Annotated in this window: 71 protein-coding genes, 1 pseudogene and 2 other annotated features (1 of these 74 only partly in view); all 72 genes and pseudogenes read left to right on the top strand. The window is 41.5% G+C overall.

Annotated elements, in window-relative coordinates:
- Positions 1–189 precede the first annotated feature (189 nt).
- Positions 190–654 (top strand): CtsR family transcriptional regulator, encoded by a 465-nt coding sequence (locus BA1_RS05195; RefSeq protein WP_008356472.1) that lies wholly within the window; start codon positions 190–192, stop codon positions 652–654.
- A gap of 14 nt (positions 655–668) precedes the next feature.
- Entirely contained in the window at positions 669–1,226 is a 558-nt protein-coding gene (locus BA1_RS05200; RefSeq protein ID WP_034738425.1) for a protein-arginine kinase activator protein McsA, read from the top strand.
- A gap of 4 nt (positions 1,227–1,230) precedes the next feature.
- The gene (locus BA1_RS05205; protein ID WP_008356475.1) at positions 1,231–2,322 is read left to right on the top strand and encodes a protein-arginine kinase McsB; all 1,092 of its coding nucleotides are present in this window, start codon (positions 1,231–1,233) and stop codon (positions 2,320–2,322) included.
- Entirely contained in the window at positions 2,319–4,754 is a 2,436-nt protein-coding gene (gene clpC, locus BA1_RS05210; RefSeq protein WP_008356478.1) for an ATP-dependent protease ATP-binding subunit ClpC, read from the top strand. Before BA1_RS05205 ends, clpC begins: the two co-directional genes overlap by 4 nt.
- A 93-nt stretch (positions 4,755–4,847) precedes the next feature.
- A complete protein-coding gene (gene radA, locus BA1_RS05215; protein ID WP_008356480.1) occupies positions 4,848–6,227 on the top strand; it encodes a DNA repair protein RadA in 1,380 nt (459 codons plus the stop codon).
- Between the two features lie 2 nt (positions 6,228–6,229).
- Positions 6,230–7,309: a DNA integrity scanning diadenylate cyclase DisA gene (gene disA / locus BA1_RS05220; protein WP_008356482.1), complete on the top strand. Its 1,080-nt coding sequence runs from the start codon at positions 6,230–6,232 to the stop codon at positions 7,307–7,309.
- Between the two features lie 154 nt (positions 7,310–7,463).
- Entirely contained in the window at positions 7,464–8,564 is a 1,101-nt protein-coding gene (locus BA1_RS05225; RefSeq protein WP_008356484.1) for a PIN/TRAM domain-containing protein, read from the top strand.
- A 13-nt stretch (positions 8,565–8,577) separates the two neighbouring features.
- Positions 8,578–9,267 (top strand): 2-C-methyl-D-erythritol 4-phosphate cytidylyltransferase, encoded by a 690-nt coding sequence (ispD, locus tag BA1_RS05230; protein WP_008356486.1) that lies wholly within the window; start codon positions 8,578–8,580, stop codon positions 9,265–9,267.
- 3 nt (positions 9,268–9,270) lie between these two features.
- Positions 9,271–9,747 (top strand): 2-C-methyl-D-erythritol 2,4-cyclodiphosphate synthase, encoded by a 477-nt coding sequence (gene ispF, locus BA1_RS05235; RefSeq protein ID WP_008356488.1) that lies wholly within the window; start codon positions 9,271–9,273, stop codon positions 9,745–9,747.
- 94 nt (positions 9,748–9,841) lie between these two features.
- The gene (gene gltX / locus BA1_RS05240; protein WP_008356490.1) at positions 9,842–11,293 is read left to right on the top strand and encodes a glutamate--tRNA ligase; all 1,452 of its coding nucleotides are present in this window, start codon (positions 9,842–9,844) and stop codon (positions 11,291–11,293) included.
- Positions 11,294–11,523 (top strand) — a binding site (T-box leader). It begins immediately after the preceding gene.
- A gap of 83 nt (positions 11,524–11,606) precedes the next feature.
- Positions 11,607–12,260, top strand: coding sequence for a serine O-acetyltransferase (gene cysE, locus BA1_RS05245; RefSeq protein ID WP_034738454.1), 654 nt, complete (start codon positions 11,607–11,609; stop codon positions 12,258–12,260).
- Positions 12,257–13,657: a cysteine--tRNA ligase gene (cysS, locus tag BA1_RS05250; RefSeq protein WP_008356493.1), complete on the top strand. Its 1,401-nt coding sequence runs from the start codon at positions 12,257–12,259 to the stop codon at positions 13,655–13,657. The genes cysE and cysS overlap by 4 nt, the downstream gene beginning before the upstream one ends.
- Positions 13,658–13,660: 3 nt before the next feature.
- A complete protein-coding gene (locus BA1_RS05255; RefSeq protein ID WP_008356495.1) occupies positions 13,661–14,092 on the top strand; it encodes a Mini-ribonuclease 3 in 432 nt (143 codons plus the stop codon).
- Positions 14,076–14,825, top strand: a complete 750-nt coding sequence (gene rlmB, locus BA1_RS05260) for a 23S rRNA (guanosine(2251)-2'-O)-methyltransferase RlmB (protein ID WP_008356497.1) — start codon at positions 14,076–14,078, stop codon at positions 14,823–14,825. Before BA1_RS05255 ends, rlmB begins: the two co-directional genes overlap by 17 nt.
- A gap of 2 nt (positions 14,826–14,827) precedes the next feature.
- Positions 14,828–15,340, top strand: coding sequence for a ribosome-dependent mRNA decay endonuclease Rae1/YacP (rae1, locus tag BA1_RS05265; protein ID WP_008356499.1), 513 nt, complete (start codon positions 14,828–14,830; stop codon positions 15,338–15,340).
- Positions 15,341–15,403: 63 nt separating this feature from the next.
- The gene (sigH, locus tag BA1_RS05270) at positions 15,404–16,060 is read left to right on the top strand and encodes an RNA polymerase sporulation sigma factor SigH (protein ID WP_008345424.1); all 657 of its coding nucleotides are present in this window, start codon (positions 15,404–15,406) and stop codon (positions 16,058–16,060) included.
- A 76-nt stretch (positions 16,061–16,136) separates the two neighbouring features.
- Positions 16,137–16,286 (top strand): 50S ribosomal protein L33, encoded by a 150-nt coding sequence (gene rpmG, locus BA1_RS18540; protein ID WP_008356502.1) that lies wholly within the window; start codon positions 16,137–16,139, stop codon positions 16,284–16,286.
- 33 nt (positions 16,287–16,319) lie between these two features.
- On the top strand, positions 16,320–16,496 hold the full coding sequence (gene secE, locus BA1_RS05275) for a preprotein translocase subunit SecE (protein ID WP_008345422.1): 177 nt from the start codon (positions 16,320–16,322) through the stop codon (positions 16,494–16,496).
- 171 nt (positions 16,497–16,667) lie between these two features.
- Positions 16,668–17,201, top strand: a complete 534-nt coding sequence (nusG, locus tag BA1_RS05280; RefSeq protein WP_003217197.1) for a transcription termination/antitermination protein NusG — start codon at positions 16,668–16,670, stop codon at positions 17,199–17,201.
- Between the two features lie 171 nt (positions 17,202–17,372).
- On the top strand, positions 17,373–17,798 hold the full coding sequence (gene rplK, locus BA1_RS05285) for a 50S ribosomal protein L11 (RefSeq protein ID WP_003216956.1): 426 nt from the start codon (positions 17,373–17,375) through the stop codon (positions 17,796–17,798).
- Positions 17,799–17,897: 99 nt separating this feature from the next.
- Positions 17,898–18,596, top strand: coding sequence for a 50S ribosomal protein L1 (rplA, locus tag BA1_RS05290; RefSeq protein ID WP_008356505.1), 699 nt, complete (start codon positions 17,898–17,900; stop codon positions 18,594–18,596).
- A 49-nt stretch (positions 18,597–18,645) separates the two neighbouring features.
- Positions 18,646–18,786 (top strand) — a sequence feature (ribosomal protein L10 leader region).
- 69 nt (positions 18,787–18,855) lie between these two features.
- Positions 18,856–19,356 carry a 50S ribosomal protein L10 gene (gene rplJ, locus BA1_RS05295; protein WP_008356507.1) on the top strand — a complete coding sequence of 167 codons (501 nt, stop codon included), beginning with the start codon at positions 18,856–18,858 and terminating at the stop codon, positions 19,354–19,356.
- 42 nt (positions 19,357–19,398) lie between these two features.
- A complete protein-coding gene (gene rplL, locus BA1_RS05300) occupies positions 19,399–19,764 on the top strand; it encodes a 50S ribosomal protein L7/L12 (protein ID WP_008345418.1) in 366 nt (121 codons plus the stop codon).
- Between the two features lie 96 nt (positions 19,765–19,860).
- On the top strand, positions 19,861–20,466 hold the full coding sequence (locus BA1_RS05305; RefSeq protein WP_008356509.1) for a class I SAM-dependent methyltransferase: 606 nt from the start codon (positions 19,861–19,863) through the stop codon (positions 20,464–20,466).
- Positions 20,467–20,721: 255 nt separating this feature from the next.
- Complete coding sequence (gene rpoB / locus BA1_RS05310; RefSeq protein ID WP_008356511.1) at positions 20,722–24,303, top strand: DNA-directed RNA polymerase subunit beta; 3,582 nt, start codon at positions 20,722–20,724, stop codon at positions 24,301–24,303.
- 61 nt (positions 24,304–24,364) lie between these two features.
- Positions 24,365–27,964: a DNA-directed RNA polymerase subunit beta' gene (rpoC, locus tag BA1_RS05315; RefSeq protein ID WP_008356513.1), complete on the top strand. Its 3,600-nt coding sequence runs from the start codon at positions 24,365–24,367 to the stop codon at positions 27,962–27,964.
- A 146-nt stretch (positions 27,965–28,110) separates the two neighbouring features.
- Entirely contained in the window at positions 28,111–28,359 is a 249-nt protein-coding gene (locus BA1_RS05320; protein WP_008356515.1) for a 50S ribosomal protein L7ae-like protein, read from the top strand.
- Positions 28,360–28,472: 113 nt separating this feature from the next.
- Positions 28,473–28,892, top strand: coding sequence for a 30S ribosomal protein S12 (gene rpsL, locus BA1_RS05325; protein ID WP_008356518.1), 420 nt, complete (start codon positions 28,473–28,475; stop codon positions 28,890–28,892).
- Between the two features lie 121 nt (positions 28,893–29,013).
- Positions 29,014–29,484, top strand: a complete 471-nt coding sequence (gene rpsG / locus BA1_RS05330) for a 30S ribosomal protein S7 (protein ID WP_008356520.1) — start codon at positions 29,014–29,016, stop codon at positions 29,482–29,484.
- Positions 29,485–29,538: 54 nt separating this feature from the next.
- A complete protein-coding gene (gene fusA, locus BA1_RS05335) occupies positions 29,539–31,617 on the top strand; it encodes an elongation factor G (protein WP_008356523.1) in 2,079 nt (692 codons plus the stop codon).
- A 117-nt stretch (positions 31,618–31,734) separates the two neighbouring features.
- The gene (gene tuf / locus BA1_RS05340; protein ID WP_008356525.1) at positions 31,735–32,925 is read left to right on the top strand and encodes an elongation factor Tu; all 1,191 of its coding nucleotides are present in this window, start codon (positions 31,735–31,737) and stop codon (positions 32,923–32,925) included.
- 109 nt (positions 32,926–33,034) lie between these two features.
- Positions 33,035–33,991, top strand: coding sequence for an alpha/beta fold hydrolase (locus BA1_RS05345; protein ID WP_008356527.1), 957 nt, complete (start codon positions 33,035–33,037; stop codon positions 33,989–33,991).
- Between the two features lie 218 nt (positions 33,992–34,209).
- On the top strand, positions 34,210–34,518 hold the full coding sequence (gene rpsJ / locus BA1_RS05350; protein WP_003156464.1) for a 30S ribosomal protein S10: 309 nt from the start codon (positions 34,210–34,212) through the stop codon (positions 34,516–34,518).
- A 37-nt stretch (positions 34,519–34,555) separates the two neighbouring features.
- Positions 34,556–35,185: a 50S ribosomal protein L3 gene (gene rplC, locus BA1_RS05355; protein ID WP_008356528.1), complete on the top strand. Its 630-nt coding sequence runs from the start codon at positions 34,556–34,558 to the stop codon at positions 35,183–35,185.
- A gap of 27 nt (positions 35,186–35,212) precedes the next feature.
- Complete coding sequence (gene rplD / locus BA1_RS05360; RefSeq protein ID WP_008356530.1) at positions 35,213–35,836, top strand: 50S ribosomal protein L4; 624 nt, start codon at positions 35,213–35,215, stop codon at positions 35,834–35,836.
- On the top strand, positions 35,836–36,123 hold the full coding sequence (rplW, locus tag BA1_RS05365; RefSeq protein ID WP_008356532.1) for a 50S ribosomal protein L23: 288 nt from the start codon (positions 35,836–35,838) through the stop codon (positions 36,121–36,123). The genes rplD and rplW overlap by 1 nt, the downstream gene beginning before the upstream one ends.
- 28 nt (positions 36,124–36,151) lie before the next feature.
- On the top strand, positions 36,152–36,985 hold the full coding sequence (gene rplB / locus BA1_RS05370; protein ID WP_008356534.1) for a 50S ribosomal protein L2: 834 nt from the start codon (positions 36,152–36,154) through the stop codon (positions 36,983–36,985).
- A 57-nt stretch (positions 36,986–37,042) separates the two neighbouring features.
- Positions 37,043–37,321 (top strand): 30S ribosomal protein S19, encoded by a 279-nt coding sequence (gene rpsS, locus BA1_RS05375; RefSeq protein WP_003216920.1) that lies wholly within the window; start codon positions 37,043–37,045, stop codon positions 37,319–37,321.
- A 17-nt stretch (positions 37,322–37,338) separates the two neighbouring features.
- Positions 37,339–37,680, top strand: coding sequence for a 50S ribosomal protein L22 (rplV, locus tag BA1_RS05380; RefSeq protein WP_007496316.1), 342 nt, complete (start codon positions 37,339–37,341; stop codon positions 37,678–37,680).
- Positions 37,681–37,683: 3 nt separating this feature from the next.
- On the top strand, positions 37,684–38,340 hold the full coding sequence (gene rpsC, locus BA1_RS05385) for a 30S ribosomal protein S3 (RefSeq protein WP_003217241.1): 657 nt from the start codon (positions 37,684–37,686) through the stop codon (positions 38,338–38,340).
- Position 38,341: 1 nt separating this feature from the next.
- A complete protein-coding gene (rplP, locus tag BA1_RS05390; RefSeq protein ID WP_003225801.1) occupies positions 38,342–38,776 on the top strand; it encodes a 50S ribosomal protein L16 in 435 nt (144 codons plus the stop codon).
- Positions 38,766–38,966, top strand: a complete 201-nt coding sequence (rpmC, locus tag BA1_RS05395) for a 50S ribosomal protein L29 (RefSeq protein ID WP_003217155.1) — start codon at positions 38,766–38,768, stop codon at positions 38,964–38,966. Before rplP ends, rpmC begins: the two co-directional genes overlap by 11 nt.
- A 25-nt stretch (positions 38,967–38,991) precedes the next feature.
- Positions 38,992–39,255 (top strand): 30S ribosomal protein S17, encoded by a 264-nt coding sequence (rpsQ, locus tag BA1_RS05400; RefSeq protein WP_003216906.1) that lies wholly within the window; start codon positions 38,992–38,994, stop codon positions 39,253–39,255.
- Between the two features lie 39 nt (positions 39,256–39,294).
- The gene (gene rplN / locus BA1_RS05405; RefSeq protein WP_003216882.1) at positions 39,295–39,663 is read left to right on the top strand and encodes a 50S ribosomal protein L14; all 369 of its coding nucleotides are present in this window, start codon (positions 39,295–39,297) and stop codon (positions 39,661–39,663) included.
- 35 nt (positions 39,664–39,698) lie between these two features.
- Positions 39,699–40,010 carry a 50S ribosomal protein L24 gene (gene rplX / locus BA1_RS05410; protein ID WP_008356538.1) on the top strand — a complete coding sequence of 104 codons (312 nt, stop codon included), beginning with the start codon at positions 39,699–39,701 and terminating at the stop codon, positions 40,008–40,010.
- Positions 40,011–40,035: 25 nt separating this feature from the next.
- A complete protein-coding gene (rplE, locus tag BA1_RS05415) occupies positions 40,036–40,575 on the top strand; it encodes a 50S ribosomal protein L5 (RefSeq protein ID WP_008356540.1) in 540 nt (179 codons plus the stop codon).
- Positions 40,576–40,597: 22 nt separating this feature from the next.
- The gene (gene rpsN / locus BA1_RS05420) at positions 40,598–40,783 is read left to right on the top strand and encodes a 30S ribosomal protein S14 (RefSeq protein WP_008356542.1); all 186 of its coding nucleotides are present in this window, start codon (positions 40,598–40,600) and stop codon (positions 40,781–40,783) included.
- A gap of 31 nt (positions 40,784–40,814) precedes the next feature.
- Complete coding sequence (gene rpsH / locus BA1_RS05425) at positions 40,815–41,213, top strand: 30S ribosomal protein S8 (RefSeq protein WP_007496327.1); 399 nt, start codon at positions 40,815–40,817, stop codon at positions 41,211–41,213.
- Between the two features lie 31 nt (positions 41,214–41,244).
- Complete coding sequence (gene rplF / locus BA1_RS05430; protein ID WP_008356543.1) at positions 41,245–41,781, top strand: 50S ribosomal protein L6; 537 nt, start codon at positions 41,245–41,247, stop codon at positions 41,779–41,781.
- Positions 41,782–41,813: 32 nt separating this feature from the next.
- Positions 41,814–42,176 (top strand): 50S ribosomal protein L18, encoded by a 363-nt coding sequence (gene rplR / locus BA1_RS05435; RefSeq protein WP_008356544.1) that lies wholly within the window; start codon positions 41,814–41,816, stop codon positions 42,174–42,176.
- Positions 42,177–42,200: 24 nt separating this feature from the next.
- The gene (gene rpsE / locus BA1_RS05440; protein ID WP_007496332.1) at positions 42,201–42,701 is read left to right on the top strand and encodes a 30S ribosomal protein S5; all 501 of its coding nucleotides are present in this window, start codon (positions 42,201–42,203) and stop codon (positions 42,699–42,701) included.
- 13 nt (positions 42,702–42,714) lie between these two features.
- Positions 42,715–42,897: a 50S ribosomal protein L30 gene (rpmD, locus tag BA1_RS05445; protein WP_003217067.1), complete on the top strand. Its 183-nt coding sequence runs from the start codon at positions 42,715–42,717 to the stop codon at positions 42,895–42,897.
- A 30-nt stretch (positions 42,898–42,927) separates the two neighbouring features.
- The gene (rplO, locus tag BA1_RS05450; RefSeq protein WP_008356545.1) at positions 42,928–43,368 is read left to right on the top strand and encodes a 50S ribosomal protein L15; all 441 of its coding nucleotides are present in this window, start codon (positions 42,928–42,930) and stop codon (positions 43,366–43,368) included.
- A 1-nt stretch (position 43,369) separates the two neighbouring features.
- Positions 43,370–44,662 (top strand): preprotein translocase subunit SecY, encoded by a 1,293-nt coding sequence (secY, locus tag BA1_RS05455; RefSeq protein ID WP_008356546.1) that lies wholly within the window; start codon positions 43,370–43,372, stop codon positions 44,660–44,662.
- A gap of 55 nt (positions 44,663–44,717) precedes the next feature.
- Positions 44,718–45,371, top strand: a complete 654-nt coding sequence (locus BA1_RS05460; protein ID WP_008356547.1) for an adenylate kinase — start codon at positions 44,718–44,720, stop codon at positions 45,369–45,371.
- Entirely contained in the window at positions 45,368–46,114 is a 747-nt protein-coding gene (gene map / locus BA1_RS05465; protein WP_007496338.1) for a type I methionyl aminopeptidase, read from the top strand. Before BA1_RS05460 ends, map begins: the two co-directional genes overlap by 4 nt.
- 27 nt (positions 46,115–46,141) lie before the next feature.
- Positions 46,142–46,447 (top strand): annotated as a pseudogene (locus tag BA1_RS19390) (KOW domain-containing RNA-binding protein).
- The gene (infA, locus tag BA1_RS05470; protein WP_003217190.1) at positions 46,425–46,643 is read left to right on the top strand and encodes a translation initiation factor IF-1; all 219 of its coding nucleotides are present in this window, start codon (positions 46,425–46,427) and stop codon (positions 46,641–46,643) included. Before BA1_RS19390 ends, infA begins: the two are co-directional and overlap by 23 nt.
- 31 nt (positions 46,644–46,674) lie before the next feature.
- Positions 46,675–46,788, top strand: a complete 114-nt coding sequence (gene rpmJ / locus BA1_RS05475) for a 50S ribosomal protein L36 (protein WP_003156543.1) — start codon at positions 46,675–46,677, stop codon at positions 46,786–46,788.
- A gap of 21 nt (positions 46,789–46,809) precedes the next feature.
- Positions 46,810–47,175: a 30S ribosomal protein S13 gene (gene rpsM, locus BA1_RS05480; protein ID WP_003217023.1), complete on the top strand. Its 366-nt coding sequence runs from the start codon at positions 46,810–46,812 to the stop codon at positions 47,173–47,175.
- 20 nt (positions 47,176–47,195) lie between these two features.
- Positions 47,196–47,591, top strand: a complete 396-nt coding sequence (gene rpsK, locus BA1_RS05485; protein ID WP_008356548.1) for a 30S ribosomal protein S11 — start codon at positions 47,196–47,198, stop codon at positions 47,589–47,591.
- 175 nt (positions 47,592–47,766) lie between these two features.
- The gene (locus BA1_RS05490) at positions 47,767–48,711 is read left to right on the top strand and encodes a DNA-directed RNA polymerase subunit alpha (RefSeq protein ID WP_003217009.1); all 945 of its coding nucleotides are present in this window, start codon (positions 47,767–47,769) and stop codon (positions 48,709–48,711) included.
- Between the two features lie 75 nt (positions 48,712–48,786).
- On the top strand, positions 48,787–49,149 hold the full coding sequence (gene rplQ / locus BA1_RS05495) for a 50S ribosomal protein L17 (protein WP_003216944.1): 363 nt from the start codon (positions 48,787–48,789) through the stop codon (positions 49,147–49,149).
- Between the two features lie 124 nt (positions 49,150–49,273).
- Positions 49,274–50,116, top strand: coding sequence for an energy-coupling factor ABC transporter ATP-binding protein (locus BA1_RS05500; RefSeq protein ID WP_008356549.1), 843 nt, complete (start codon positions 49,274–49,276; stop codon positions 50,114–50,116).
- Entirely contained in the window at positions 50,092–50,961 is an 870-nt protein-coding gene (locus BA1_RS05505; protein WP_008356550.1) for an energy-coupling factor ABC transporter ATP-binding protein, read from the top strand. Before BA1_RS05500 ends, BA1_RS05505 begins: the two co-directional genes overlap by 25 nt.
- Complete coding sequence (locus BA1_RS05510) at positions 50,958–51,755, top strand: energy-coupling factor transporter transmembrane component T family protein (protein ID WP_034738449.1); 798 nt, start codon at positions 50,958–50,960, stop codon at positions 51,753–51,755. The genes BA1_RS05505 and BA1_RS05510 overlap by 4 nt, the downstream gene beginning before the upstream one ends.
- A gap of 11 nt (positions 51,756–51,766) precedes the next feature.
- Positions 51,767–52,510 carry a tRNA pseudouridine(38-40) synthase TruA gene (truA, locus tag BA1_RS05515; protein ID WP_008356552.1) on the top strand — a complete coding sequence of 248 codons (744 nt, stop codon included), beginning with the start codon at positions 51,767–51,769 and terminating at the stop codon, positions 52,508–52,510.
- Between the two features lie 164 nt (positions 52,511–52,674).
- A complete protein-coding gene (gene rplM / locus BA1_RS05520) occupies positions 52,675–53,112 on the top strand; it encodes a 50S ribosomal protein L13 (RefSeq protein WP_003217042.1) in 438 nt (145 codons plus the stop codon).
- A 20-nt stretch (positions 53,113–53,132) separates the two neighbouring features.
- On the top strand, positions 53,133–53,525 hold the full coding sequence (rpsI, locus tag BA1_RS05525) for a 30S ribosomal protein S9 (RefSeq protein WP_008356553.1): 393 nt from the start codon (positions 53,133–53,135) through the stop codon (positions 53,523–53,525).
- A 1,060-nt stretch (positions 53,526–54,585) separates the two neighbouring features.
- A complete protein-coding gene (locus BA1_RS05530; RefSeq protein WP_008356554.1) occupies positions 54,586–55,095 on the top strand; it encodes a CYTH domain-containing protein in 510 nt (169 codons plus the stop codon).
- Positions 55,079–56,056 (top strand): HD domain-containing protein, encoded by a 978-nt coding sequence (locus BA1_RS05535; protein WP_008356555.1) that lies wholly within the window; start codon positions 55,079–55,081, stop codon positions 56,054–56,056. The genes BA1_RS05530 and BA1_RS05535 overlap by 17 nt, the downstream gene beginning before the upstream one ends.
- Positions 56,057–56,272: 216 nt before the next feature.
- Positions 56,273–56,322 carry the beginning of an MFS transporter gene (locus BA1_RS05540; RefSeq protein WP_008356556.1) on the top strand. Its footprint extends 1,189 nt past the window's final position, so only the first 50 of its 1,239 coding nucleotides appear in the window; the start codon lies at positions 56,273–56,275; its stop codon lies off the right edge, out of view.

Genomic DNA, 56,322 nt, shown 5'->3' on the forward strand with positions numbered 1-56,322 from the left:
ACGCCGCCAAGCTTTTCTAAGGATCAGTTCCGTCTGGAACTGGTCTTTTTTGTGTTTTTGGAAGGTTTGGCACCAGATAAATGTGGAAATAATATTGTTAGTTGAGCGATTATCTTGAAAAATCGACCGAAAAAATTTATAGTAAGATTAAAGTCAAATATAGTCAAAGTCAATGGAGGAGGAGGCGGAGTGGCACAAAATATTTCTGATATCATCGAACAGTATTTGAAGGAAGTCTTGGATCAGAATGGTCGAGAAATATTAGAAATTAAACGCAATGAGATTGCAGATAAGTTTCAATGCGTACCTTCACAAATTAACTATGTTATCAATACACGCTTTACGAGCGAAAGAGGTTATATCGTCGAAAGTAAGCGTGGCGGCGGTGGCTATATCCGAATCATTAAAGTCAAAATGAATGATGAAATCGATTTATTGAACAACATCATTTCCCAAATACGTCATCGTTTATCACAGGCTGCATCTGATCATATCATCATGCGTCTTGTTGAAAACAACATTTTATCCGAAAGAGAAGCAAAGATGATGATTAGTGTCATGGACCGTTCTGTTCTACACATTGATTTACCTGAACGAGATGAACTGCGGGCTAGGATGATGAAAGCGATGTTAAATGCTTTAAAATTAAAGTAAAGCGGGTGAAAAGATTGATTTGTCAAGAATGCAATGAGAGACCAGCCACTTTTCACTTTACGAAAGTTATAAATGGAGAAAAACAAGAAATGCACATATGTGAACAATGTGCAAAAGAAAACAGTGATTCATATGCTATGAGTGGAAACCAAGGTTTCTCGATTCACAACTTATTATCGGGCTTATTGAATATTGATCCTAGCTTTACCACAAGTGCTAATAAAGGATCATCTATTTTTCAAGAAGCGAGAGAAGTGGATCAATGTCCTAAGTGTGGCTTAACCTTTCAGCAGTTCAGAAAAACAGGCCGTTTTGGCTGTTCAGAATGTTATGGAACATTTGATCAGTATTTAAATCCTGTTCTGCGAAAAGTCCATAGTGGAAATACAGTCCATAATGGAAAAATCCCTAAACGGATTGCCGGCAGTCTGCATGTTCGCCGGAAACTTGAGTTAATGCAGCAAGAGCTGAAGCAGCTGATTGAACAGGAAGAGTTCGAAAAAGCAGCGGAAGTTCGAGATCAAATTCGTGCATTAGAGCATGAGCAATCTCAGCAGAGGGAGGGAGAATAACGACATGTCGCTCCAACATTTTATTCAAGACGCATTAAGTCAGTGGATGAAACAAAAAGGACCAGAAAGTGACATTGTTCTAAGCAGTCGTATTCGGCTGGCACGCAATCTAGAGCATGTTCGTTTCCCAACTCAGTTTTCTCAGGAGGAGGCTGAAGCTGTTCTCCAGCAATTCGAGCAAAAGTTTGCGAGCCAGAAAGTAAAGGACATTGGACATTTTGTTCTGATTCGAATGAATGAAACGCAGCCTTTGGCCAAGAGGGTACTTGTTGAAAAGCATTTGATTAGCCCCCATTTAGCTGAATCAAGATTTGGCGGCTGTTTGCTTTCAGAAAATGAAGAAATCAGTGTGATGCTGAATGAAGAAGACCATATTCGTATTCAATGCTTGTTCCCAGGATTCCAGCTGGCTAATGCACTAAAAGTGGCTAATCAGATAGACGACTGGATTGAAGAGCAAGTCGATTATGCGTTTTCTGAGAAGCGAGGATACTTAACGAGCTGTCCGACCAATGTAGGTACAGGTATTAGGGCTTCAGTCATGATGCACCTGCCGGCATTGGCTCTGACAAGACAAATGAATCGTATTATTCCTGCAATTAATCAATTAGGTCTTGTGGTCAGAGGAATTTATGGTGAGGGTAGCGAAGCAATAGGGAACATCTTTCAAATTTCAAATCAGATGACACTTGGTCAATCAGAAGAAGATATTGTCGATGATTTGAATAGTGTGACGGCACAGCTTATTGAGCAAGAGCGATCTGCACGAAAAGCATTATATCAAACGTCTAAAATTGAACTTGAGGACAGAGTGTACCGTTCCTTGGGGATTTTGGCCAATTGCCGCATGATTGAATCCAAGGAAACGGCGAAGTGTTTGTCAGATGTGCGGCTTGGAATAGATTTAGGTATCATTAAGGGGCTTTCAAGTAATATACTGAATGAACTCATGATTTTGACACAGCCTGGCTTCCTGCAGCAATATTCAGGGGGAGCCTTGGAACCAAATGAAAGAGATATAAAACGAGCAGCCATTATTAGAGAAAGGCTGCGCCTAGAAATGCATAGGAATGGACAGGAGGATGAAACGATATGATGTTTGGAAGATTCACTGAAAGAGCTCAAAAGGTATTAGCACTTGCACAAGAAGAAGCCATTCGCCTTGGCCATAAGAATATTGGAACAGAGCACATTTTACTTGGTCTTGTACGTGAAGGTGAGGGCATCGCCGCAAAAGCATTAGAAGCACTGGGCCTTGTTTCAGATAAAATCCAAAAAGAAGTCGAGAGCTTGATTGGAAGAGGGCAAGAGGTGTCTCAAGCGATTCCTCATTATACGCCTAGAGCGAAGAAGGTCACTGAGCTTTCTATGGATGAAGCAAGAAAGCTTGGTCATTCCTATGTAGGGACAGAACATATTCTTTTAGGTCTTATTCGCGAGGGAGAGGGTGTAGCTGCCCGTGTCTTAAATAACCTCGGAGTGAGCTTAAATAAAGCACGCCAGCAAGTATTGCAGCTTCTTGGCAGCAATGAAACGGGTGCATCTGCGGCAGGATCTAATAGCAATGCAAATACACCAACTTTAGATAGTCTTGCAAGAGACTTAACGGCTATTGCGAAAGAGGACAGCTTGGACCCTGTCATTGGACGAAGCAAAGAAATTCAACGTGTTATTGAGGTCTTAAGTAGAAGAACAAAGAATAACCCTGTGCTGATTGGGGAGCCTGGTGTTGGTAAAACAGCCATTGCAGAAGGTCTGGCGCAGCAAATTATTCACAACGAAGTGCCTGAAATCCTTCGTGATAAACGAGTGATGACACTTGATATGGGAACCGTAGTTGCGGGAACGAAATATCGCGGGGAATTCGAGGATCGTTTGAAAAAAGTCATGGACGAAATTCGTCAGGCTGGAAATATCATTCTCTTCATTGATGAGCTTCATACACTGATCGGTGCAGGTGGAGCAGAGGGTGCGATTGACGCGTCTAATATTCTGAAACCATCCTTGGCACGTGGTGAGCTTCAATGTATCGGGGCTACAACGTTAGATGAGTACCGTAAATACATTGAGAAGGATGCTGCGCTTGAACGCCGATTCCAGCCAATTCAAGTCGATCAACCGTCTGTTGAAGAAAGTATTCAAATCTTAAGAGGGCTTAGAGACCGTTATGAAGCACATCACCGTGTGTCGATTACAGATGAAGCCATTGAAGCGGCGGTAAAGCTTTCTGACCGTTATATCTCTGATCGTTTCCTTCCAGATAAGGCGATTGATTTAATTGATGAGGCAGGTTCGAAAGTCCGTTTGCGTTCTTTCACAACACCGCCGAACCTAAAGGAACTTGAGCAAAAGCTGGATGAAGTTCGTAAGGAAAAGGATGCGGCTGTTCAAAGTCAGGAATTTGAAAAAGCAGCTTCTCTTCGTGATACAGAGCAGCGCTTGCGTGAAAAAGTAGAAGTGACAAAGAAATCGTGGAAAGAAAAGCAGGGACAAGAGAATTCAGAGGTATCTGTAGATGATATTGCGATGGTTGTCTCTAGCTGGACGGGAGTGCCTGTTTCAAAAATTGCCCAAACGGAAACAGATAAGCTTCTAAATATGGAACAATTGCTCCACTCCCGCGTCATTGGACAGGATGAAGCGGTTGTCGCTGTAGCAAAAGCAGTGAGACGTGCCCGTGCTGGTCTAAAAGATCCGAAGCGTCCGATTGGCTCCTTTATTTTCTTAGGTCCAACAGGTGTTGGTAAGACTGAGCTTGCAAGAGCACTCGCCGAGTCTATTTTCGGTGATGAAGAAGCGATGATCCGTATTGATATGTCTGAATACATGGAAAAACACTCTACTTCAAGACTTGTTGGATCACCTCCAGGCTATGTTGGCTATGATGAGGGCGGCCAGCTGACTGAAAAAGTGAGAAGAAAGCCGTATTCTGTCGTGCTGTTAGATGAGATTGAAAAGGCGCATCCTGATGTGTTTAATATCTTACTGCAAGTGTTAGAAGATGGCCGTCTCACTGATTCTAAAGGACGTACTGTTGACTTTAGAAATACAATTTTGATCATGACTTCAAACGTTGGAGCTAGTGAATTGAAGCGCAATAAATATGTTGGCTTTAACGTGCAGGATGAAGGTCAAAATTACAAAGATATGAAAGGCAAAGTGATGGGCGAGTTGAAACGTGCGTTTAGACCAGAGTTCATCAACCGTATTGATGAAATCATTGTCTTCCACTCACTTGAAAAGAAACATCTAAAAGAGATTGTGTCTCTCATGTCTGATCAATTAACAAAACGATTAAAAGAGCAAGACCTTTCAATCGAATTGACGGAAGCAGCAAAAGCGAAGATTGCTGAGGAAGGCGTAGACCTTGAGTATGGTGCTCGTCCGTTAAGAAGAGCGATTCAAAAGCACGTTGAGGATCGACTTTCTGAGGAATTGCTGAAGGGCAATATTGAAAAGGGTCAACATATTGTATTAGATGTAGAAGATGGGGAAATTGTCGTAAAAGCTACGGCTGCTACGAACTAATATAGTAAGAAAAAAGCGTGAGGCATACCAGTAAATTGTATGCCTCCCTTTACTTATTTTCTGACCAGTATAAGGAGTTGTATTCTTCAATCTATGGCTAAGACAAAATCAAAATTTATATGCCAATCGTGCGGTTATGAGTCAGCCAAATGGATGGGGAAATGTCCAGGCTGCGGCACGTGGAACAGTATGACAGAAGAGGTCGTTCGTAAAGAGCCGGCAAACCGTCGAAGTGCTTTTAATCATTCTGTTCAAACCATTCAAAAACCTTCACCTTTATCTGCCATTGAAACATCCGAAGAACCCCGAATTAAAACGAATTTAGAAGAATTTAACCGAGTATTAGGAAGTGGAATTGTCAAAGGCTCTCTCGTTCTTATTGGCGGTGATCCTGGGATTGGAAAGTCCACACTATTATTACAAGTTTCAGCACAGCTCTCAGACAAGAATCAGAATGTGTTATACATATCTGGTGAGGAATCGATTAAACAAACGAAGCTTAGAGCGGACCGCCTTGGCATTGAAAGTGCCTCTTTACATGTTTTGGCTGAAACCGATATGGAGTATATAACGTCTGCTATACAAGAGATGAAACCCGCTTTTGTGGTGGTGGATTCAATTCAAACCGTTTATCAAAGCGATATTACGTCAGCACCTGGATCTGTTTCTCAGGTGAGGGAATGCACAGCACAGCTGATGAAAATTGCTAAGACGAATGGTATTCCGATTTTTATCGTTGGTCACGTGACCAAAGAAGGCTCGATTGCAGGCCCGCGCCTGTTAGAGCATATGGTGGATACGGTTCTTTATTTTGAAGGGGAGCGGCACCATACGTTTCGCATTTTACGAGCGGTAAAAAACCGTTTTGGTTCAACGAATGAATTAGGGATTTTTGAAATGAGAGAGGAAGGGCTCTCAGAAGTTTTAAACCCATCAGAAATCTTCTTAGAAGAGCGGTCAGCAGGTGTATCTGGATCGTGTGTTGTTGCCTCAATGGAAGGAACAAGACCCGTTCTTGTGGAAATACAAGCATTAATTTCGCCGACAAGCTTTGGAAACCCGCGGAGAATGGCCACAGGCCTTGATCATAATCGTGTGTCATTGCTCATGGCTGTGTTAGAAAAACGTGTAGGGCTGCTTCTGCAAAATCAAGATGCATATTTAAAGGTCGCAGGTGGTGTAAAGCTTGACGAACCAGCGATTGATTTGGCCATTGCCGTCAGTATTGCATCAAGCTTTAAAGACGCAGCGCTGCACCAAGCGGATTGCTTTATAGGAGAAGTTGGTCTGACGGGAGAAGTCAGAAGAGTTTCAAGAATTGAACAGCGTGTGCAGGAAGCTGCTAAACTAGGATTTAAGCGAATGTTTATTCCTCAGGCGAATATAGATGGATGGAAAAAGCCGAGAGGGATTGAGTTAGTCGGTGTAGAAAATGTAGCGGAGGCACTTCGTATTTCACTAGGGGGAGCATAGAAATGGAAAAAGAGAAAAAAGGAGCGAAAGAAGTCGATCTCTTAGATATCGTACAGTTTGTGGCACCAGGGACACCTTTGCGAGCAGGGATTGAAAACGTCCTGAGAGCCAATACTGGCGGACTGATTGTTGTTGGTTATAACGACAAAGTAAAAAGTGTGGTAGATGGCGGATTTCATATTAATTCCGCATTCTCCCCAGCACATTTATATGAATTGGCGAAGATGGATGGGGCCATTATTTTAAGCGATTCTGGTCAAAAAATCTTGTATGCGAATACACAGCTAATGCCAGATGCAACCATTCATTCATCAGAAACCGGCATGAGGCACCGAACAGCTGAGCGTGTAGCCAAGCAGACAGGCTGCTTAATCATTGCCATTTCTGAACGGAGAAACGTCATTACCTTATACCAAGGGAATCGTCGTTATACGCTGAAAGATATTGGTTTTATTTTAACAAAGGCCAATCAAGCCATACAAACGCTTGAAAAATATAAAACCATTTTAGATCACGCCATTTCTGCGTTAAGTGCCCTTGAATTTGAAGAGCTTGTGACCTTTGGTGATGTATTATCTGTATTGCATCGCTATGAAATGGTGCTTAGAATCAAAAATGAAATCAATATGTATATCAAAGAGCTCGGAACAGAAGGACACTTGATTCGTCTGCAGGTCAATGAGCTGATTACAGATATGGAGCAGGAAGCGGCCTTATTTATTAAAGATTACGTGAAAGAAAAAATCAAAGATCCATATGTTTTGCTTAAACAGCTCCAAGATATGTCTAGCTTTGAACTTTTAGATGATGCCATTTTGTACAAGTTACTCGGCTATCCAGCATCTACAAATATTGACGATTATGTGTACACAAGAGGGTACAGATTACTTCACAAAATCCCTAGACTGCCTATGCCAATCGTTGAAAACGTGGTTGAAGCGTTTGGTGTGTTAGATCGAATTATGGAAGCAGATGTGCAAGAATTGGATGAAGTAGAAGGAATTGGAGAAGTAAGAGCGAAAAAGATAAAAAAAGGATTAAAAAGACTGCAAGAAAAACATTATATCGACCGTCAGCTATAAAACGAGAAATTTTTCTCAATCACGGTTAAAAATGGATGAATATGGGTATATTAATGATGCTTTTTGTTTTCTGTTTATCATAATAGGAAACTTAAACATATATCAATGTCAGGTGAAGGTGGATTGACAGATGGAAAATAAAGGAGGTGAAGGTATGTTAAAAAGAATCGTTCAGGCGTTTTTTATCATTTTCGGTGCAGTTGTGGGGATTTTTATTATTCCAGAGTTATTTCTACTGTTAAATGTAAAGGACATACCTTTCGTAACAAATGCTTACTCTTCAGCACTAATAGGAGCCGCTGTGTTTTTTATCATCGGTAAATGGTGCACAGACTATGTTGTTAATTGGGTGAAATGGATCGAGGATTCTCTATTGAAGGCGCCTCTTCCTGATCTTATATCTGGAAGTTTCGGTTTAGTATTTGGACTTATTCTAGCATATCTTATTGTAAACGTGATCCCGCTAAACAATATCCCATATCATATTTTTGGTACCATTATTCCGATTTTCCTGGCTTTCTTTTTAGGATACCTTGGATTTCAGGTAGGGTTTAAGAAGAAGGATGAAATGATGGGGCTGTTCTCTCGATCTGCAAAGGTCAGCAAGAAAAAAGGAGCGGCTGATGACGAACCTGAAATAGAAGATAAAAAGCTGAAAATTTTAGACACAAGTGTTATTATTGATGGAAGAATCGCAGATATTTGCCAAACTGGATTCTTAGAAGGAGTCATGGTCATTCCTCAATTTGTGCTAGAGGAATTGCAGCATATTGCAGACTCATCTGATGTATTAAAGAGAAATAGAGGCCGAAGAGGGCTTGATATTTTAAATCGTATTCAAAAAGAATTGGATATCAAAGTTGAAATTTACGAGGGTGACTTCGAAGACATTCAAGAGGTTGACAGCAAGCTTGTGAAGCTCGCTAAGTTAACTTCAGGTGTTGTTGTGACAAATGATTTTAATTTAAATAAAGTATGCGAACTTCAAAAAGTAGCAGTGTTAAACATCAATGATCTAGCCAATGCGGTCAAACCGGTTGTGTTGCCTGGGGAAGAAATGAAGGTACAGGTCATTAAAGATGGAAAAGAGCATAACCAAGGTGTTGCTTACTTAGATGACGGTACGATGATTGTGGTTGAAGAAGGGCGCAATTACATTGGGAAAGACATTGATGTGCTGGTCACAAGTGTGCTGCAAACTGCTGCTGGAAGAATGATTTTTGCGAAGCCAAAACTTCTGGAGAAGGCGCTCTAAAGGGAGAACGAACATGTATTATGAAGTAGTTATTCCGGCTGCGGGGCAGGGGAAGCGAATGAAGGCCGGCCGCAATAAGCTTTTTATTGAATTGAAAAGAATGCCGGTCATCATCCACACACTGAAGGTGTTTGACGCTCACGCGCAATGCAAACGCATGATCTTAGCGATCAATGAAGAGGAGCGTCGTGACTTTGAAAGGCTACTAAAGGTACACGCTTTTCAAACGCCTGTTTCACTTGTCACTGGCGGTGAAGAACGGCAACAAAGTGTATATGAAGGATTGAAGGCTGTGCAAGATGCGGACATCGTGCTTGTTCATGATGGTGCAAGGCCTTTTATTAAGCATACACAGATTGATTTGCTCGTTAAAGCAGCGATTGAAAAAGGATCCGCAGTCGTAGCGGTACCAGTGAAAGACACAATCAAACGCGTTCAAGAAGGCAGAGTGGAACAAACCATTGAACGTCAGAGCTTGTGGGCAGTCCAGACCCCACAAGCTTTTCGTCATTCTATTTTAAAAGAGGCGCATGAATATGCGGAGCGGACAGGCTTTCTTGGAACAGATGACGCCAGCCTTGTTGAACAATTACACGGTGAGGATGTGTATATTGTCCAAGGAGACTATACCAATATTAAACTGACAACACCGGATGATTTATTGGTTGCCAAGGCAATTATGGATGCGGAAAGAGGGTACTAGATCATGTTTAGAATAGGACAAGGCTTTGATGTACATCAATTAACAGAGGGAAGGCCTCTTATTATCGGCGGTGTGACCATTCCTTATGAAAAGGGACTGTTTGGGCATTCAGACGCTGATGTACTGCTTCATACTGTGGCAGATGCCTGCCTTGGTGCGATTGCTGAAGGAGATATCGGTAGACATTTCCCAGACACGGATCCAGAGTTTAAGGATGCAGATTCTTTTAAGTTACTTCAGCATGTATGGGCACTTGTGAAAGAAAAAGGCTATACACTTGTGAATATCGATTGTACCATTATGGCGCAAAAGCCAAAGATGGCACCATACATTCAGCCAATGTGTGAGAAAATCGCGGAAGCCCTTGAGGCGGATGTCACACAGGTGAATGTCAAAGCAACAACGACAGAGAAACTTGGATTTACAGGAAGAGGCGAAGGAATTGCCTCTCAGGCAACAGTGCTTCTTCAGAAAAAGTAAAATCCATTTTGATGAGAATGGGTTTTGATGATAAAATACGTTTATAAAAAAATGGTGTCAGGCAACATGATGCAGATGAAAGGAAGTTAAACTCATGGGAAATGAAGTGCGTGTTCGTTATGCACCGAGTCCAACTGGTCATTTACATATTGGGAATGCTAGAACGGCTCTTTTCAACTATTTGTTCGCACGCAGCCAAGGCGGCAAATTTATTATTCGAATTGAAGATACAGATCAAAAGCGTAATGTAGAAGGCGGAGAAGAAAGCCAGCTTCGTCATTTGCAGTGGCTCGGTATTGATTGGGATGAAAGCATTGATAAAGATGGCGGCTACGGTCCTTATAGACAATCAGAGCGTAATGACATTTACAAAAAATATTATGATGAGCTGCTAGAGAAGGATTTGGCGTATAAGTGCTATTGTACGGCTGAAGAACTAGAAGAAGAGCGTGAAGCACAAATCGCCCGCAGTGAAATGCCTCGATATTCTGGTAAATGCAGTCATTTATCAAAAGAAGAAGAGGACAAGCTCATTGCTGAAGGAAGAGAGCCAAGCATTCGCTTCCGTGTTCCAAAAGGAGAAATGATCAAATTTAACGACATGGTCAAAGGTGATATTTCGTTTGAAACTGACGGCATTGGTGACTTTGTCATTGTGAAGAAAGATGGTACACCGACTTATAACTTCGCTGTAGCAGTGGATGATCATTTGATGAAAATGACTCACATTCTTCGCGGAGAGGATCATATTTCGAATACACCTAAACAAATCATGGTCTTCAATGCATTTGGCTGGGATGTTCCGCTGTTCGGACATATGACGCTGATTGTAAACGAGAACCGCAAGAAATTAAGTAAGCGTGATGAATCCATTATTCAATTCATCGAGCAATATAAGAACTTGGGCTATTTACCAGAAGCTCTGTTTAACTTCATTGCATTACTTGGATGGTCTCCAGTCGGCGAAGAAGAATTATTTACAAAAGAGCAATTCATCGATATTTTTGATGTCAATCGACTTTCTAAGTCACCAGCTCTATTCGATATGCATAAACTAAAATGGGTGAATAACCAATATGTGAAAGCACTTGATCTCGATCAAGTTGTGGCATTAACACTTCCACATCTTCAAAAGGCAGGCAAAGTAAGCGAGCAGCTGACAGAAGAAGAAAACACATGGGTACGCAAACTCATTTCTCTATATCATGAGCAATTGAGCTACGGAGCAGAAATTGTTGAGTTAACAGAGTTGTTCTTTAAGGAGCAAATTGAGTATAATCAAGAGGCAAAGGAAGTTCTTGCAGAGGAGCAGGTGCCAGAAGTGATGGCCTCGTTTGCAGGTCAGCTTGAACGTCTTGAGTCTTTCACATCTGATGAAATCAAAGCGGCCATTAAAGCGGTACAAAAAGAAACCGGGCATAAAGGCAAGAAACTATTCATGCCAATTCGTGTGGCTGTCACAGGACAAACGCATGGCCCAGAGCTTCCACAAAGTATTGAACTGCTAGGTAAAGAAACGGTATTAAACCGTATTAAACAAATATAAGGAAAATCGTTGCGAGGGAGAAGTACAATGTTTTCGCTCATCACAGAAAGAGTCTTCATCGGCTGAAAGAGACTTATGGGCAGACGTTGGAAATGCACCCTCAAGACCCTTGAGGAACACGCAGGTTAGTATGCAAGGGCGGTACCCTCCGTTATGGGATTGAGTTGAGAAAGCTTGTGATAAGAGGCTTTCTAAACAGAGTGGAACCGCGTTTTCAAAACGTCTCTGTCATATGGCAGAGGCGTTTTTTTATTTGTCCAAAAAAAGAGAGCAAGTCCTAAGAGAGATTGATGGGGAAGAACGGGGGGAGCATGTGTTTTTCAAAATGCTGAAAGAAGATATTGATACTGTGTTTGATCAAGATCCTGCTGCTAGAAGCTATATTGAAGTAGTGCTAACCTATTCAGGGCTTCATGCGATTTGGGCTCATCGTATCGCGCACGCATTTTATAAGCGTAAGCTCTATTTTATTGCGCGGGTCATTTCTCAGGTCAGCCGGTTTTTCACAGGGGTTGAAATTCATCCAGCAGCGACAATCGGCAGACGGTTCTTCATTGATCACGGCATGGGCGTCGTGATTGGAGAAACATGTGAAATTGGCGATAACGTCACCGTTTTCCAAGGCGTGACCTTAGGGGGAACAGGGAAAGAAAAGGGAAAGCGTCATCCGACCATTTTAGACGATGCCCTGATTGCGACTGGTGCTAAGGTGCTTGGTTCCATTACCGTTGGAAAAGGGTCCAAGATTGGTGCGGGGTCTGTTGTGTTAAAAGACGTCCCAGACCATTCCACCGTTGTAGGTATACCTGGGCGAGTGGTCGTTCAAAATGGAAAGAAAATCAATCGTGATCTCAATCATCAAGATTTGCCAGATCCAGTTTCTGATCGTTTCAAAGAATTGGAGCGAGAAATGGAAAAGCTAAAACGTGAGCTGGCTTCATTGAGCAGAAAGGAAGAACAATCATGACAATCAATATTTATAATACATTGACACGTAAGAAGGAAGCGTTTGTCCCGCTTGAACCAGGAAAGGTCAAAATGTATGTGTGCGGACCAACCGTCTACAACTACATTCATATCGGGAATGCCAGACCGGCCATTGTATATGACACAGTACGTAAGTATTTAGAATACAGCGGCTATGATGTGCACTTTGTATCAAACTTTACGGATGTGGATGATAAACTCATCAAAGCAGCCAATGAATTAGGAGAAGATGTTCCAACGATTGCTGATCGATTTATTCAAGCATACTTTGAGGACGTCAGTGCACTCGGCTGCAAAAAGGCAGACCTTCACCCGCGAGTGACGGAAAATATGGATGATATCATTGCGTTTATCGCTACGTTGATCGAAAAAGGATACGCCTATGAAGCGGATGGTGACGTATATTACAGCACACGTTCTTTTGAAGGCTACGGAAAGCTTTCTCACCAATCAATTGATGAACTGAAGACGGGTGCTCGCATTCGTGTAGGTGAAAAGAAAAAAGATGCACTGGACTTTGCTTTATGGAAGGCTGCAAAGGATCAGGAAATCTCGTGGGATAGCCCATGGGGCAAAGGACGTCCAGGCTGGCACATTGAGTGCTCGGCCATGGTCAAAAAATATTTGGGCGATACGATTGACATTCATGCGGGCGGACAGGATTTAACGTTCCCTCACCACGAGAATGAGATTGCGCAATCCGAGGCTTTGACAGGGAAACCTTTTGCGAAGTATTGGATGCATAACGGGTATATTAATATTGAGAATGAAAAAATGTCAAAATCGCTTGGTAACTTTGTGCTGGTGCATGACATTATTAAAGAACAGGATCCAGATGTGCTTCGCTTCTTTATGTTATCTGTTCACTATCGTCATCCCATTAATTACTCAATTGATTTATTAGAAAGTACAAAGAGTGCGTTTAACAGACTGAAAACATCCTATGCTAATCTGCATCACCGCCTTGAGAGCAGTACCAATTTAACAGAGGATAACGCCGAATGGCTGACAAAGATTGAAGAACAGCGTGCGACATTTATTTCTGAAATGAATGATGACTTCAATACGGCAAATGCCATCTCTGTTTTATTTGAACTAGCGAAGCAGGCGAATTACTACATGGAACATGATCATACTTCTGAAGAAGTGATCAAAGCATTTATTGGCTTGTTCCAAGAAATCACATCCGTCCTTGGATTTTCATTAGAAGAAAAGCACACGCTTGACGAAGATGTAGAAGCGTTAATCGAGAAGCGGAATGAAGCTAGAAGAAATCGTGACTTCGCATTGTCTGATCAAATTCGTGACCAGTTAAAGAGCATGAATATTGTATTGGAGGATACTCCTCAAGGTACGCGCTGGAAAAGAGGAGAGTAGGTCATGTTGAATTTTGAAAAGCTGAAAGACGGAAAACAGTTGAACGGACTGGCGCTTGCTTATATGGGTGATGCCATTTTTGAAGTATATGTGAGGCATCACCTCCTCCAAACGGGGGCGACCAAACCAAATGAACTTCATAAACGAGCAAGTAAGATCGTTTCAGCTAAATCTCAGGCCGCCATTTTATTTGAGCTGCAGCAGAAGGGCTTTTTCACAGAAGCGGAAGAAGCGGTGCTGAAAAGAGGAAGAAATGCAAAATCAGGCACAGTGCCTAAAAACACAGACGTTCAAACGTATCGTTATAGTACATCGTTTGAAGCGCTCATGGGTTATTTGTTTATTGAAAAGCAGGACGAACGCTTAGAAGAGCTGATTAGTCAGGCGATTGAAATCGGAACGTCAGGGAGGAAGACAAATGAGTCAGCAACATGATTATGTGATTGGGAAAAATGCAGTGATTGAAACACTGAAGTCAGATCGAGAGTTGTACAAGCTCTGGATGGCAGAAAACACTGTAAAAGGACAAGCCCAGCAGGTCATTGAACTCGCTAAAAAGCAAAATATCACCATTCAGTATGTTCCGAGGAAAAAGCTTGATCAGATGGTATCAGGACAGCACCAGGGAATCGTTGCACAAGTAGCAGCATATGAATATGCGGAATTGGACGAACTGTATCAAATTGCCGAACAGCGTAACGAACAGCCATTTTTCATTATTTTAGATGAAATTGAAGATCCGCATAATTTAGGGTCGATTATGCGTACGGCAGATGCTGTTGGTGCACATGGGATTGTCATTCCAAAACGACGAGCGGTTGGCTTGACGACAACTGTTGCGAAGGCATCCACTGGGGCCATTGAACATATCCCTGTCGCGAAAGTAACCAATCTTTCAAGAGCTCTTGATGAGATGAAAGAAAGAGGAATCTGGGTCGCAGGAACAGATGCTTCTGCTAAGCAGGACTACAGACAATTTGATGGCACCATGCCTCTCGCCCTTGTGATTGGCAGTGAAGGAAAAGGAATTGGCCGATTGATCAAGGAAAAATGTGATTTTCTGATTAAATTGCCAATGGCCGGGAAGGTCACTTCATTAAACGCATCCGTTGCCGCTAGTTTATTGATGTATGAAGTTTATCGAAAACGTTATCCGTTAGGAGAATAGAGATGGACATCCTCTTAGTCGATGGGTACAACATGATAGGTGCATGGCCTCGTTTGCAGCACTTAAAAGAAAACAGCTTTGAAGAAGCCAGAGACGTGCTGATTCAACATTTAGCAGAATATCAAGCATATACAGGGTATCGAGTCATTGTTGTATTCGATGCCCATATGGTCAAAGGAATCGAAAAAAAGCGGACAAACCACCGAGTAGAGGTCATCTTTACGAGAGAGAATGAAACGGCTGATGAGCGGATTGAAAAGCTGGCCCAAGATTTGAATAATATTCGGACGCAAATTCATGTGGCGACCTCTGATTATACAGAACAATGGGCCATTTTTGGACAGGGTGCACTTCGTAAGTCGGCTCGAGAGCTTTTAAGAGAGATAGAAGTGATTGAACGAAAAATTGAAACGCGTGTCAAAAAGATTATGTCGGATAAACCTTCATCCAAAATTGAATTGTCAGAAGATGTATTGAAAACGTTTGAAAAATGGCGGCGGGGGAATTTGGAATAGCTTGACGATATTTCAACCATTATTGTATAATATTGCTATCTAGGTGCGGTCGGGGGGATCGAAGTGAATCTAAACAACAGCAAGGGTAAGTCCATCAGAGAGCAATTTTGCCAGTTGGAAGATGAACAAGTCATTGAAAGGGTTCATGTCGGAGATAGTGATGCGCTAGATTATTTAATAACGAAATACCGCAACTTTGTACGTGCGAAAGCAAGATCTTATTTCTTGATTGGAGCGGATCGAGAGGACATTGTCCAAGAGGGCATGATCGGACTTTATAAGTCTATCCGCGATTTCAGGGAGGACAAGCTTACTTCATTTAAGGCTTTTGCAGAATTATGTATTACCCGCCAAATTATCACCGCAATTAAAACAGCTACTCGCCAAAAACATATCCCGTTAAATTCCTATGTATCATTAGACAAGCCGATATACGATGAAGAATCGGACAGAACATTATTGGACGTCATTTCCGGCGCTAAAGCGCTTAACCCAGAAGATTTAATCATTAGCAAAGAAGAATTTGATGATATTGAAATGAAAATGGGTGAATTACTAAGCGAGCTGGAAAGAAAGGTACTTGTGCTTTATCTTGATGGCAGATCTTATCAGGAGATTTCTGAAGATTTAAACCGTCATGTGAAATCAATTGATAACGCACTTCAAAGAGTAAAGAGAAAATTAGAGAAATATTTAGAACTGCGCGAGATCAGTCTCTAATCAAACCTATATTGACAGCTTTTTCGACACTGTGATAAGGTACTAAGGAAATGATGTCGAGAAAATAGGTGTAAATATGAGGAAAAAGATTACTCTAGCCTGTAAAGACTGCGGAAGCCGCAATTATACGACAATGAAAAGTGTTGCTTCAGCAGCTGAAAGATTAGAAGTGAAGAAATATTGCAAGACTTGTAATTCACATAAAACACATTTAGAAACGAAGTAAGATTTGCGTTCTTTAATCTGTGGAGGTCTTTTAATGCGTATTATCAGTTTCTTAAAAAGTGTCGGGAAAGAAATGAAAAAGGTCAGCTGGCCAAAGAAAAATGAAATGGTCCGCTACACGATCACTGTTATCCTAACAGTTGTATTTTTTGCCATCTTTTTCTCTTTTCTTGACATAGGAATCTCACAATTAATCGAATTAATTCATTAATACTTGAATAATGGTCTGCTGAACGTGCTATAATAGATCATAATATGACTTGCCAAAAAACCCGTTTTACGGGTTTTTTCAATTGCTTGAAAATATTTACCGGTACTCGAGATTCGTCAAATAGACATTACGAAATGTGGGGAGGGAAGGACTGAATAGTCCTGAACGAAAATGGAAAAGAATTGGTATGTTGTGCATACGTACTCTGGCTATGAAAACAAAGTGAAAGCGAACCTGGAAAAGCGTGTTGAATCAATGGGCATGCAGGATAAAATCTTCCGCGTCGTCGTACCAGAAGAAGAAGAAACGGATATTAAAAATGGTAAGAAAAAAGTGGTTAAAAAGAAAGTATTCCCTGGATATGTGCTAGTAGAAATCGTCATGACTGACGACTCTTGGTATGTCGTTCGTAATACACCAGGTGTGACAGGATTCGTTGGATCAGCTGGATCAGGCTCAAAGCCGACTGCGCTGCTGCCAGGCGAAGCTGAAACCATTCTGAAGAGAATGGGTCTAGAAGAACGCAAAACAGAAATCGACTTCGAACTGAAAGAAACAGTTAAGGTGATCGATGGACCATTTGCTAACTTCACAGGCTCTATCGAAGAGATTGATTACGATAAAAGCAAAGTCAAAGTATTCGTTAATATGTTTGGTAGAGAAACACCTGTTGAACTTGAGTTCACACAGATCGATAAATTGTAATTCAAAAGAGCTTGAAATGAGTGTATAGAAGTGGTAATATAGCAAAGGTACGTCTTGAGTTCACTCAAGATCGCTAGCTAGTTATTTCGTCATTCATATAAAGAATGAAGTTGTTGAGTGGGAGGGGGATTCCCCTATTACCACATCACGGACTTTAAGGAGGTGTGTCTCGTGGCTAAAAAAGTAGTAAAAGTTGTTAAATTGCAAATTCCTGCTGGAAAAGCTAACCCAGCTCCACCAGTTGGACCTGCACTAGGTCAAGCCGGTGTTAATATCATGGGATTCTGTAAGGAGTTTAACGCTCGTACAGCTGACCAAGCTGGTCTTATCATTCCTGTTGAAATTTCGGTTTTTGAAGACCGTTCATTTACATTTATTACTAAAACTCCACCTGCTGCAGTATTACTTAAAAAAGCAGCTGGTATTGAGTCTGGTTCTGGTGAACCTAACCGTAATAAAGTGGCAACTGTTAAGCGTGATAAAGTACGCGAAATCGCGGAAACAAAAATGCCTGACTTAAACGCTGCTAGCGTTGAATCAGCTATGCGCATGGTTGAAGGTACTGCACGCAGTATGGGTATTGTCATCGAAGATTAATTTTTTGTCTTGTTGGGTTGCGAGTTTGGTTTTGACAAGTTCGCAACCCTTATTCGTGGGAGGTTATTCCGCTAAAACCACATAAGGAGGATTTTTATAATGGCTAAAAAAGGTAAAAAGTATGTAGAAGCTGCTAAGCTAATCGATCGTACAAAAGCGTATGATGTAGCTGAAGCCGTTTCTCTTACAAAAAAAGCAAATACAGCGAAATTTGATGCGACTGTAGAAGTTGCTTTTCGTTTGGGCGTAGACCCTCGTAAAAACGATCAACAAATCCGCGGTGCAGTTGTACTTCCTAACGGAACTGGTAAAACTCAACGTGTTCTTGTGTTCGCTAAAGGCGAAAAAGCAAAAGAAGCAGAAGCTGCTGGAGCAGACTACGTTGGAGATTCTGATTACATCACTAAAATCCAACAAGGTTGGTTCGATTTCGATGTCATCGTTGCGACACCTGACATGATGGGTGAAGTTGGTAAGATCGGTCGTGTACTTGGACCAAAAGGTCTTATGCCAAACCCTAAAACAGGAACTGTAACATTCGAAGTAGAAAAAGCAATCAATGAAATCAAAGCTGGTAAAGTTGAATACCGCGTTGATAAAGCTGGTAACATCCACGCGCCAATCGGAAAGGTTTCTTTCGAGGACGAAAAGCTTGTTGAGAACTTTGCAACAATCTATGACACAATCCTTAAAGCAAAACCTGCAGCGGCTAAAGGTGTATACGTGAAAAACGTTTCTGTTACATCTACTATGGGCCCTGGCGTGAAAGTGGACCCATCTTCTTTCTCTGCTAAATAATTCTTGACTTATCACAACCATTTTGATAATATCAAAATGTTGTAAAATAAAATAATGTCCATTTATACCGTAGACAGCAGGGGCCTTATGGCTTAAATAACCCGCCGAGGTGTATATGTCACAGTCTTACGTTAACGTATGCTTGTATATACAGCCTCCATGTCTTAATGGAGGCTTTTTATATGGAGAACCGTTCGTTAGGAACGTGATGGCCTGATCGGTATAAGTGTTACACAAAGAATGTACAGGAGGTGTAACCATGAGCAATGCAATCGATACTAAAAAAGTTGTCGTTGATGAAATTACTTCTAAATTTAAAGACAGTGTGTCTACTGTAATCGTAGATTACCGCGGTCTTTCAGTTTCTGAAGTGACTGAACTTCGTAAACAGCTTCGTGAAGCTGGCGTAGAATTCAAAGTTTACAAAAACACTATGACTCGCCGTGCAGTTGAACAAGTTGAACTAACGGGTTTAAACGATTTCTTAACAGGTCCAAACGCTATCGCATTCAGTAACGAAGATGTTATCGCACCTGCGAAAATCATCAACGATTTTGCGAAAAGCCACGAAGCTTTAGAAATCAAAGCTGGTGTTATCGAAGGAAACGTAGCGACTGTAGAAGAAGTGAAGGCTCTTGCGGAACTTCCGTCTCGCGAAGGCTTACTTTCTATGTTGCTTAGCGTTCTTCAAGCTCCAGTTCGTAACCTTGCTCTTGCTACTAAAGCAGTTGCAGAACAAAAAGAAGAACAAGGCGCTTAATGCGTACTTGACGTAAAAAAACTTAAAATGGAGGAATTACAAATGGCTTTAAATATCGAAGAAATCATTGCTTCAGTTAAAGAAGCAACTGTACTTGAGTTAAACGACTTAGTAAAAGCAATCGAAGAAGAATTTGGCGTAACTGCTGCTGCTCCTGTAGCTGTAGCTGCTGGTGGCGGTGCTGCTGCTGAAGAAAAAACTGATTTTGATCTAGTACTTGCTGGTGCTGGAGACCAAAAAATCAAAGTTATCAAAGTGGTTCGTGAAATCACTGGTCTTGGCTTGAAAGAAGCTAAAGAACTTGTTGACAACACTCCAAAACCACTTAAAGAAGGTATTGCTAAAGAAGAAGCTGAAGAACTTAAAGCTAAGCTTGAAGAAGTTGGCGCTTCTGTAGAAGTTAAGTAATCTTCGCCTAATCTTTTGGGAAAGCTCGCTTTTACTGGCGGGCTTTTTCTTTTCTAATCTCCTGAAACGATTGAATCCAGAGGAGGTCCATTCACCATGAGTGACCACTATTATACGGAAAAGCCATCAGTGAAAAGCGATAAACAGACATGGGACTTCACCTTGAGAAACCGTACCTTTACTTTTACAAGTGACAGTGGAGTGTTTTCTAAGAAAGAAGTCGACTATGGTTCAAGGCTTTTAATTGAAGCTTTTGAAGAACCTGACTTGGATGGCGATGTCTTAGATGTCGGTTGCGGTTATGGACCGATCGGGCTATCGTTAGCAAACGAAATGACAGGCCGCACCATTCATATGATTGATGTGAACGAAAGAGCAGTCGAACTTTCAAAGGAAAACGCTAAACATAATCGCATTGATAATGTCCGCATCTATCAAAGTGATTTGTTCTCGAATGTTCATTCATCAGCTGCTTTTGCCTCTATACTGACCAATCCCCCAATACGGGCAGGGAAGAAAGTTGTACATGCGATCTTTGAAAAAAGTGCTGATCATTTATTGCCGGAAGGTGAGTTGTGGGTGGTTATTCAAAAAAAGCAAGGTGGACCATCTGCGATTGAGAAATTAGAACAGCTTTTTGGAGAAGTCGAAATTGTATTGAAAAAAAAGGGCTACTATATTATCAAAGCTAAAAAAGTTTGACGCAGTTTCCTAGCTGTGTTAATATTATAAAATGCCAATGTGTATATTTTGCTTGATAGGCTTAAAAAATAACTATTTTGTATAAATTATGCATACTTGGGAAAACTAATAAAATCGGTATTTGTTTTTGGATGTGGTTTTCTTATTTTAGAAACCCTTTTTTCTTTTGTCTTGTAAAAGTATTTCTTTACTGACATTTGAAAGACAGAAATACTTTTTACACATATAATACGCATGATTTGAGGGGTGAATCAGTTGACAGGTCAACTAGTTCAGTATGGACGACACCGCCAGCGCAGAAGCTACGCACGCATAAGCGAAGTGTTAGAATTACCAAATCTCATTGAAATTCAAACCTCTTCTTATCAGTGGTTTCTTGATGAGGGTCTTAGAGAGATGTTTCAAGATATATCCCCAATTGAGGATTTTACTGGTAACCTTTCTCTTGAATTCATTGATTACAGCCTAGGGGAACCTAAGTATCCTGTAGCAGAATCAAAAGAACGTGATGTAACTTACTCTGCTCCACTAAGAGTAAAAGTTCGTTTAATTAACAAAGAAACTGGAGAAGTAAAAGACCAAGATGTGTTTATGGGTGATTTCCCAATCATGACAGACACAGGTACTTTTATCATTAACGGTGCGGAACGTGTAATCGTTTCTCAGCTAGTACGTTCTCCAAGTGTATATTTCAGTGGTAAAGTAGACAAAAACGGTAAAAAAGGTTTTACTGCGACTGTCATTCCAAACCGTGGCGCATGGTTAGAATACGAAACTGATGCGAAGGATGTAGTCTATGTACGCATCGATCGCACACGTAAGTTGCCGGTTACGGTTCTTTTGCGTGCTCTCGGCTTTAGCTCTGATCAAGAGATTCTTGACCTCATTGGCGAGAATGAATACTTACGCAACACGTTGGAAAAAGACAATACAGAGAATGCCGATAAAGCACTTCTCGAAATCTACGAGCGTCTTCGTCCTGGAGAGCCGCCAACTGTTGAAAATGCGAAAAGCTTGCTAGACTCTCGCTTCTTTGATCCGAAGAGATATGACCTAGCAAATGTTGGACGCTACAAGATTAATAAGAAGCTTCATATTAAAAATAGACTATTCAATCAAAAATTGGCTGAAACGCTAGTTGATCCTGAAACAGGTGAAATCCTAGCAGAAAAAGGTCAAATTTTAGATAGAAGAGTGCTTGATAAAGTTCTTCCATACTTAGAAAACGGCATCGGATTTAGAAAGCTATATCCGAATGGCGGCGTAGTAGAGGATGAAGTAGAACTTCAATCTATCAAGATTTATGCACCGACTGATCAAGAAGGCGAACAAGTGATCAACGTGATCGGAAATGCATATGTAGAGGAAACTGTGAAAAATATCACGCCTTCTGACATCATTGCATCGATCAGCTACTTCTTTAACCTTCTTCATGGAGTAGGTGACACAGATGATATCGATCACCTTGGTAATCGTCGTCTGCGTTCTGTAGGTGAGCTTCTGCAAAACCAATTCCGTATTGGTTTAAGCAGAATGGAGCGTGTTGTTCGTGAAAGAATGTCAATTCAAGACACAAACACGATCACGCCTCAGCAGCTGATCAACATTCGTCCTGTGATCGCTTCTATCAAAGAGTTCTTTGGTAGCTCTCAGCTTTCTCAGTTCATGGATCAAACAAACCCGCTTGCTGAATTGACGCACAAACGTCGTCTGTCAGCGCTTGGACCGGGTGGTTTGACACGTGAGCGTGCAGGAATGGAAGTTCGTGACGTTCACTATTCTCACTATGGCCGTATGTGTCCAATTGAAACACCAGAGGGTCCAAACATTGGTTTGATCAACTCTCTATCTTCATTTGCGAAAGTGAATCGTTTTGGCTTTATTGAAACACCTTACCGCCGGGTTGACCCTGAAACAGGTAAAGTGACACCGAGAATTGATTACTTAACTGCTGATGAAGAGGATAACTACGTTGTAGCACAAGCGAACGCTCAGTTAGCTGAAGATGGTTCGTTTATCGATGATAACATTATCGCTCGTTTCAGAGGGGAAAACACCGTTGTGCCTCGAAACCGCGTTGACTACATGGACGTTTCGCCTAAGCAGGTTGTTTCTGCAGCGACAGCATGTATCCCATTCTTAGAAAACGATGACTCTAACCGTGCTCTAATGGGAGCGAACATGCAACGTCAGGCTGTGCCTTTGATGCAGCCGGAATCACCGATTGTTGGTACAGGTATGGAGTATGTATCAGGTAAAGACTCTGGTGCTGCTGTTATCTGCCGTTACCCAGGTGTTGTAGAACGTGTTGAAGCGAAGAATATTTGGGTTCGCCGCTATGAAGATGTTGACGGACAAAAAGTCAAAGGAAACCTAGACAAATACAGCTTGCTGAAATTTGTCCGCTCTAACCAAGGGACTTGCTACAACCAGCGTCCAATCGTAAGTGTTGGAGATGAAGTCGTGAAAGGAGAAATCCTTGCAGACGGTCCTTCTATGGAAAAAGGTGAATTGGCTCTAGGGCGTAATGTCATGGTCGGCTTCATGACTTGGGACGGTTATAACTATGAGGATGCGATCATTATGAGTGAGCGCCTTGTAAAAGATGACGTCTACACGTCTATTCATATTGAAGAATATGAATCAGAAGCTCGTGATACAAAGCTTGGACCAGAAGAAATTACGCGTGATATTCCAAACGTTGGGGAAGATGCTTTACGCAACCTTGACGAACGTGGAATTATCCGTATTGGTGCAGAAGTAAAAGACGGAGACCTTCTTGTAGGGAAAGTAACGCCTAAAGGTGTAACAGAACTGACAGCTGAAGAACGTCTATTACATGCAATCTTCGGTGAAAAGGCTCGTGAAGTGCGTGATACGTCTCTACGTGTACCACACGGCGGCGGCGGAATCATTCATGATGTCAAAGTCTTTAACCGTGAAGATGGAGATGAATTACCTCCAGGTGTAAACCAGTTAGTCCGCGTATACATCGTTCAGAAGCGTAAAATTTCTGAAGGTGACAAAATGGCCGGACGACATGGTAACAAAGGGGTTATCTCTAAAATCCTTCCAGAAGAAGATATGCCGTATCTTCCAGATGGAACACCGATTGATATCATGTTAAACCCTCTAGGGGTACCATCTCGTATGAATATCGGTCAGGTACTTGAGCTTCATATGGGTATGGCTGCACGTTACCTAGGCATCCACATTGCGTCACCAGTATTTGATGGTGCTCGTGAGGAAGATGTGTGGGAAACGCTTGAAGAAGCAGGTATGTCCCGTGATGCGAAAACAGTCCTTTATGATGGTCGAACTGGTGAACCATTCGACAACCGTGTATCTGTTGGAATCATGTATATGATTAAACTGGCTCACATGGTTGACGATAAACTTCACGCACGTTCAACTGGACCATACTCACTTGTTACGCAGCAACCACTTGGCGGTAAAGCACAGTTTGGTGGACAGCGTTTCGGAGAGATGGAAGTATGGGCACTTGAAGCTTACGGTGCAGCATACACACTTCAAGAGATCTTAACTGTTAAATCGGATGACGTTGTGGGTCGTGTGAAAACATACGAAGCCATCGTCAAAGGGGATAACGTACCTGAACCAGGTGTCCCTGAATCATTCAAAGTATTAATTAAAGAACTTCAAAGTTTAGGTATGGATGTGAAAATCCTATCTGGCGATGAAGAAGAGATAGAAATGAGAGATTTAGAAGACGATGAGGAAACGAAGAAAGCAGACGGATTAGCGTTATCTAATGACGAAGATGCTGCAGACCTCGCACCTGTCGATCTTGAACGTGACGCAGTCACAAAAGAATAGCAGAAACGATTAGAGCAAGTGACTAGGGTATAACCCGAAGATTAAAAGGGAGGTAGGCCCCTTGCTAGATGTGAACAATTTTGAGTATATGAACATCGGTCTCGCATCACCTGATAAAATCCGTTCTTGGTCTTTTGGTGAAGTGAAAAAGCCTGAAACGATTAACTATCGTACACTGAAACCTGAAAAAGATGGTCTCTTTTGTGAACGTATCTTCGGACCGCAAAAAGACTGGGAATGTCATTGTGGAAAGTATAAACGCGTTCGTTATAAGGGTGTTGTATGTGACCGTTGTGGTGTAGAAGTAACACGGGCAAAAGTCCGTCGTGAGAGAATGGGGCATATTGAACTGGCTGCCCCAGTTTCCCATATTTGGTATTTCAAAGGTATCCCAAGCCGTATGGGTCTTGTTCTTGATATGTCACCACGTGCGTTAGAAGAAGTGATTTACTTCGCTTCTTACGTCGTGACAGATCCGGGCAACACTCCGCTTGAGAAGAAACAACTTCTTTCTGAGAAAGAATTCCGTGCTTATTTAGATAAATACGGTAATACGTTCCAAGCAGCTATGGGCGCAGAAGCGATTAACAAACTTCTTCAAGACATTGATCTTGTGAAAGAAGTAGATACACTCAAAGAAGAGCTGAAAACAGCTCAAGGACAGCGTCGTACACGTGCGATCAAACGCCTTGAAGTGTTGGAAGCCTTCCGTAACTCAGGAAATAAGCCATCTTGGATGATCCTTGATGTACTTCCGGTGATTCCACCAGAATTACGTCCAATGGTTCAGCTTGATGGTGGACGTTTTGCTACTTCTGACCTGAACGACCTTTATCGTCGTGTCATTAACCGTAACAATCGTCTGAAGCGTTTATTAGATCTTGGCGCGCCAAGCATCATCGTACAGAACGAGAAGCGTATGCTTCAAGAAGCTGTCGATGCCTTGATTGATAATGGACGTAGAGGCCGACCAGTAACAGGACCAGGAAATAGACCATTGAAATCTCTTTCTCACATGCTGAAAGGGAAACAAGGACGTTTCCGTCAAAACTTGCTTGGTAAACGTGTTGACTATTCTGGACGTTCCGTTATCGTCGTAGGACCACATTTGAAAATGTATCAGTGTGGACTTCCGAAAGAAATGGCTCTTGAATTATTTAAACCATTCGTGATGAAGGAGCTTGTTGAAAAAGGATTAGCTCACAACATTAAGAGTGCGAAGCGTAAGATTGAGCGTGTGCAGCCGGAAGTTTGGGATGTTTTAGAATCAGTGATTCGTGAGCATCCAGTCTTACTAAACCGCGCACCAACTCTTCACAGACTTGGTATTCAAGCGTTTGAACCTACACTTGTGGAAGGCCGCGCAATTCGTCTGCATCCACTTGTATGTACAGCCTACAACGCTGACTTTGACGGTGACCAAATGGCGGTTCACGTACCATTATCTGCTGAAGCTCAAGCTGAAGCTCGTATCTTAATGCTTGCTGCTCAAAACATTTTGAACCCGAAAGATGGAAAACCTGTTGTTACGCCATCTCAGGATATGGTGCTTGGTAACTACTACCTCACACTTGAGCGTAAAGGTGCTATCGGAGAAGGTATGGTCTTCAAAGATACTGACGAAGCCCTTCTAGCCTATCAAAATGGATATGTACATCTTCATACACGTGTAGCTGTTGCAGCTAGCTCGTTGAAGAATGTCACATTCACTGATGAACAGCGTTCTAAATTGTTGATTACAACAGTTGGAAAACTGATCTTTAACGAAATTTTACCGGAATCATTCCCATACATGAATGAGCCGACTAAGAGCAATATTGAAGAAAAAACGCCTGATCGTTTCTTCCTTGAAAAAGGTGAGGATGTCAAAGCTGCGATCGAGAAGCAAGAAATCAATGCGCCGTTCAAAAAAGGTATTTTAGGAAAAATCATTGCGGAAATCTTTAAGAGATTCCATATCACTGAGACATCTAAAATGCTTGACCGCATGAAAAATCTCGGTTTCAAATATTCTACTAAAGCCGGTATTACGGTTGGTGTATCTGATATCGTCGTATTAGATGATAAACAGCAAATCCTTGAAGAAGCACAAGCGAAAGTAGATAACGTCATGAAGCAATTCAGACGTGGTTTGATTACAGAAGAAGAGCGTTATGAGAGAGTGATTTCAATCTGGAGTTCTTCTAAAGATGTCATCCAAGGTAAACTGATGAAGTCCCTTGATGAAGTCAACCCGATCTACATGATGAGTGACTCTGGAGCGCGTGGTAACGCATCTAACTTCACTCAGCTGGCTGGTATGCGTGGTCTGATGGCCAACCCGGCTGGACGTATCATTGAACTTCCGATTAAATCTAGTTTCCGTGAAGGTTTAACCGTATTGGAATACTTTATTTCCACTCACGGAGCGCGTAAAGGTCTTGCCGATACAGCCCTTAAAACAGCTGACTCAGGTTACCTCACGCGTCGTCTCGTTGACGTTGCACAGGATGTCATTATCCGTGAAACAGATTGCGGTACAGACCGCGGAATCTTGGCGAAGTCCATTAAAGAAGGAAATGAAATTATTGAGAAACTTGAAGAACGTCTCATCGGACGATTTGCAAGAAAACCAATTGTTCATCCTGAAACGGGCGAAGTCATTGTTGGCGAAAACGAACTAATTGATGAAGATAAAGCACTTGAAATAGTCGAAGCAGGTATTGAGGAAGTATGGATTCGTTCTGCATTTACATGTAACACGCCTCATGGTGTATGTAAACGATGCTACGGCCGTAACCTTGCAACTGGTACTGACGTTGAAGTTGGTGAAGCAGTTGGAATCATCGCTGCACAATCAATCGGTGAACCTGGAACACAGCTTACAATGCGTACGTTCCATACTGGTGGGGTAGCAGGAGACGATATCACACAAGGTTTACCTCGTATCCAAGAGCTATTTGAAGCGCGTAATCCGAAAGGGCAGGCAACCATCTCTGAAATTGATGGTGTCGTTGCTGAAATTAACGATGTTCGTGACAAGCAGCAGGAAATTGTGGTTCAAGGCGAAGTTGAAACTCGTTCTTACACAGCTCCTTACAATGCACGTCTGAAAGTTGTTGAAGGTGACAAAGTCACTCGTGGTCAAGTACTGACAGAAGGCTCAATCGATCCGAAAGAACTTCTTAAAGTGACTGACATGACAGCTGTTCAAGAATATCTGCTTCATGAAGTACAAAAGGTATACCGTATGCAAGGGGTAGAAATTGGAGATAAGCACGTAGAGGTAATGGTTCGCCAAATGCTTCGTAAAGTGCGTGTCGCTGATGCAGGGGATACAGACGTATTGCCAGGCACACTTCTTGATGTACACCAATTCACTGAAGCGAACAAAAAGGTACTATTTGAAGGCAAACGTCCTGCAACAGGCCGTCCAGTTCTTCTTGGTATTACAAAAGCATCGCTTGAAACAGACTCATTCTTGTCTGCGGCATCCTTCCAAGAAACGACTCGTGTCCTAACAGATGCGGCGATTAAAGGAAAACGTGATGAACTGCTTGGCTTGAAAGAGAATGTTATCATCGGTAAACTTGTTCCTGCTGGAACGGGAATGCCAAACTACCGTAAAGTTAAGCCGGTTTCGCAAGTGCAACCGTCTGACGACATGGTTCCTGTAGAGTAATCTTTCTCTTAAGATTTCTATAAAAATCATCAAAAAATGGTGAAGGATGTCAAGATTATCTGTTATACGATATTGACATCCTTCTGCCATGATGATAATATAACCAAGGTGCTCAAAATAAAACCTGTTACTTTGGAGGATATTCGATGTCTTATGATAAAGTATCACAGGCTCAATCCATTATTATTGGTACGAAGCAAACAGTAAAAGCTCTAAAACGAGATTCGGTGAAGGAAATTGTCGTAGCGAAAGATGCTGATCCTGCTTTAACAGCTGGTGTAATAAAACTAGCGCAAGAGAAGGGTGTAGACATTTTAGTGGTAGATTCCATGAAAAAGCTCGGCAAAGCCTGCGGAATTGAAGTTGGGGCAGCAGCTGTTGCCATTATGTTATAACGTACTTGTTTTGTTTTTGCATGCCTAAAATGCAAAAGCATTGTTTTTTGCCTTTTGATGAACCACCTGGGTATGTGGGTTATAAAAAAAGTGATGAAGGGAGGAATAACAACATGCCTACAATTAATCAGCTAGTACGCAAAGGACGCGTGAGTAAAGTTGAAAACTCAAAGTCTCCTGCACTTAACAAAGGATACAACAGTTTCAAAAAAGAGCACACTAACGTAACATCTCCACAGAAGCGCGGGGTTTGTACTCGTGTCGGTACAATGACACCGAAGAAACCAAACTCAGCACTACGTAAATATGCTCGTGTACGTTTATCTAACCTGATTGAAGTAACAGCTTACATTCCTGGTATCGGACACAACCTACAAGAGCACAGTGTAGTACTTATCCGTGGCGGACGTGTAAAAGACTTACCGGGTGTACGTTACCACATCGTTCGTGGTGCGCTTGATACTGCCGGAGTTGACGGTCGTATGCAAGGACGTTCTAAATACGGAACAAAACGCCCTAAACAAAGCAAATAATATAAACAAACATAAGGGTTTTTAGAAGTTGATGTCAGATCAGTGGAGTCTATTAACTGACAATGAAACTGAGATGAAAGACAGATAGAAATCCTTTTAAAAGAGAAGGGAGGCTATTCAGATGCCACGTAAAGGTCCTGTAGCAAAAAGAGACGTTTTGCCAGATCCAATTTACAATTCTAAACTTGTATCTCGTTTGATCAACAAAATGATGATCGACGGTAAAAGAGGAAAAGCTCAAACAATCCTCTACAAGTCATTTGATATCATCAAAGAACGTACTGGTAATGAAGCGATGGAGGTTTTCGAACAAGCCTTGAAAAACATCATGCCAGTTCTTGAAGTTAAAGCACGTCGTGTAGGTGGAGCTAACTACCAAGTTCCTGTAGAAGTTCGCCCAGACCGTCGTACAACTTTAGGTCTTCGTTGGTTAGTAAACTACGCTCGTCTTCGTGGAGAAAAAACGATGGAAGAGCGTCTTGCTAACGAAATCCTTGACGCAGCTAACAACACTGGTGCTGCTGTTAAGAAACGTGAAGATACACACAAAATGGCAGAAGCGAACAAAGCATTCGCTCACTACCGCTGGTAGGATTTATACCAAACTAAAAAAACTATTCCCTAATAAGGAAGGAGAAATTACCCAATGGCAAGAGAGTTCTCCTTAGACAAAACTCGTAATATTGGTATCATGGCGCACATTGATGCCGGTAAAACGACAACGACTGAGCGTATCTTGTACTACACTGGTCGTATCCATAAAATTGGTGAAACTCACGAAGGAGCTTCACAAATGGACTGGATGGAGCAGGAGCAAGAACGTGGTATTACAATCACTTCTGCTGCTACTACAGCACAATGGAAAGGTTACCGTGTAAACATCATTGATACACCAGGACACGTAGACTTCACTGTTGAAGTTGAACGTTCTTTACGTGTACTTGATGGTGCGGTTGCTGTTCTTGATGCACAATCAGGTGTAGAGCCACAAACTGAAACAGTTTGGCGCCAAGCAACAACTTACGGAGTACCTCGTATCGTATTCGTTAACAAAATGGATAAAACAGGTGCGGACTTCCTTTACTCTGTAGGTACATTAAGAGATCGTCTTCAAGCGAACGCTCATGCAATTCAATTGCCGATCGGTGCTGAAGATCAATTCGAAGGAATCATCGACCTTGTAGAAAACGTAGCATACTTCTACGAAGATGACCTTGGAACTCGCTCTGATGCGAAAGAAATCCCTGCTGAGTATAAAGACAAAGCTGAAGAGCTTCGCAACAGCCTAATTGAAGCTGTCGCTGAGCTTGATGAAGAGCTTATGGAAAAATACCTTGAGGGTGAAGAAATTACAATTCCTGAATTGAAAGCTGCCATCCGTAAAGGAACGTTGAATGTTGAATTCTTCCCAGTTCTTGTTGGATCTGCTTTCAAAAACAAAGGTGTTCAGCTTGTACTTGACGCTGTGCTTGACTACCTTCCTGCACCAACTGATGTTGCTGCAATCAAAGGTATCCTGCCAGATACAAATGAAGAGGTAGTACGTGAGTCTTCTGACGACGCACCATTCTCTGCACTTGCATTTAAAGTTATGACTGACCCTTATGTTGGGAAACTAACATTCTTCCGCGTATACTCTGGAACACTTGATTCTGGTTCTTACGTGAAGAACTCTTCTAAGAACAAGCGTGAGCGTGTTGGACGTATCCTTCAAATGCACGCAAACAGCCGTGAAGAAATCTCTACTGTATACGCAGGGGATATCGCAGCAGCTGTAGGTCTTAAAGATACATCTACTGGTGATACTCTTTGTGACGAGAAAAATCTCGTTATCCTTGAGTCTATGGAATTCCCAGAGCCAGTTATCGATGTAGCAATCGAGCCTAAATCTAAGGCTGACCAAGATAAAATGAGTATCGCTTTAGCTAAACTAGCTGAAGAGGATCCAACATTCCGTACACAAACAAACCCTGAAACTGGTCAAACGATCATCTCTGGTATGGGTGAGCTTCACCTTGATATCATTGTTGACCGTATGAAGCGTGAGTTCAAGGTTGAAGCTAACGTAGGAGCTCCTCAAGTTGCGTACCGTGAAACATTCCGTACTGGTGCAAAAGTTGAAGGTAAATTCGTACGTCAGTCTGGTGGACGCGGTCAGTTCGGACACGTTTGGATCGAATTCGAACCAAACGAAGAAGGCGCAGGCTTTGAATTTGAAAATGCAATCGTCGGTGGGGTTGTTCCTCGTGAATACATCCCAGCTATTCAAGCAGGTCTTGAAGATTCACTTGAAAATGGTGTATTAGCTGGATTCCCATTAATCGACATCAAAGCAAAATTATTTGATGGATCTTACCACGATGTTGACTCTAACGAAATGGCGTTCAAAATTGCTGCATCTATGGCATTGAAAAATGCTGCCAGCAAATGTAACCCAGTTCTACTTGAGCCAATGATGAAAGTAGAAGTCGTTATCCCAGAAGAATACATGGGAGACATCATGGGTGATATCACATCTCGTCGTGGACGTGTAGAAGGTATGGAAGCACGCGGTAACGCTCAAGTTGTTCGCGCGATGGTTCCACTTTCTGAAATGTTCGGATATGCAACTGCACTCCGTTCTAACACACAAGGACGCGGTACTTTCACTATGCACATGGATCACTACGAAGAAGTGCCTAAGAGCATCAGTGAAGAAATCATCAAAAAAAATAAAGGTGAATAATTGATTTTGCCTTTAAACTAAAGTATAACTACTATTGAAGATCAGAAAGTGAGAGGTAACTTTTCACTTTCTATCACTTATACCAAATACAATGAACCTTTAAGGAGGATTTTTAGAATGGCTAAAGAAAAATTCGACCGTTCCAAATCGCATGCTAACATTGGTACAATTGGACACGTTGACCATGGTAAAACAACTCTAACTGCTGCTATCTCAACAGTTCTTCATAAGAAATCTGGTAAAGGTACGGCTATGGCTTATGACCAAATCGATGGTGCTCCAGAAGAGCGCGAGCGTGGAATCACAATCTCAACTGCACACGTTGAGTATGAAACTGATTCTCGTCACTATGCACACGTAGACTGCCCGGGACACGCTGACTACGTTAAAAACATGATCACTGGTGCTGCTCAAATGGACGGCGCGATCTTAGTAGTATCTGCTGCTGACGGTCCAATGCCACAAACTCGTGAGCACATCCTACTTTCTCGTAACGTAGGTGTTCCTTACATCGTAGTATTCCTTAACAAATGTGACATGGTTGACGATGAAGAACTACTTGAACTTGTTGAAATGGAAGTTCGTGACCTTCTTTCTGACTATGACTTCCCTGGTGACGATGTACCAGTTATCAAAGGTTCTGCTCTTAAAGCTCTTGAAGGAGATGCTGAGTACGAAGCGAAAATCCTCGAACTTATGGATGCGGTTGATGAGTACATCCCAACTCCAGAGCGTGACACTGATAAGCCATTCATGATGCCAGTTGAGGACGTATTCTCAATCACTGGTCGTGGAACAGTTGCTACTGGTCGTGTTGAGCGTGGACAAGTTAAAGTCGGTGACGAAGTTGAAATCATCGGTCTTCAAGAAGAAAACGGTAAAACAACTGTTACAGGTGTTGAAATGTTCCGTAAGCTTCTTGACTATGCTGAAGCTGGTGACAACATTGGTGCACTACTTCGTGGTGTATCTCGTGAAGAAATCCAACGTGGTCAAGTACTTGCTAAACCAGGTACAATCACTCCACATAGCCGTTTCAAAGCTGAAGTTTATGTACTTTCTAAAGAAGAAGGTGGACGTCATACTCCATTCTTCACTAACTACCGTCCGCAGTTCTACTTCCGTACAACTGACGTAACTGGTATCGTACATCTTCCAGAAGGTACTGAAATGGTAATGCCTGGCGATAACACTGAGATGGAAGTTGAACTTATCTCTACTATCGCTATCGAAGAAGGAACTCGTTTCTCTATCCGTGAGGGTGGACGTACTGTAGGTTCTGGCGTCGTTTCTACTATCATTAAGTAATAAACTTATAAAAGAGACTCCTTGCAAAAGGGTCTCTTTTTTTGCTTTTCCAGAGCAGAACGGCTACTATAAGCTATAGAATCTAAATGGAACCGAGAGGATCACTGGAATGGCGAAGACAAATTTAAAAAAATGGATGATTGGCGGGCTTGAGCAATGGATTATGATAAAAGAGGATCATTCAAAAACAAAGCCCGTTCTATTATTTTTACACGGTGGGCCCGGCTCAGCTCAAATCAGTTATATTGATTCCTTTCATGAGGAACTTGATCAAGATTTTACCGTCGTGCATTGGGATCAACGTGGTGCAGGACTGTCTTATCAAAAAAATATTTCTGATTCGTCGATGACCATACAGCAATTTGTAGAGGATACGATTGAGCTCACAGAAAAACTGCTCTCCTATACTGGCAAAACGAAGGTATACATTGCAGGTTATTCATGGGGATCATTAATAGGCATACAAGCAGTACATAAACGTCCTGACCTGTATCATGCGTACTATGGAATTAGTCAGGTGGTCGATGTATTAAAAGAAGATATTGTGTCGTATGAACTTCTTCTCAAAAAATACCATCGCAATCGACTCTTCACTCGTTGTCTGCAATTACTTACACCACCTCCATGGAAAAGAACCTCTGCTCATGCTTTGTTCTCTCTATATAAAGAGATCGCAAAAGTAGGACTCACGCATAGGTGGAAGCCGCTTTTTCAAATGGCGCATGCTTTTCTCCGTAGTAAGCATTATCAGCTGAAAGACAAGTGGAAATTCCTTAAAGGGCAGAAGTATAGCCAAGTCAAACTGTGGGATGAGCTGATGAATGAGAGGATTCAATACCGAGTTTCTTCTATATTAATACCGTGCTACTTTATCATTGGGGAACATGACATGATTACACCAGCTGCTGTATCAAAACCATATGTTGATCAATTAAAAGCTCCAATAAAAGAATGGTTCATCTTTAAAGAATCTGCTCATTCCCCGCATATTGAAGAGCCGGATGAATTTATTCGTATCGTTAGAAAGACTGCTATACATCATCTTCAGGGAAGGCTTGATTTATAGGCTCAATCCCTGTATAATATGAAAAGTGTGCAAATCATAAATTTATCCGATTTATTATTGCAACACACAGGCCAATTTGGTACAATAGTGCATGTTGGTCTTTGACTGCGATGAAGTGAGAGGTTGCTGACACACCCGGCCGCTTTGCCATGGCAAGGTGATCAGGTTTTTCTCACGGAGAACTGTCTAACGTAAGTAGGCGAAAAGGAGGGAAAATAATGGCAAAACAAAAAATTCGTATTCGTTTAAAAGCATATGATCATAGAATTCTTGATCAATCTGCTGAGAAGATTGTTGAAACGGCTAAGCGTTCTGGTGCTAGTGTATCTGGTCCGATCCCGCTTCCAACTGAAAAATCAGTTTACACAATCCTTCGTGCGGTGCATAAGTACAAAGATTCTCGTGAGCAATTTGAGATGCGTACTCACAAACGTCTAATCGACATTGTGAATCCAACTCCGCAAACAGTTGATGCACTTATGCGTTTAGATTTACCATCTGGTGTAGATATCGAAATCAAACTTTAATTCAAATAGAAAACACATATTATAGGAGGTGTGACGAATGACCAAAGGAATCTTAGGTAGAAAAATTGGTATGACGCAAGTATTCGCAGAAAACGGTGATCTTATCCCTGTAACTGTTGTTGAGGCTGCTGCAAACGTTGTTCTTCAAAAGAAGACTGCTGAAACGGATGGCTATGAAGCAATCCAAATCGGCTTTGACGACAAACGTGAAAAGCTTTCTAACAAACCAGAGAAGGGCCACGTTGCTAAAGCGGAAACTGCTCCTAAGCGCTTCGTAAAAGAATTACGCGGTGTGGAGTTAGATGCGTATGAAGTTGGTCAGGAAGTCAAAGTTGATATTTTCGCAAATGGAGATATCGTAGATGTAACAGGAACATCAAAAGGTAAAGGATTCCAAGGGGCTATCAAACGCCACGGACAATCACGCGGACCAATGACTCACGGTTCACGTTACCACCGTCGTCCTGGTTCAATGGGACCTGTTGATCCAAACCGTGTATTCAAAGGTAAACTTCTTCCAGGTCGTATGGGCGGAGAGCAAATCACTGTCCAAAACCTTGAGATCGTTAAAGTGGATGCAGAACGCAACCTTCTTTTGATCAAAGGTAACGTACCAGGAGCTAAAAAATCTCTAGTAACTGTAAAGAGTGCAGTTAAATCTAAATAACTCTCTTAGGAAAGGAGGAAACAAGTCATGCCAAAAGTAGCATTATTTAACCAAAACGGTTCTACTAACGGTGAAATCGAATTAAACGCTTCTGTGTTTGGGATCGAGCCAAACGAAAGCGTAGTATTCGATGCTATTCTTATGCAAAGAGCTTCCTTACGTCAAGGAACTCACAAAGTAAAAACTCGTTCTGAAGTACGTGGCGGAGGTCGTAAGCCTTGGAGACAGAAGGGTACTGGTCGTGCTCGTCAAGGTTCTATCCGTTCACCACAATGGCGCGGAGGCGGTATCGTATTCGGTCCAACACCACGCAGCTATTCTTATAAATTACCTAAAAAAGTTCGCCGCTTGGCTATCAAGTCAGTATTGTCATCTAAAGTAATCGACAACAACATCATCGTTCTTGAAGATCTTACTCTTGATGCAGTGAAAACGAAAGAATTCGCAGGCATCCTTAAGGGATTATCTGTTGAGAAGAAAGCGTTGATCGTCACTGCGGATGCAAACGAAACAATTGCTTTATCTGCTCGTAACATCCCTGGAGTAACAGTTGTTGAAGCTAAAGGTATCAACGTTCTTGACGTTGTCAACCACGACAAACTTCTGATCACTAAAGCAGCGGTTGAAAAAGTAGAGGAGGGACTTGCATAATGAAAGATCCTCGTGATGTTCTAAAGCGCCCTATCATTACTGAACGTTCTGCTGATCTAATGACAGAGAAGAAGTACACGTTCGAAGTTGATATCAGAGCTAACAAAACAGAAGTGAAAGACGCTGTTGAAGAAATCTTTGGAGTGAAAGTTGAGAAAGTCAACGTTCAAAACTACAAAGGAAAATCTAAACGCGTTGGACGCTACACTGGTATGACTAGCCGTCGCAGAAAAGCGATCGTGAAATTAACTGCTGACAGCAAAGAAATCGAAATTTTTGAAGCATAAATCTTAAAAAGAAGGAGGGAAATTCAAAATGGCGATTAAAAAGTATAAACCAACCAGTAATGGTCGTCGTGGCATGACTACTTCAGATTTTGCTGAAATCACGACTGACAAACCAGAAAAATCGTTGCTTGCGCCGCTTCACAAAAAAGGCGGACGTAACAACCAAGGTAAATTAACTGTTCGTCATCAAGGTGGCGGACACAAACGTCAATACCGTATCATCGACTTTAAGCGTGATAAAGACGGTATACCTGGACGCGTTGCTACAATCGAGTATGATCCAAACCGTTCAGCGAACATCGCTCTTGTAAACTATGCAGATGGTGAGAAGCGTTACATTCTTGCTCCAAAAGGAGTTCAAGTTGGTACTGAAGTCACTTCTGGACCAGAATCTGACATCAAACCAGGTAATGCTCTTCCACTTATCAACATCCCAGTTGGTACAGTTGTGCATAACATTGAATTAAAACCAGGTAAAGGTGGACAATTAGTTCGTTCTGCTGGTACTTCTGCTCAAGTTCTTGGTAAAGAAGGTAAATACGTTCTTGTACGCTTGAACTCAGGTGAAGTTCGCATGATCCTTTCTGCTTGCCGTGCGACTATCGGTCAAGTTGGAAACGAACAACACGAACTAATCAACATCGGTAAAGCTGGACGTTCTCGCTGGAAAGGCGTTCGCCCAACAGTTCGTGGTTCTGTAATGAACCCTAACGATCACCCACACGGCGGTGGTGAAGGACGCGCTCCAATCGGACGTAAATCACCAATGTCTCCATGGGGTAAACCGACTCTTGGATTCAAGACTCGTAAGAAAACCAACAAGTCTGATAAATTCATTGTACGTCGTCGTAAAAATAAGTAACGGGGTTGTCTACGGTTCATTTAGGACCGTAGTTCAATCACGAAGGGAGGTTCCACAATGGCTCGCAGCTTAAAAAAAGGACCATTTGTTGATGATCATTTGATGGCTAAAGTCGAGAAATTGAATGAAACTGACAAAAAGCAAGTCGTAAAAACTTGGTCTCGTCGTTCTACAATTTTCCCACAATTCATCGGTCACACAATCGCTGTCTATGACGGACGCAAACATGTACCTGTTTTCATTTCTGAAGATATGGTAGGTCACAAATTGGGCGAATTCGCACCAAGCCGTACTTACAAAGGTCATGCTAGTGACGATAAAAAAACAAGACGCTAATGAGAGGAGGCTTTTAAATGCAAGCTAAAGCTGTCGCAAGAACAGTCCGTATTGCTCCTCGTAAAGCACGTCTAGTAATGGACCTGATCCGAGGTAAGCAAGTAGGAGAAGCAGTTTCTATCTTAAACCTTACACCTAAGGCTGCTTCACCAATTATTGAAAAAGTATTAAAATCTGCTATCGCAAACGCTGAGCACAACTACGAGTTGGACGCTAACAGCCTAGTGATTACTCAAGCATTCGTTGACGAAGGTCCAACACTTAAGAGATTCCGTCCACGTGCTATGGGTCGTGCGAGCGCAATTAACAAACGTACTAGCCACATTACAATCGTTGTATCAGAAAAGAAGGAGGGATAATCCGTGGGTCAAAAGGTAAATCCAGTAGGTCTTCGTATTGGCGTCATTCGTGATTGGGAATCTAAATGGTTCGCAGGAAAAGATTACGCTGACTTCTTACATGAAGACTTGAAAATCCGTGAATTCATCAGCAAGCGTTTGTCTGACGCGTCTGTTTCTAAAGTAGAAATCGAACGTGCTGCAAACCGCGTAAATATCACAATCCACACGGCTAAACCAGGTATGGTCATTGGTAAAGGCGGATCTGAAGTTGAAGCACTTCGTAAAGCTCTTAACAGCCTAACTGGCAAACGTGTACACATCAACATTCTTGAAATCAAGAGAGCAGATCTTGATGCTCAGCTAGTTGCTGAAAACATCGCTCGTCAACTTGAAAATCGTATTTCATTCCGTCGTGCACAAAAACAAACAATCCAACGCACAATGCGTGCTGGAGCACAAGGAATCAAAACAATGGTTTCTGGTCGTCTTGGCGGTGCAGATATTGCTCGTTCTGAATATTACAGTGAAGGTACTGTTCCATTGCACACACTTCGTGCTGACATCGACTATGCTACTGCTGAAGCTGATACTACTTATGGTAAGCTTGGCGTAAAAGTATGGATCTATCGTGGAGAAGTCCTTCCAACTAAGAAGAATACTGCGGAAGGAGGAAAATAATATGTTATTGCCAAAACGCGTGAAGTATCGCAGAGAACATCGTGGAAAAATGCGTGGTCGTGCAAAAGGCGGCACTGAAGTACATTTCGGTGAGTTCGGTATCCAAGCCCTTGAAGCTTCATGGATCACTAACCGTCAAATCGAAGCTGCTCGTATTGCTATGACTCGTTACATGAAACGTGGCGGTAAAGTTTGGATCAAAATTTTCCCTTCTAAGCCATACACAGCTAAACCTCTAGAGGTCCGCATGGGTTCCGGTAAAGGTGCTCCAGAAGGCTGGGTAGCTGTAGTAAAACCGGGCAAAGTTTTATTTGAAATTTCTGGTGTGTCTGAAGAAGTGGCTCGTGAGGCTCTTCGTCTTGCATCTCACAAATTGCCAATTAAAACGAAGTTCGTAAAACGTGAAGAAATTGGTGGTGAATCAAATGAAAGCTAATGAAATTCGTGACCTTACCACTGCTGAAATTGAACAAAAAGTAAAGTCTCTTAAAGAAGAACTTTTCAATCTTCGTTTCCAATTAGCGACTGGGCAGCTTGAAAACACTGCTCGCATTCGTGAAGTGCGTAAATCAATCGCACGCATGAAAACTGTGATTCGTCAAAGAGAAATCGCTGCTAATAAATAATAATTAGAGGGGAGGCCCCGCAAACATGAGCGAACGTAACCAACGTAAAGTGTATCAAGGTCGTGTTGTTTCTGACAAAATGGATAAAACCATCACTGTTGTTGTTGAAACATACAAAAAGCATTCACTTTATGGCAAACGTGTAAGATACTCTAAAAAGTTCAAAGCACATGATGAAAACAACCAAGCAAAAATCGGAGACATCGTAAAGGTCATGGAAACTCGTCCATTATCTGCGACTAAACGCTTTCGTCTAGTTGAAGTTGTCGAAGAAGCTGTTATTATCTAATAAAGTTCGGATTTCTTTTTCCGAAGGGAGGTAACATTAATGATTCAACAGGAGACTCGTTTAAAAGTAGCTGACAACTCTGGCGCACGCGAAGTACTAACGATTAAAGTTCTTGGTGGCTCTGGACGTAAAACGGCTAACATCGGTGATGTCATTGTTTGTACGGTTAAACAAGCAACACCAGGAGGCGTTGTCAAAAAAGGTGAAGTTGTGAAAGCAGTTATCGTTCGTACAAAGAGCGGAGCTCGCAGAAACGATGGATCTTACATCAGTTTTGATGAAAATGCATGTGTCATCATCCGTGACGACAAGAGCCCGCGTGGAACTCGTATCTTCGGACCAGTAGCACGTGAACTTCGTGAAAACAACTATATGAAAATTGTTTCTCTAGCACCAGAAGTACTTTAATGAATACAATCCGCGACTCAAGGAGGTGCGATTAAATGCATGTTAAAAAGGGCGATAAAGTAGTGGTTATCTCTGGTAAAGATAAAGGTAAACAAGGTGTCATCCTTGCTGCTTTCCCTAAAAAGGAACGTGTTTTAGTAGAAGGTATTAACCTTGTGAAAAAACACTCTAAACCAACCCAAGCTAACCCTCAAGGCGGAATTTCTGAACAAGAAGCGCCGATCCACGTATCAAACGTAATGCCGCTTGATCCTAAAACGGGTGAAGTGACACGTGTTGGGTATAAAGTTGAGGACGGAAAGAAAGTCCGTGTAGCGAAAAAATCTGGGCAAGTTCTAGATAAATAGTAAATAAGGAAGGGAGGTCTTTCTCATGAACCGCCTTAAAGAAAAGTATATAAAAGAAATTACACCTGCATTAGTTTCTAAGTTTGAATACACTTCAGTAATGCAAGTGCCAAAAATCGAAAAAATCGTGATCAACATGGGTGTTGGTGACGCAGTTCAAAACGCTAAAGCAATCGATACTGCTGTTGAAGAATTAACGTTTATCGCTGGTCAAAAACCTGTCGTTACTCGTGCGAAGAAGTCTATTGCTGGATTCCGTCTACGTGAAGGAATGCCAATCGGTGCGAAAGTAACACTTCGCGGAGAGCGCATGTATGATTTCCTTGATAAACTTATTTCTGTATCTTTACCACGTGTACGTGACTTCCGCGGGATTTCTAAGAAATCTTTCGACGGACGTGGAAACTACACGCTTGGTATTAAAGAACAGTTAATCTTCCCAGAAATTGATTACGATAAAGTAACAAAGGTCCGCGGTATGGATATCGTTATCGTTACGACTGCCAATACGGACGAAGAAGCACGTGAGTTATTAACTCAAGTAGGTATGCCGTTCCAGAAATAATCAATGAAAGGGAGGCGAAATCGTGGCTAAAAAGTCTATGATTGCGAAACAACAACGCAAACAAAAGTTTAAAGTTCAAGAGTATACGCGCTGCGAACGTTGTGGACGTCCACATTCAGTTATTCGTAAGTTTAAACTTTGCCGTATTTGTTTCCGCGAACTTGCATATAAAGGACAAATTCCTGGCGTTAAAAAAGCCAGCTGGTAATCCCCATAAATGGGAAGGAGGTTATTAAATAATGGTTATGACAGATCCGATTGCAGATTTGCTGACTCGTATTCGCAATGCGAACATGGTACGTCATGAGAAGCTAGAAGTACCGGCTTCAAAAATCAAAAGAGAAATTGCTGAAATCTTAAAGCGTGAAGGTTTTATCCGTGACGTTGAGTACGTCGAAGACAGCAAACAAGGTATTATCCGTTTGTTCCTTAAATACGGTCAAAACAACGAACGTGTTATCACTGGTCTTAAAAGAATCAGTAAACCTGGTTTACGCGTATATGCGAAATCAAATGAAGTACCACGTGTACTTAACGGACTTGGAATCGCAATTATTTCTACATCACAAGGCGTTTTATCGGACAAAGAAGCCCGTGCTAAACAAGCTGGTGGAGAAGTACTTGCTTACGTATGGTAAAAAAAGTTTAAGATGAATGGAGGTGCTTGGTATGTCTCGTATAGGTAAAAAACTAATCGAGATCCCTTCAGGAGTAACTGTGACAAACAACGACAACACAGTGACAGTAAAGGGACCAAAAGGTGAACTAACTCGTACATTTCACCCTGATATGGAAATTAAAATTGAGGACAACGTCTTAACTGTAAGCCGTCCGTCTGAAAATAAAGAACACCGTGCATTACATGGTACAACACGTAGCTTGATTGCTAACATGGTTGAAGGTGTATCTAAAGGTTTCGAAAGAGGTTTAGAACTTATCGGTGTCGGTTACCGTGCAGCTAAATCTGGAAACAAACTTGTTCTTAACGTTGGATACTCTCACCCAGTTGAAATCGTACCTGAGGCTGGAGTTGAAATCGAAGTTCCATCTCAAACGAAAGTAATCATTAAAGGTATCGATAAAGAGCGTGTAGGAGCTCTAGCTTCTAACATCCGCGCTGTCCGTGCTCCAGAGCCTTACAAAGGTAAAGGAATTCGTTACGAAGGTGAATTCGTTCGCCGTAAAGAAGGAAAAACTGGTAAGTAAGATCGCTTAAAGTGAAGAAAGGAGTGACTCGGATGATTACGAAAACTAGCAAAAACGCTACTCGTCTTAAAAGACATGCTCGTGTTCGTGCGAAACTTTCAGGTACTGCTGAAAGACCTCGCCTTAACGTTTTCCGTTCTAACAAGAATATCTACGCTCAAGTAATTGATGATGTTAACGGTGTAACACTTGTAAGTGCTTCTACTCTTGATAAAGAGTTAAAGATCGAGAATAGTTCTGACACTGCAGCTGCTACGAAAGTTGGCGAACTTGTTGCAAAACGTGCTGTTGAAAAAGGCATCTCTAACGTGGTATTTGACCGCGGAGGATACTTATATCATGGACGTGTAAAAGCTCTAGCTGAAGCTGCTCGTGAGGCTGGACTGAAATTTTAATAAAAGAAGGAGGGACACATCCGAATGAGTCGTATTGACCCAAGCAAATTAGAGTTAGAAGAACGCTTAGTTACGGTTAACCGCGTAGCGAAAGTTGTTAAAGGTGGACGTCGTTTCCGTTTTGCAGCTTTAGTTGTTGTCGGTGACAAAAACGGTCATGTAGGATTCGGTACTGGTAAAGCACAAGAAGTACCAGAAGCGATCCGTAAAGCTGTTGAAGACGCGAAAAAGAATTTAATTGAAGTACCAATGGTTGGAACTACAATTCCACATGAAATCATCGGTCGATTCGGTGCAGGAAACGTTCTATTGAAGCCTGCTTCAGAAGGTACAGGAGTTATCGCTGGAGGCCCAGTGCGTGCGGTACTTGAGCTTGCTGGTCTAGCTGATATCCTTTCTAAATCTCTAGGTTCTAATACACCGATCAACATGATCCGCGCAACACTTCAAGGTTTAAGTGAACTTAAACGTGCTGAAGATGTAGCGAAGCTTCGTGGAAAATCTGTAGAAGACCTGTTAGGATAAGGAGGGAACAATAATGGCAAATAAATTAGAAATTACCCTCAAACGCAGTGTAATCGGTCGCCCAGAAGATCAGCGTGTCACTGTTCGTACTCTTGGTCTTAAGAAAACAAACCAAACAGTCGTACATGAAGACAATGCAGCGATCCGCGGCATGATTAACAAGGTGTCTCATTTAGTTTCTGTTAAAGAACAATAATACATTTTTAATCGATAAGGAGGTGCCCAAATGAAACTTCATGAATTGAAGCCTTCAGAAGGTTCACGTAAAGTACGCAACCGTGTTGGTCGTGGTATTGGATCAGGTAACGGTAAAACTTCTGGTAAAGGTCATAAAGGTCAAAACGCTCGTTCTGGAGGCGGTGTACGCCCTGGATTCGAAGGTGGTCAAATGCCTTTATTCCAACGCCTTCCAAAACGTGGTTTTACAAACATTAACCGTAAAGATTATGCGGTAATCAACTTAGACAGATTAAACAGTTTTGACGAAGGAACGGAAGTCACTCCTGAACTTCTTCTAGAGACTGGTACAATAAGCAAGTTAAAAGCAGGAGTAAAAATTCTTGGCAACGGTAAATTAGAGAAAAAATTAACTGTAAAAGCCAATAAATTCTCTGCTTCTGCTAAAGAAGCGATTGAAGCTGCTGGCGGTACAGCCGAGGTGATCTAACTTGTTTAAGACAATCTCCAATTTTATGCGCGTGAAAGATATACGGAATAAGATTATATTCACTCTATTAATGTTAGTCGTCTTTCGTATAGGTGCTTTCATCCCTGTGCCTAATGTGAACGCAGAAGTTCTCCAGGCACAGGATCAAATGAGTGTTTTCGGAATCCTCAACACGTTTGGGGGCGGGGCACTTTTCCAATTCTCCATTCTTGCAATGGGGATTATGCCGTATATCACGGCTTCGATCATCATCCAGCTCTTGCAGATGGATGTTGTTCCGAAGTTTACTGAGTGGTCAAAGCAAGGAGAGGTTGGCCGCCGAAAATTAGCACAATTCACAAGGTATTTTACAATTGTTCTAGGATTTATCCAGGCGATAGGAATGTCATATGGATTCAACAATATGGCAGGAGGCTTGCTGATTGAAAACCCAGGTGTTTCAACGTATCTCTTAATTGCGGTCGTACTCACTGCGGGTACAGCATTTTTAATGTGGCTGGGAGAGCAGATTACTGCTCACGGTGTTGGTAACGGTATTTCGATTATTATCTTTGCCGGAATCATCGCAGGTATCCCTCAAACATTAAAACAAGTGTACGCTCAGCAATTTGTAGGTGGAGATGGACAGCTGTTCATGCAAATCCTTAAAATTGCCCTTATTGTAATTGCTATTCTTGTCATTGTTATCGGTGTTATTTACATTCAAATGGCAGTGAGAAAGATTGCAATTCAATATTCAAAAGGAAATGGCCGTGCACAAATGTCTGCTAGTCAAGCAACGCATCTTCCGTTGAAAGTGAATCCAGCAGGGGTGATTCCAGTCATCTTTGCCGTTTCTTTCATTATTACTCCGCAGACGGTCGCATCGTTCTTCGGAACAAATAATGTGACAACCTGGATAACTAACAACTTTGACTATACTAAGCCAATCGGTATGACGATTTATGTAGCACTGATTGTTGCTTTCACATATTTTTATGCCTTTGTCCAAGTAAACCCTGAACAAATGGCTGAAAATCTGCAAAAGCAGGGTGGCTATATCCCGGGAGTTCGTCCAGGGAAAATGACTCAAGATAGAATTACGAGCATTTTGTACCGACTCACGTTTGTGGGCGCCATTTTCTTAGCCGTGATTTCAATACTTCCTATCTTTTTCATTCAATTCGCTGGATTACCTTCCGCTGCACAAATTGGCGGCACAAGTCTTCTCATTGTTGTAGGTGTTGCACTTGAAACGATGAAACAGCTTGAAAGCCAATTAGTGAAACGAAACTACCGTGGATTTATGAAATAAAACAGAGGGCTGGGCTTCTGCCCAACTCCTCTAAGTAAGGAAGGGGAAATCCGAAATGAACTTAGTCTTAATGGGGCTTCCGGGTGCTGGTAAAGGCACTCAGGCAGAACGAATTGTTGATGATTATGGGATCCCTCATATCTCAACAGGAGATATGTTCCGTGCTGCTATGAAAGAGGAGACACAACTTGGGCTCGAAGCAAAATCCTTTATCGATAAAGGAGAGCTTGTTCCTGATGAGGTCACAATCGGTATTGTTAGAGAAAGACTTGGCAAGAATGATTGTGAACAAGGTTTTCTTCTGGACGGATTTCCGCGAACAGTCGCTCAGGCTGAAGCTTTAGAAGACATTCTAAAGGACCTTGGCAGAACGATTGATTATGTCATTAATATTAAAGTCGATAAAGATGCTTTGATGGAGCGTCTGACTGGCCGAAGAATTTGCAAAAATTGCGGAGCAACTTATCATTTAGTATTCAATCCACCTGCGAAAGAAAATGTTTGCGACAAGTGTGGAGGCGAGCTTTATCAACGTGCAGATGATAATGCAGAAACCGTTTCGACTAGACTTGAAGTAAACTTAAAGCAGACTGAACCTTTACTGAACTTCTATTCAGAAAAAGGATATCTTGTAAACATTGATGGTGCGAAGCACATTAACGATGTTTACGCTGATATCAAGGACCTGCTTGGGGGATTAAATAAATGATTATCTGTAAAACTCCTCGCGAGCTTGAAATTATGAGAGAAGCTGGACGCATTGTCGCACTGACTCATGAAGAGCTGAAGAAACACATAAAACCAGGTATTTCGACAAAAGAATTGGATCAAATTGCCGAACGTTTTATTACAAAGCAGGGTGCAATCCCATCTTTTAAAGGGTATAATGGTTTTCGCGGGAGCATTTGCGTTTCGGTGAATGAAGAACTCGTTCACGGTATTCCTGGTAAACGGGTTTTACGTGATGGAGACATCATTAGTATCGATATCGGCGCAAAGTTAAATGGCTATCATGGTGACTCTGCTTGGACTTATCCAGTTGGGGTAATCAGTGATGAGGACCGCAAACTACTGGAAGTCACAGAGGAATCTCTATATAAGGGCTTACAGGAAGCAAAGCCAGGTGAACGTCTGTCAAACATTTCCCATGCCATACAAACGTATGTTGAAGGTGAGAATTTCTCAGTTGTTAGAGAATATGTTGGACATGGGGTCGGACAGGATCTTCATGAGGACCCTCAAATTCCTCATTATGGTCCGCCGAACAAAGGCCCACGGCTAAAACCTGGAATGGTGTTGGCCATCGAACCGATGGTGAACGCAGGCAGCCGATATGTGAAAACACTGGCTGATAACTGGACGGTTGTAACGGTTGATGGGAAAAAGTGTGCTCACTTTGAGCATACGATTGCGATTACAGATACAGGTTTTGATATACTGACTAAGATTTAGGTCTTCACTGAAGCCTTTCAGGCCCAAATCGGGCAGGTTGTCTGTATAGTCCAAAGAAAGAACAAGATCAGTATACAGTTGTCATCGGCATGTTCGATGCCTGCCATGTACTAATCGCAGACGGAGAAAAGCGTAAATTCATTCTCCTAAGAAAAAATATCAATCATTTAACCTTTTATGATTGCGTATCTCCGGAAGTTCAGAACAGTATATTCAAAACAGGTCGGGTGATAGATGAACAATTGAGATGATCTCATTTGGACATTTATCAGAGAGCAAGTTACTGATTTGAAGAAGGGAGAACACTTGAATGGCGAAAGACGATGTAATTGAAGTGGAAGGTACTGTAGCAGAAACTTTGCCAAATGCAATGTTCAAAGTCGAACTAGAGAATGGTCATACAGTTTTGGCTCATGTATCAGGAAAAATCCGTATGCACTTCATTCGCATTTTACCTGGAGACAAAGTTACGGTAGAATTATCTCCATATGACTTAACTCGTGGTAGAATTACGTACCGTTACAAATAAAGCAACTCCGGAAGAAGGAGGTTGGAAACACATGAAAGTGAGACCATCTGTTAAACCTATCTGTGAAAAATGTAAAGTGATTCGCAGAAAAGGAAAAGTAATGGTGATCTGTGAAAACCCAAAACATAAACAAAAACAAGGCTAATAACAAGGAGGTGCCCAAATCATGGCTCGTATTGCTGGTGTAGATATTCCACGTGATAAGCGTGTTGTCATTTCTTTAACATATGTTTTTGGAATTGGTCGTACGACTGCGCAACAAGTCCTTAAAGAAGCAGGTGTTTCTGAAGACACTCGCGTTCGCGATCTAACTGAAGACGAACTTGGTAAAATCCGTGATATCATTGACAAACTTAAAGTAGAAGGTGACCTTCGTCGTGAAGTTTCACTTAACATTAAGCGTCTAATTGAAATCGGAAGCTACCGCGGAATCCGTCATCGTAGAGGACTTCCTGTTCGTGGACAAAACACAAAAAACAACGCGCGTACTCGTAAAGGTCCGCGTCGTACTGTAGCTAACAAGAAAAAATAAGTAAAGGAGGTAGTTAAAGAATGGCTGCTGCTCGTAAATCAAATACGCGTAAACGTCGCGTGAAAAAGAATATTGAAGCTGGAATCGCTCATATCCGTTCCACTTTCAACAACACGATTGTAACGATTACTGATGTTCATGGAAACGCAATTTCTTGGTCAAGTGCTGGTGCATTAGGATTCAGAGGTTCTCGTAAATCTACTCCTTTCGCTGCACAAATGGCTGCTGAAACTGCTGCTAAAGGTTCTATTGAACATGGTCTTAAAACACTTGAAGTAACTGTTAAAGGTCCTGGTTCTGGTCGTGAAGCTGCAATCCGTGCGCTTCAAGCTGCAGGTCTTGAAGTTACAGCAATCAGAGACGTAACTCCAGTTCCTCATAACGGATGCCGTCCACCAAAACGTCGCCGCGTGTAATTTGTTTGTATAGATTTTGTGTCCCTGTCAATAATGGGTTATGATACAGTTATTTATGAGACGAATACACGACTCGTTGCCTGAGCACATACGGGACTAAACAATGAGGAATTTCGGATGGAATCTCATATGATTCTATTCGAGGTTTCGACGTTTTGAAGGAGGGTTTTATTAGATGATCGAAATTGAAAAACCAAAAATCGAAACGGTTGAAATCAGCGACGATGCCAAGTATGGCAAGTTTGTCGTAGAGCCACTTGAGCGTGGATATGGTACCACTTTAGGGAACTCCCTTCGTCGTATCCTTTTATCCTCACTTCCTGGTGCAGCTGTAACATCGATCCAGATAGATGGTGTCTTACACGAATTCTCAACGATCGAAGGCGTGGTTGAAGATGTTACAACGATTATCTTAAACATTAAAAAGCTTGCACTCAAAATCTACTCTGAAGAAGAGAAGACGCTTGAAATTGATGTACAAGATGAAGGAACTGTAACAGCTGCTGATATTACACACGACAGCGATATTGAAATCTTAAATCCAGATCTTCACATCGCAACTCTTGGCAAAAATGCGAGCTTCCGTGTTCGTTTGACTGCACAAAGAGGTCGCGGGTATAATCCTGCTGATGCAAACAAAAGAGACGATCAGCCTATCGGCGTGATTCCGATCGACTCAATCTATACACCTGTATCCCGTGTGACTTATCAAGTGGAGAACACCCGTGTTGGGCAAATCACAAACTATGATAAACTAACACTAGATGTATGGACTGATGGAAGCACAGGACCGAAAGAAGCGATCGCTCTAGGTTCTAAGATTTTAACTGAACACTTGAATATTTTCGTTGGGTTAACTGACGAAGCTCAGCATGCAGAAATCATGGTTGAAAAAGAAGAAGACCAAAAAGAAAAAGTGCTTGAAATGACAATTGAAGAGCTTGATCTTTCTGTTCGTTCTTACAACTGTTTGAAGCGTGCGGGTATTAATACTGTTCAAGAGCTTGCTAACAAGACAGAAGAGGATATGATGAAAGTTCGTAACCTTGGACGTAAATCTCTTGAAGAAGTGAAAGCGAAACTAGAAGAACTTGGACTGGGTCTTCGTAAAGACGATTGACTAGTTTCATTGTGAACTAGGATTTTCGTGTGTTTTTTATTCATACAGTATCTCTAATTAAGGAGGGGACATCACATGGCATACAGAAAGCTAGGACGCACTAGTGCACAACGTAAAGCAATGCTTCGTGACCTAACGACTGATTTGATCATCAACGAACGCATCGAAACAACTGAAACACGTGCGAAAGAACTTCGCTCTGTAGTTGAAAAAATGATCACTCTTGGCAAACGCGGAGATCTTCATGCTCGCCGTCAAGCTGCAGCTTACATTCGTAATGAAGTAGCTAACGCTGAAACAAACCAAGATGCACTTCAAAAATTATTCGCTGACGTTGCAACTCGCTACGAAGATCGCCAAGGTGGATACACTCGTATCATGAAGCTTGGACCTCGTCGCGGCGATGGCGCACCAATGGCTGTCATTGAATTAGTTTAATCACATATCGTGTATCTAAGAAAGGGCGGGACAGTTCATAACTGGATCTATGCCCTTTTTTAGATACTACGGCTTTTTAGGAATAAGCAAAGTAGAGGTTGAGCTGAGAGGAGGTCCGGTAGAGATGGGGAAGACACTAATTGACGTAAAAGACATTGTATTTCGTTATCACAAAGATGCGGACAAGCCCGCTTTAGATCAAGTGTCATTGCATGTGAATCAAAATGAATGGCTTGCCATTGTTGGCCATAACGGTTCTGGTAAATCCACACTTGCCCGTGTACTGAATGGGCTCATTTTACCGGATGCTGGAACGGTCAAGGTTGGTGAGATTGAGCTGAAGGAAGAAAGTGTTTGGGATATTCGTAAAAAGGTAGGCATGGTCTTTCAAAACCCAGATAACCAATTCGTTGGCTCAACGGTTCGTGATGATGTGGCTTTTGGTTTAGAAAATAACGGGGTTGAGCGGGAATTGATGATAGAACGTGTAGATTGGGCTGTTAAACAGGTCAATATGCAGGAGTTTCTTGATCAAGAGCCGCACCATCTATCAGGCGGGCAAAAGCAGAGAGTAGCCATTGCAGGAGTGCTTGCCGCAAGCCCTGACATCATGATCTTGGATGAAGCAACATCAATGCTTGATCCGATTGGCCGTGAAGAAGTGTTAGAGACTGTTAGACTACTGAAGGAACAAGGAACAGTCACAGTCATTTCCATCACACATGATTTAGACGAGGCTGCGAAGGCAGACCGCGTTATTGTGATGAATGGTGGGAAGAAATTTGCTGAGGGAACACCAGAGGAAGTATTTGAACTAGATGAACAGCTGGTTCAGATTGGACTTGATCTGCCATTTTCCTATCGGTTGAGCAAGCAATTGAAGCAGCAAGGTGTGCCACTTGCAAATGCCCATTTGACACAAGAAGGATTGGTGAAAGAGCTATGGACATTACGATCAAAGAATTAGAGCATCGTTATCAAATGAAAACGCCGTTTGAGCGTCTCGCTTTGTATGATGTCAATGCTTCCATCAAAGAAGGCAGCTATGTCGCTGTCATTGGTCATACGGGTTCTGGCAAGTCTACATTGCTGCAGCACTTAAATGGATTGCTCAAACCAACGAAAGGGAGCATTGCGCTTGGAAATACCGTCTTACAAGCCAATAAAAAGCAGAAGGATTTGAAATCTCTTCGAAAAAAAGTAGGCATCGTGTTTCAGTTTCCTGAACACCAGCTCTTTGAGGAGACGATTCTGAAGGATATCTGCTTTGGTCCGATGAATTTCGGCGTTCCCCAGGAGAAGGCAGAGGCCAAGGCAAAGGAAATGCTAAAACTTGTAGGCCTTCCTGAATCCTTACTATCTCGATCACCGTTTGAATTAAGTGGGGGACAAATGAGACGTGTAGCGATTGCAGGTGTTCTAGCGATGGAGCCGGAAGTGCTTGTGCTTGATGAGCCGACTGCAGGATTAGATCCACGCGGGCGGAAAGAAATCATGGACATGTTCTATGAGCTTCATCAAAAAGCAAACCTGACCACGATCCTTGTGACACACAGTATGGAGGATGCTGCCCATTATGCGGATCAAATGATTGTCATGCATAAAGGAACAGTGAAGGCGACAGGTACGCCGAGAGAGCTATTTGCCAATCGTACAGATATGTCTTCTTTCGGTCTCGATCTCCCTGAAACGATTAAATTCCAGCAGGCTATCGAAGAAAAGCTAGGTATCACGTTTCCAAGGCCGCTTCTGACTATGGATGAAATGGCAGAAGCCTTAACAGCTCTTTATCAGGAGGAAACGACATCATGATGGATAGTATGATTATCGGCAAATATGTGCCAGGTTCATCCTTTGTCCATCGTCTTGATCCAAGGACAAAGCTGTTATCAATTTTCTTTTTCGTCTTTATTGTCTTTTTTGCTAATAATTACATCACTTACGGGCTTTTAGGTGTCTTTACGATCCTTGTGGTGATGGTGTCTCAGGTGCCGCTGTACTTTATTCTCAAAGGAATGAAACCGATCCTATGGATTGTCCTGTTTACCTTTATTCTGCACATCTTCATGACAAAGGATGGCGCTTTGCTGTTTCACTTTGGTTTCTTGAATATTTATGAAGAAGGTCTAAAGCAGGGGATATTCATTTCACTCCGTTTTGTCTATCTCATCATGATGACAACACTTCTTACGCTGACCACAACGCCTATTGAAGTGACAGACGGTATGGAGAAGCTGCTACATCCTTTCCGTAAAATCAAGCTACCTGTTCATGAGCTTGCTCTTATGATGTCTATCTCCCTTCGATTTATTCCGACTTTACTCGAAGAAACAGACAAAATCATGAAAGCACAAATGGCAAGAGGTGTTGATTTTACAAGCGGACCAGTGAAAGATCGTCTAAAAGCGATTGTTCCGTTGCTTGTTCCGCTTTTCGTCAGTGCGTTTAAACGTGCGGAGGAATTGGCGACTGCGATGGAAGCGAGAGGCTACCGCGGAGGAGAAGGACGGACGAAATACCGTCAGCTTGTCTGGGGTATGAAGGACACGTTCACGTTGCTTCTATTCATCCTGTTAACAGCACTCCTTGTGCTGCTTAGAAATTAGGTGATGCCTAGATGAAAGTAAAATGCACTGTATCATACGATGGAACCCATTTTAAAGGCTATCAGGTGCAGCCAGGGCAGCGAACTGTTCAGACGGAGATAGAGTCTGCCCTTGCAAAAATGCATAAACAGGACGAACTGATTCCGATTGTGGCTTCTGGCCGGACGGACAGTGGTGTTCATGCAAAGGGACAGGTCATCCATTTCGATACCCCGCTCGCTATCCCGATGGAGAGGTGGCCTTTTGCCCTCAATAGCTTGCTGCCAGATGACATTCGTGTTCTAAAGGCTGAGGAAGTGGATGAGTCGTTTCATGCCAGGTTTGGTGTTGCTTCAAAGGAGTACCGTTACAAGGTCTCAACGGAAACGCACCAAAATGTGTTCACGCGACAGTATGCCTGCCACTATCCTTATCCACTGGATGTCGACAAAATGAGAGAAGCAGCTGAGTATCTGATTGGCTCACATGACTTCACAAGCTTTTGTGCGGCCAATACAGAGGTTCAGGACAAGGTGAGGGTTATTTACGCCCTCGAGTGGAAAAACGTCTCAGACGGGCTAGAAATGCGTGTGAGAGGAAGTGGCTTTTTATACAACATGGTGCGAATTATGGCCGGCACGTTACTTGAAATCGGTGCTGGTAAATTTCACCCTGAGGAGATAAAAGCCATGCTTGCCGCCCGAAATCGCGAAGCGGCAGGCAAGACTGCGCCCAGTCACGGACTGTATTTATGGGAAGTTTTCTATGACAACTAAACCAGGTGTAACATGTTCTTGACACAGGAAGCAGAAAGTTATAAGATATCATATGGTATGTATTTCAACCCCACAAATAAGCCCCGGAAGACTTATCTGTGTTTTGAAATAGAACGTAGCATTTGATTCAGGAAAATTCATTGATTTATTTAGGAGGGAAACTCATGCGTACAACACCAATGGCGAACGCAAGCACAATTGAGCGCAAATGGCTAGTGGTTGATGCGGCAGGCAAGACTCTAGGACGTCTTTCTACTGAAGTAGCATCACTTTTGCGCGGTAAGCACAAACCAACTTATACACCACACGTTGATACAGGTGATCACGTCATCATCATCAATGCTGAGAAAATCGAATTAACTGGTAAGAAATTGACGGACAAAATTTACTACCGTCACACAATGCACCCAGGTGGTTTGAAACAAAGAACTGCTCTTGAGATGCGTACAAACTACCCTGAAAAAATGTTGGAGCTTGCTATCAAAGGTATGCTTCCAAAGGGTCCACTAGGTCGTCAAATGTTCAAAAAATTAAATGTGTATCGTGGTTCTGAGCATCCACATCAAGCACAACAACCTGAAGTTTACGAACTTCGCGGTTAATTATAAGGGAGGTTAACAATTTGGCACAGGTTCAATATTACGGTACAGGTCGTCGTAAAAGTTCTGTAGCGCGCGTTCGCTTAGTTCCAGGTGAAGGCCGTATCGTCGTTAATAATCGTGAAATTACTGAATACATTCCATTCGCTGCTTTAATCGAAGACGTGAAACAGCCTTTGAACATCACAGAAACAGCTAACAGCTACGATGTTCTTGTAAATGTTCACGGTGGTGGATTCTCTGGTCAAGCTGGAGCAATTCGTCACGGTATCTCTCGTGCTCTTCTAGAAGTAGATCCTGAGTTCCGTACACCACTTAAACGTGCTGGACTTCTTACTCGTGACTCTCGTATGAAAGAGCGTAAGAAATACGGTCTTAAAGGCGCACGTAGAGCTCCTCAGTTCTCGAAACGTTAATCACTTGGTATATCAATTTTCAACCTCTTTGCTCATATTGAGCAAAGAGGTTTTTTATGTCCAAATATGAAATTGAATACTCCTTGATTATTCCAAGTTATCATTTGGATCATCTTGGCTGTTTTTCTGTCACTTCAACGGTCATATGAGTGATAAAATCCTTTGTAATTTTATCGAACTGGGTTTGTATATCTTTAATGGGAGCATTGGCTGCAAACAAAAAATAGCATATGTATACCGAATGCATGGGTATTTTTTGTGATGCTCAGAATTATTTAGATAAATTCGCTTGACCTTTCCATTTAAGTATGCAGTCGACAATAATCCATTTAATGCTTTGACTAATAATAGACTGAAAAGAATGGTTGTTTATTATCAGGTTGAAAAGGAGTAGCTAAGTTGTAACGTCAATAGCGTTGTAGTTGCTTTCCACGCCATTTTTTTAAAATTTCTAGGTTTTTCAAATTACGCTAACAATACGTTGAGAAGCCTCTTTTTTGATGTCTGAATCTGCTTTTTTCGTTCACGTGAATCAGTGTCTTTTTAAACTGATTTTTTATGAACAAAACCAATGCCCTTTCAATGCAAGGTATGCCTTAACCCCATGTTCAATACTGTGAAGGTGAGTATTCGAAAGTACAAGCCTGTCATCGTCCTGAATCGTTTTCTGAAAGCATCTTAATTCTCCTCTTCTGCATTATATTCATTTTCACTTTTTAGTTCAGGTGACATGATTCATTGAATTCTACTTAATAATTTTCATTCTTATAGAATGCCTAAAGATCAGCTTTCCTATTGCTCTAATCTATAATGACATTCATATAAAGAAATGAGTAAGACTGTAGGCAACAGAAGGTTATTATTAGAATTTTTAGAAAAGCGTTAACTCATCTAATACCTACTTTTAACATTTTCAGTCGAAACTTAAAGAAAGAAAAAATCTTGAGTATGTACTTGTTAAAAAAATCAGTATCTAGTTAGCTTAGATGTTGAAAAATTTTACAAGAAGTTTTAAAATAATTTAACAACACACTCTTGATATTGGAGGTATTGGTGAAAAATGAAAAAAGAAGTGGAAAAAAAATATATCGTCAGTGAAATTCCAGAATATTTATCAATAGGGGATTCAAGGGAGATACACCAAACATATTTGGCAATAGGTAAAGAAGAAGTACGACTAAGAAAGATTATTAATCCAGATTTTGAGCAGTTTGTTTTGACTATAAAAAAGGGGAGTGGCTTAACAAGGAATGAGTTCGAAATTGAAATATCTAAAGAAAGTTATCAACAATTATTAATAGATAAAAAAGTAACTCCTTTAATTAAGAAAAGAACAAGATTTGAAATTGAAAATCAATGTTATGATTTGGATGTTTATTTAAATTATCCTGTGTCTAATTTAATGACTGTAGAAATTGAATTTGAATCAGAAATAGAAGCAAGTAAATATCATGGACTTGAATGGTTTGGACAGGATATAACTTACAATAAAAAATTTAAAAATCAAAATCTTTGGCAGGATATACAACAGCAAAGAGAAGATGGTAAAATTCATGAAAGTCATAGATGAATTATACGGGGAGTTTATTCTGGAAGATATTTTTATTGATTTATTAAATACAAAGGAGATTAAAAGATTAAAAGGTGTACACCAAGGTGGGGCCGGTTACCTTATAAATAAGAGCTGGAATGTAAATAGATATGAACATTCATTAGGTGTAATGCTTTTAGTAAAAAAATTAGGGGGACAAAAAGAAGAACAAATCGCAGCCTTACTTCATGATATATCTCATACGACTTTTTCGCATGTAATTGATTATGTGTTTAATAATGAAAATGAAGATATACACGAATTAATATATAAGTATGTAATTGAAAATTCAGAAATATCTAATATTTTAAATAAAGATGGTTACTTGTATAAGGAATTATTATTGGATAATCGTGAATACAGTTTATTGGAAAGAAAAGCCCCTCATCTATGTGCCGATAGAATTGATTACACTTTAAGGGATATGTATCGCCATGGAAATATAACTTCGTTTGAAGTGGATAACTTCATTAATAGTTTAAGAGTTAAAAATGGTATAATTTACATAAACGATATTGATCAAGCAGAGTGGTTTGTAGAATTATATTACAAAGAAGTAATAGACTACTTTTTAAATCCACTAAATGTATATATAAACGATATAATAAAGAGAATTTTGAAATATACAATAAAAAATAAGATTGTTCGTCTGGAACAATTGTTAACTACTGATGATGAGATTATGGAATGTTTTAAAGAGAGTAATGATTCATATGTGCAAAGTTTATTAAATGAAATTAGTAACAACAAATCCTTAAAAAGTAGTTTCAAGGATGATTATGATATTTTTCATAGAAATAAACTAAGGATAATAGATCCTTTAGTACAATCAGAAGCTGGATTATTAAAAGCTTCTAAGCTCTCTCCCAAAGTTCATCAAAAAAACAAAGAAGCAAAATATAGAGCGGAGAAAGGAATATATATAAAAGTTAAAAATTAGAATAATATAACAAAAAGCCCTGAATTTAGTTTTCGGGCTCTTTGTTATGAATTCATAGCTCTTATCTTTTAGTTGATTTCCATTATAACTGCACAAAAAATAATAATAGATGTAAAATTTCCTAAAGTTTAAATTTTTTGATAATTTTAATAATTAGATATTGACAAAAAGTGGTGAACTATTATACTTTTAATATGTGGGTCGGGAGGGATTAAAATGAATATATGGAAAAGTAAAGAATCTATGCTTTTAATTTTCTCTTCAGG

This window comes from Bacillus xiamenensis (genome assembly GCF_000300535.1).
Lineage (GTDB): Bacteria > Bacillota > Bacilli > Bacillales > Bacillaceae > Bacillus > Bacillus xiamenensis.

Bases quoted from the DNA above. Each gene is read 5' to 3' on its own strand.
- BA1_RS05205 (WP_008356475.1), top strand. From the start codon at position 1,231: ATGTCGCTCCAACATTTTATTCAAGACGCATTAAGTCAGTGGATGAAA.
- clpC (WP_008356478.1), top strand. From the start codon at position 2,319: ATGATGTTTGGAAGATTCACTGAAAGAGCTCAAAAGGTATTAGCACTT.
- radA (WP_008356480.1), top strand. From the start codon at position 4,848: ATGGCTAAGACAAAATCAAAATTTATATGCCAATCGTGCGGTTATGAG.
- disA (WP_008356482.1), top strand. From the start codon at position 6,230: ATGGAAAAAGAGAAAAAAGGAGCGAAAGAAGTCGATCTCTTAGATATC.
- BA1_RS05225 (WP_008356484.1), top strand. From the start codon at position 7,464: ATGTTAAAAAGAATCGTTCAGGCGTTTTTTATCATTTTCGGTGCAGTT.
- ispD (WP_008356486.1), top strand. From the start codon at position 8,578: ATGTATTATGAAGTAGTTATTCCGGCTGCGGGGCAGGGGAAGCGAATG.
- ispF (WP_008356488.1), top strand. From the start codon at position 9,271: ATGTTTAGAATAGGACAAGGCTTTGATGTACATCAATTAACAGAGGGA.
- gltX (WP_008356490.1), top strand. From the start codon at position 9,842: ATGGGAAATGAAGTGCGTGTTCGTTATGCACCGAGTCCAACTGGTCAT.
- cysS (WP_008356493.1), top strand. From the start codon at position 12,257: ATGACAATCAATATTTATAATACATTGACACGTAAGAAGGAAGCGTTT.
- BA1_RS05255 (WP_008356495.1), top strand. From the start codon at position 13,661: ATGTTGAATTTTGAAAAGCTGAAAGACGGAAAACAGTTGAACGGACTG.
- rlmB (WP_008356497.1), top strand. From the start codon at position 14,076: ATGAGTCAGCAACATGATTATGTGATTGGGAAAAATGCAGTGATTGAA.
- rae1 (WP_008356499.1), top strand. From the start codon at position 14,828: ATGGACATCCTCTTAGTCGATGGGTACAACATGATAGGTGCATGGCCT.
- rpmG (WP_008356502.1), top strand. From the start codon at position 16,137: ATGAGGAAAAAGATTACTCTAGCCTGTAAAGACTGCGGAAGCCGCAAT.
- secE (WP_008345422.1), top strand. From the start codon at position 16,320: ATGCGTATTATCAGTTTCTTAAAAAGTGTCGGGAAAGAAATGAAAAAG.
- nusG (WP_003217197.1), top strand. From the start codon at position 16,668: ATGGAAAAGAATTGGTATGTTGTGCATACGTACTCTGGCTATGAAAAC.
- rplA (WP_008356505.1), top strand. From the start codon at position 17,898: ATGGCTAAAAAAGGTAAAAAGTATGTAGAAGCTGCTAAGCTAATCGAT.
- rplJ (WP_008356507.1), top strand. From the start codon at position 18,856: ATGAGCAATGCAATCGATACTAAAAAAGTTGTCGTTGATGAAATTACT.
- rplL (WP_008345418.1), top strand. From the start codon at position 19,399: ATGGCTTTAAATATCGAAGAAATCATTGCTTCAGTTAAAGAAGCAACT.
- BA1_RS05305 (WP_008356509.1), top strand. From the start codon at position 19,861: ATGAGTGACCACTATTATACGGAAAAGCCATCAGTGAAAAGCGATAAA.
- BA1_RS05320 (WP_008356515.1), top strand. From the start codon at position 28,111: ATGTCTTATGATAAAGTATCACAGGCTCAATCCATTATTATTGGTACG.
- rpsL (WP_008356518.1), top strand. From the start codon at position 28,473: ATGCCTACAATTAATCAGCTAGTACGCAAAGGACGCGTGAGTAAAGTT.
- rpsG (WP_008356520.1), top strand. From the start codon at position 29,014: ATGCCACGTAAAGGTCCTGTAGCAAAAAGAGACGTTTTGCCAGATCCA.
- fusA (WP_008356523.1), top strand. From the start codon at position 29,539: ATGGCAAGAGAGTTCTCCTTAGACAAAACTCGTAATATTGGTATCATG.
- tuf (WP_008356525.1), top strand. From the start codon at position 31,735: ATGGCTAAAGAAAAATTCGACCGTTCCAAATCGCATGCTAACATTGGT.
- BA1_RS05345 (WP_008356527.1), top strand. From the start codon at position 33,035: ATGGCGAAGACAAATTTAAAAAAATGGATGATTGGCGGGCTTGAGCAA.
- rpsJ (WP_003156464.1), top strand. From the start codon at position 34,210: ATGGCAAAACAAAAAATTCGTATTCGTTTAAAAGCATATGATCATAGA.
- rplC (WP_008356528.1), top strand. From the start codon at position 34,556: ATGACCAAAGGAATCTTAGGTAGAAAAATTGGTATGACGCAAGTATTC.
- rplD (WP_008356530.1), top strand. From the start codon at position 35,213: ATGCCAAAAGTAGCATTATTTAACCAAAACGGTTCTACTAACGGTGAA.
- rplW (WP_008356532.1), top strand. From the start codon at position 35,836: ATGAAAGATCCTCGTGATGTTCTAAAGCGCCCTATCATTACTGAACGT.
- rplB (WP_008356534.1), top strand. From the start codon at position 36,152: ATGGCGATTAAAAAGTATAAACCAACCAGTAATGGTCGTCGTGGCATG.
- rpsS (WP_003216920.1), top strand. From the start codon at position 37,043: ATGGCTCGCAGCTTAAAAAAAGGACCATTTGTTGATGATCATTTGATG.
- rplV (WP_007496316.1), top strand. From the start codon at position 37,339: ATGCAAGCTAAAGCTGTCGCAAGAACAGTCCGTATTGCTCCTCGTAAA.
- rplP (WP_003225801.1), top strand. From the start codon at position 38,342: ATGTTATTGCCAAAACGCGTGAAGTATCGCAGAGAACATCGTGGAAAA.
- rpmC (WP_003217155.1), top strand. From the start codon at position 38,766: ATGAAAGCTAATGAAATTCGTGACCTTACCACTGCTGAAATTGAACAA.
- rpsQ (WP_003216906.1), top strand. From the start codon at position 38,992: ATGAGCGAACGTAACCAACGTAAAGTGTATCAAGGTCGTGTTGTTTCT.
- rplN (WP_003216882.1), top strand. From the start codon at position 39,295: ATGATTCAACAGGAGACTCGTTTAAAAGTAGCTGACAACTCTGGCGCA.
- rplX (WP_008356538.1), top strand. From the start codon at position 39,699: ATGCATGTTAAAAAGGGCGATAAAGTAGTGGTTATCTCTGGTAAAGAT.
- rplE (WP_008356540.1), top strand. From the start codon at position 40,036: ATGAACCGCCTTAAAGAAAAGTATATAAAAGAAATTACACCTGCATTA.
- rpsH (WP_007496327.1), top strand. From the start codon at position 40,815: ATGGTTATGACAGATCCGATTGCAGATTTGCTGACTCGTATTCGCAAT.
- rplF (WP_008356543.1), top strand. From the start codon at position 41,245: ATGTCTCGTATAGGTAAAAAACTAATCGAGATCCCTTCAGGAGTAACT.
- rplR (WP_008356544.1), top strand. From the start codon at position 41,814: ATGATTACGAAAACTAGCAAAAACGCTACTCGTCTTAAAAGACATGCT.
- rpsE (WP_007496332.1), top strand. From the start codon at position 42,201: ATGAGTCGTATTGACCCAAGCAAATTAGAGTTAGAAGAACGCTTAGTT.
- rpmD (WP_003217067.1), top strand. From the start codon at position 42,715: ATGGCAAATAAATTAGAAATTACCCTCAAACGCAGTGTAATCGGTCGC.
- rplO (WP_008356545.1), top strand. From the start codon at position 42,928: ATGAAACTTCATGAATTGAAGCCTTCAGAAGGTTCACGTAAAGTACGC.
- BA1_RS05460 (WP_008356547.1), top strand. From the start codon at position 44,718: ATGAACTTAGTCTTAATGGGGCTTCCGGGTGCTGGTAAAGGCACTCAG.
- map (WP_007496338.1), top strand. From the start codon at position 45,368: ATGATTATCTGTAAAACTCCTCGCGAGCTTGAAATTATGAGAGAAGCT.
- infA (WP_003217190.1), top strand. From the start codon at position 46,425: ATGGCGAAAGACGATGTAATTGAAGTGGAAGGTACTGTAGCAGAAACT.
- rpmJ (WP_003156543.1), top strand. From the start codon at position 46,675: ATGAAAGTGAGACCATCTGTTAAACCTATCTGTGAAAAATGTAAAGTG.
- rpsM (WP_003217023.1), top strand. From the start codon at position 46,810: ATGGCTCGTATTGCTGGTGTAGATATTCCACGTGATAAGCGTGTTGTC.
- rpsK (WP_008356548.1), top strand. From the start codon at position 47,196: ATGGCTGCTGCTCGTAAATCAAATACGCGTAAACGTCGCGTGAAAAAG.
- BA1_RS05490 (WP_003217009.1), top strand. From the start codon at position 47,767: ATGATCGAAATTGAAAAACCAAAAATCGAAACGGTTGAAATCAGCGAC.
- rplQ (WP_003216944.1), top strand. From the start codon at position 48,787: ATGGCATACAGAAAGCTAGGACGCACTAGTGCACAACGTAAAGCAATG.
- BA1_RS05500 (WP_008356549.1), top strand. From the start codon at position 49,274: ATGGGGAAGACACTAATTGACGTAAAAGACATTGTATTTCGTTATCAC.
- BA1_RS05505 (WP_008356550.1), top strand. From the start codon at position 50,092: ATGGACATTACGATCAAAGAATTAGAGCATCGTTATCAAATGAAAACG.
- BA1_RS05510 (WP_034738449.1), top strand. From the start codon at position 50,958: ATGATGGATAGTATGATTATCGGCAAATATGTGCCAGGTTCATCCTTT.
- truA (WP_008356552.1), top strand. From the start codon at position 51,767: ATGAAAGTAAAATGCACTGTATCATACGATGGAACCCATTTTAAAGGC.
- rplM (WP_003217042.1), top strand. From the start codon at position 52,675: ATGCGTACAACACCAATGGCGAACGCAAGCACAATTGAGCGCAAATGG.
- BA1_RS05530 (WP_008356554.1), top strand. From the start codon at position 54,586: ATGAAAAAAGAAGTGGAAAAAAAATATATCGTCAGTGAAATTCCAGAA.
- BA1_RS05535 (WP_008356555.1), top strand. From the start codon at position 55,079: ATGAAAGTCATAGATGAATTATACGGGGAGTTTATTCTGGAAGATATT.